Origin of the sequence: Bilophila wadsworthia ATCC 49260 (genome assembly GCF_000701705.1) — a bacterium.
Taxonomy (GTDB): Bacteria; Desulfobacterota; Desulfovibrionia; order Desulfovibrionales; family Desulfovibrionaceae; genus Bilophila; species Bilophila wadsworthia.
On record NZ_JNJP01000033.1, the window covers coordinates 1 to 41607 of the forward strand.

Annotated in this window: 35 protein-coding genes; 22 read left to right on the forward strand and 13 right to left on the reverse strand. The window is 60.5% G+C overall.

Going from position 1 to position 41607, the window contains the following annotated elements; all coding sequences use genetic code 11:
- Positions 1–236 (forward strand): hypothetical protein (locus T370_RS25695; RefSeq protein ID WP_211250523.1); only part of this gene is annotated, 236 nt, incomplete at its 5' end.
- Positions 237–468: 232 nt separating this feature from the next.
- Here the strand turns inward: T370_RS25695 and T370_RS0112015 are convergent.
- Both T370_RS0112015 and tsaE read right to left on the reverse strand, forming a co-directional pair.
- Positions 469–1695 carry an aspartate kinase gene (locus T370_RS0112015; RefSeq protein ID WP_005030572.1) on the reverse strand — a complete coding sequence of 409 codons (1227 nt, stop codon included), beginning with the start codon at positions 1693–1695 and terminating at the stop codon, positions 469–471.
- 51 nt (positions 1696–1746) lie between these two features.
- Positions 1747–2241, reverse strand: a complete 495-nt coding sequence (gene tsaE, locus T370_RS0112020) for a tRNA (adenosine(37)-N6)-threonylcarbamoyltransferase complex ATPase subunit type 1 TsaE (protein ID WP_005030570.1) — start codon at positions 2239–2241, stop codon at positions 1747–1749.
- A gap of 422 nt (positions 2242–2663) precedes the next feature.
- Here tsaE and truB point away from each other — a divergent pair, with 422 nt between their 5' ends.
- The 12 genes from truB to T370_RS0112090 all read left to right on the forward strand — a co-directional run bounded on the left by truB (position 2664) and on the right by T370_RS0112090 (position 18514).
- A complete protein-coding gene (gene truB / locus T370_RS0112030) occupies positions 2664–3593 on the forward strand; it encodes a tRNA pseudouridine(55) synthase TruB (protein WP_029435864.1) in 930 nt (309 codons plus the stop codon).
- Positions 3594–3624: 31 nt separating this feature from the next.
- Positions 3625–3888, forward strand: coding sequence for a 30S ribosomal protein S15 (gene rpsO / locus T370_RS0112035; RefSeq protein WP_264476212.1), 264 nt, complete (start codon positions 3625–3627; stop codon positions 3886–3888).
- Between the two features lie 144 nt (positions 3889–4032).
- A complete protein-coding gene (gene pnp, locus T370_RS0112040) occupies positions 4033–6270 on the forward strand; it encodes a polyribonucleotide nucleotidyltransferase (RefSeq protein WP_029435865.1) in 2238 nt (745 codons plus the stop codon).
- Between the two features lie 382 nt (positions 6271–6652).
- The gene (locus tag T370_RS0112050; RefSeq protein ID WP_029435866.1) at positions 6653–8734 is read left to right on the forward strand and encodes a type IV pilus biogenesis protein PilM; all 2082 of its coding nucleotides are present in this window, start codon (positions 6653–6655) and stop codon (positions 8732–8734) included.
- A 1-nt stretch (position 8735) separates the two neighbouring features.
- Positions 8736–9281, forward strand: coding sequence for a hypothetical protein (locus T370_RS0112055; protein WP_029435867.1), 546 nt, complete (start codon positions 8736–8738; stop codon positions 9279–9281).
- A gap of 15 nt (positions 9282–9296) precedes the next feature.
- Positions 9297–9788, forward strand: a complete 492-nt coding sequence (locus T370_RS0112060) for a hypothetical protein (protein ID WP_005030556.1) — start codon at positions 9297–9299, stop codon at positions 9786–9788.
- Between the two features lie 55 nt (positions 9789–9843).
- A complete protein-coding gene (gene pilQ, locus T370_RS0112065; protein WP_005030555.1) occupies positions 9844–11469 on the forward strand; it encodes a type IV pilus secretin PilQ in 1626 nt (541 codons plus the stop codon).
- A 3-nt stretch (positions 11470–11472) separates the two neighbouring features.
- The gene (locus T370_RS0112070; protein ID WP_009369253.1) at positions 11473–13179 is read left to right on the forward strand and encodes a GspE/PulE family protein; all 1707 of its coding nucleotides are present in this window, start codon (positions 11473–11475) and stop codon (positions 13177–13179) included.
- 146 nt (positions 13180–13325) lie between these two features.
- A complete protein-coding gene (locus T370_RS0112075) occupies positions 13326–14561 on the forward strand; it encodes a type II secretion system F family protein (protein WP_005030551.1) in 1236 nt (411 codons plus the stop codon).
- 337 nt (positions 14562–14898) lie between these two features.
- On the forward strand, positions 14899–15663 hold the full coding sequence (gene kdsB / locus T370_RS0112080; protein ID WP_005030549.1) for a 3-deoxy-manno-octulosonate cytidylyltransferase: 765 nt from the start codon (positions 14899–14901) through the stop codon (positions 15661–15663).
- Positions 15664–15735: 72 nt separating this feature from the next.
- On the forward strand, positions 15736–16866 hold the full coding sequence (carA, locus tag T370_RS0112085; protein WP_029435868.1) for a glutamine-hydrolyzing carbamoyl-phosphate synthase small subunit: 1131 nt from the start codon (positions 15736–15738) through the stop codon (positions 16864–16866).
- A 358-nt stretch (positions 16867–17224) separates the two neighbouring features.
- Positions 17225–18514 (forward strand): histone deacetylase family protein, encoded by a 1290-nt coding sequence (locus tag T370_RS0112090; RefSeq protein WP_005030546.1) that lies wholly within the window; start codon positions 17225–17227, stop codon positions 18512–18514.
- Positions 18515–18568: 54 nt separating this feature from the next.
- Here the strand turns inward: T370_RS0112090 and T370_RS0112095 are convergent, their stop codons facing one another.
- Positions 18569–18952 carry a pilus assembly FimT family protein gene (locus T370_RS0112095; protein WP_029435869.1) on the reverse strand — a complete coding sequence of 128 codons (384 nt, stop codon included), beginning with the start codon at positions 18950–18952 and terminating at the stop codon, positions 18569–18571.
- A gap of 705 nt (positions 18953–19657) precedes the next feature.
- On the opposite strand from T370_RS0112095, the gene T370_RS0112100 reads away from it, so the two are divergent.
- Complete coding sequence (locus tag T370_RS0112100) at positions 19658–20656, forward strand: YheT family hydrolase (RefSeq protein ID WP_016360591.1); 999 nt, start codon at positions 19658–19660, stop codon at positions 20654–20656.
- Positions 20657–20754: 98 nt separating this feature from the next.
- On the opposite strand, the gene aat is transcribed toward T370_RS0112100, so the two are convergent.
- Positions 20755–21429: a leucyl/phenylalanyl-tRNA--protein transferase gene (aat, locus tag T370_RS0112105; protein ID WP_005030539.1), complete on the reverse strand. Its 675-nt coding sequence runs from the start codon at positions 21427–21429 to the stop codon at positions 20755–20757.
- A 105-nt stretch (positions 21430–21534) separates the two neighbouring features.
- On the opposite strand from aat, the gene T370_RS0112110 reads away from it, so the two are divergent.
- Positions 21535–22293 (forward strand): sulfite exporter TauE/SafE family protein, encoded by a 759-nt coding sequence (locus T370_RS0112110; RefSeq protein WP_029435870.1) that lies wholly within the window; start codon positions 21535–21537, stop codon positions 22291–22293.
- Between the two features lie 400 nt (positions 22294–22693).
- Here T370_RS0112110 and clpA read toward each other — a convergent pair whose 3' ends face one another.
- The 7 genes from clpA to T370_RS0112145 all read right to left on the reverse strand — a co-directional run bounded on the left by clpA (position 22694) and on the right by T370_RS0112145 (position 32961).
- Positions 22694–24967, reverse strand: coding sequence for an ATP-dependent Clp protease ATP-binding subunit ClpA (clpA, locus tag T370_RS0112115; RefSeq protein WP_005030536.1), 2274 nt, complete (start codon positions 24965–24967; stop codon positions 22694–22696).
- The gene (gene clpS, locus T370_RS0112120) at positions 24964–25239 is read right to left on the reverse strand and encodes an ATP-dependent Clp protease adapter ClpS (protein WP_369737801.1); all 276 of its coding nucleotides are present in this window, start codon (positions 25237–25239) and stop codon (positions 24964–24966) included. The genes clpA and clpS overlap by 4 nt, the downstream gene beginning before the upstream one ends.
- Positions 25240–25451: 212 nt before the next feature.
- Positions 25452–26801: a DNA repair protein RadA gene (gene radA / locus T370_RS0112125; RefSeq protein ID WP_029435871.1), complete on the reverse strand. Its 1350-nt coding sequence runs from the start codon at positions 26799–26801 to the stop codon at positions 25452–25454.
- A 224-nt stretch (positions 26802–27025) separates the two neighbouring features.
- Positions 27026–28720 (reverse strand): potassium channel family protein, encoded by a 1695-nt coding sequence (locus T370_RS0112130; protein WP_005030530.1) that lies wholly within the window; start codon positions 28718–28720, stop codon positions 27026–27028.
- 2 nt (positions 28721–28722) lie between these two features.
- Entirely contained in the window at positions 28723–30129 is a 1407-nt protein-coding gene (locus T370_RS0112135; protein WP_029435872.1) for a mannose-1-phosphate guanylyltransferase/mannose-6-phosphate isomerase, read from the reverse strand.
- Positions 30130–30142: 13 nt separating this feature from the next.
- Positions 30143–31789, reverse strand: a complete 1647-nt coding sequence (locus T370_RS0112140; RefSeq protein ID WP_029435873.1) for an ExeA family protein — start codon at positions 31787–31789, stop codon at positions 30143–30145.
- A gap of 107 nt (positions 31790–31896) precedes the next feature.
- Complete coding sequence (locus T370_RS0112145; RefSeq protein ID WP_029435874.1) at positions 31897–32961, reverse strand: type IV pilus twitching motility protein PilT; 1065 nt, start codon at positions 32959–32961, stop codon at positions 31897–31899.
- A gap of 229 nt (positions 32962–33190) precedes the next feature.
- Here T370_RS0112145 and T370_RS0112150 point away from each other — a divergent pair, with 229 nt between their 5' ends.
- Positions 33191–34003, forward strand: coding sequence for a prepilin peptidase (locus tag T370_RS0112150; RefSeq protein ID WP_034506379.1), 813 nt, complete (start codon positions 33191–33193; stop codon positions 34001–34003).
- Here the strand turns inward: T370_RS0112150 and T370_RS0112155 are convergent.
- On the reverse strand, positions 33993–34742 hold the full coding sequence (locus T370_RS0112155) for a lytic transglycosylase domain-containing protein (RefSeq protein ID WP_282705452.1): 750 nt from the start codon (positions 34740–34742) through the stop codon (positions 33993–33995). The two genes, T370_RS0112150 and T370_RS0112155, sit on opposite strands and share 11 nt — an antisense overlap.
- 83 nt (positions 34743–34825) lie before the next feature.
- On the opposite strand from T370_RS0112155, the gene T370_RS0112160 reads away from it, so the two are divergent.
- From T370_RS0112160 to T370_RS0112180, 5 genes are read left to right on the forward strand one after another with little or no spacing between them, the layout of a single operon-like run.
- The gene (locus T370_RS0112160) at positions 34826–35374 is read left to right on the forward strand and encodes a DUF4124 domain-containing protein (protein WP_029435877.1); all 549 of its coding nucleotides are present in this window, start codon (positions 34826–34828) and stop codon (positions 35372–35374) included.
- Between the two features lie 8 nt (positions 35375–35382).
- Positions 35383–35856, forward strand: a complete 474-nt coding sequence (locus T370_RS0112165; RefSeq protein ID WP_005030516.1) for a prepilin-type N-terminal cleavage/methylation domain-containing protein — start codon at positions 35383–35385, stop codon at positions 35854–35856.
- The gene (locus tag T370_RS0112170) at positions 35853–36212 is read left to right on the forward strand and encodes a PulJ/GspJ family protein (RefSeq protein WP_029435878.1); all 360 of its coding nucleotides are present in this window, start codon (positions 35853–35855) and stop codon (positions 36210–36212) included. Before T370_RS0112165 ends, T370_RS0112170 begins: the two co-directional genes overlap by 4 nt.
- The gene (locus T370_RS0112175) at positions 36202–36681 is read left to right on the forward strand and encodes a PulJ/GspJ family protein (protein ID WP_029435879.1); all 480 of its coding nucleotides are present in this window, start codon (positions 36202–36204) and stop codon (positions 36679–36681) included. Before T370_RS0112170 ends, T370_RS0112175 begins: the two co-directional genes overlap by 11 nt.
- 8 nt (positions 36682–36689) lie before the next feature.
- Complete coding sequence (locus T370_RS0112180) at positions 36690–38960, forward strand: hypothetical protein (RefSeq protein WP_029435880.1); 2271 nt, start codon at positions 36690–36692, stop codon at positions 38958–38960.
- A gap of 67 nt (positions 38961–39027) precedes the next feature.
- Here T370_RS0112180 and T370_RS0112185 read toward each other — a convergent pair whose 3' ends face one another.
- Entirely contained in the window at positions 39028–40005 is a 978-nt protein-coding gene (locus T370_RS0112185; protein WP_029435881.1) for an ABC transporter ATP-binding protein, read from the reverse strand.
- A 191-nt stretch (positions 40006–40196) separates the two neighbouring features.
- Here T370_RS0112185 and T370_RS0112190 point away from each other — a divergent pair, with 191 nt between their 5' ends.
- Complete coding sequence (locus tag T370_RS0112190) at positions 40197–41459, forward strand: OmpP1/FadL family transporter (protein ID WP_029435882.1); 1263 nt, start codon at positions 40197–40199, stop codon at positions 41457–41459.
- Positions 41460–41607 lie beyond the last annotated feature (148 nt).

A 41607-nucleotide genomic window follows, 5' to 3' on the forward strand; every position in this document is an offset into this window, starting at 1 on the left:
AAGAACCAGAGGCCTTTGCCTCAGCCGCTGCGTTTCCGTCAGCGGCGAAGCGGGAATTTACCCCGCTCGGTCCAGCTTGTCAACAACTTTTTTTTTCGAACCCCGAAGTTTTTTTTCGGAGCGCGCCGCGAGGGTTTCTCCCCGGCGCAGAAGCGGGAACTTATCCCGACCCCTTCTCGCTGTCAACCGCTTTCTTCTGCTTTTTTCAAAAAACCGTTACCGTGCTGTCACAGTGACGACACAACAACTGCAGGTTGTTTTCAACACGCAGCCGAAGCATTTGCATACCCTGCCCCAGACCCCGCTCTCTGTCAACCATTTTTTGAATTTTTTTCCAAAACGTTTTCTTCTCAATATCCAACCTTTTTGTTTTATTGCACTATGAGAATATGCGTTTTCCGGGATGATACTCATGAAAAAAGCCCGGAAAGAGGACTCCCCGGGCCTTCGCATCAGTTCGCTTGACGGCTAGGCGTGATCAGGCTTGTGCAGTTCGAACGCGTCGTGCAGGGTGCGCACAGCGAGTTCGGTGTATTTTTCGTCGATCAGACAGGAAATCTTAATCTCGGACGTACTGATCATCTGGATGTTGATGTTTTCCTGCTGCAGGGCGGCGAAGGCCTTGGTCGCCACGCCGGTGTGGTTGCGCATTCCCACGCCGATGACGGAAACCTTAGCGACGTAGGGGTCGTGTTCCACGCCCGTACCGCCGATCCGCGCGACGATTTCCTTCATGAGCTGAATGGCTTTCTCCAGATCCTTGCGGGACACGGTGAACGTCATGTCGGTCACGCCTTCGCGGCTGGCGGTCTGGATGATCATGTCAACCATGATGCCGTTTTCGGACAGCGGCGCAAAAAGGGCGGCGGAGACGCCGGGGCGGTCAGGAACCCCGCATACGGTTACACGGGCCTGATCCTTGTCATATGCAATGCCGGAGACGAGCACGGCTTCCATCATGGCGTCCTCCTGGGCGACCAGCGTTCCCGGATCATCAGAAAACGTGGAGCGCACGTGAACGGGAACATTATACTTCTTTGCGAACTCCACAGAACGGATTTGCAATACCTTCGCACCCATGGAAGCCATTTCAAGCATTTCTTCATAGGTGACGCGATCGAGTTTGCGAGCCGTGGAGCACAGATTGGGGTCCGTCGTATAGACCCCGTCCACATCCGTATAGATTTCACACTCGCAGGAATCCAGAGCGGCGGCCAGCGCCACGGCGGACGTATCGGACCCGCCACGGCCGAGCGTGGTGATGCGCCCGTCTTCCGTCGAGCCCTGGAACCCGGCGACCACGAGCACGTCGTGCGCCTCAAGCTCCTTATGGATGCGGGAGGCATCAATAGAGAGGATGCGGGCACGGCCGAATTCATCATTCGTGATGATCGGGATCTGCCAGCCGAGCATCGAACGCGCCTTGATGCCGGAGTCCTTGAGCAACATGCTGAAAAGCGCGATCGAGGCCTGCTCGCCCGTGGAAAGCAGACTGTCCACTTCCGCCAGATCAGGCTCTGCGGCCCAACGGGTCGACAGATCCAGCAGTTTGTTGGTCTTCCCGGACTTGGCGGAAAGCACCACGACTACCTTGTATCCCTGATCCAGAGCGGCTTTCACCTTACCACGCACCATTTTTAGGCGGTCGATGTCGGCTACGGACGTCCCTCCGAATTTTTGTACCAGAATACGCATAGCTGAGTCCTTCATCGTGACCTGTGAGGCAGAAACCCTTCCTCTTTGCCGTCATTCCCCGGAATCGCGGAGACGAGCCAGTTTCTGCAATACGCAGTGCGCCGCCTTCCCATAGGGGGACAGCGTTACCAACCTGTTATTTTTGCAGACTTGAAACAGGATGTCCAGACGTTTCGGGGGCAAATTCTCGGCTGCAATCCGCTCGGCCCATTCGACGAGCACCAGTCCGGATTCCGTATCCAGCGCCTCGTCCACTTCATCGGGCAATGCGCCCTCCGAGCGGTACAGATCACAATGGATGACGGAGGGCGTCGTGGGATAGCTGTTGCACAGGGTAAAGCTCGGGCTGGAGACTTCCGCATTCTCCCCTCCGGGCAACGCTTCGATGAAGCCGCGTGTGAACGTGGTCTTGCCTGAGCCCAGATCGCCGTAGAACAATATGATATGAACCTGCTCGCCGCCCTCGGCGTACTGCTCGTTCAGCGCCCGGCCAAGCTGCCTGCCGAACTCGACGGTCGATTCGGCATCAGGAAGGGATATATCCATAGAAAATCCTTTGAAAAAAATCGGGGGAGAGCATGAGAGCAAAACGGCCCTCGGCAGAGAAAATCCGCATGGGATCAGCCTTGCCGCCGCGCCCTTGCGGGAACGTCAGGCGAGGCCAACCCATTGAACCATCCATCTCCTCTTGAAACCATCAGAAGCGAAGATGACCGTTCCGATTACCGGAAACCTGACGGAAACTCAACGCTTCCCTGCCCCCTCTCTGGATGGGGTCGCATGGCAGGCGGCCCGGGCCGGCAGACAGCTCCGGATATCCGCCAGTCAAAAGCCGCTGAAGCGGGATACGCAGAGGAGGGGACCTGTCCTCCGAAAGGCGCTGCCTCCCAGGATGCCTTCGAACTTCCACATCTCTCACAAGAACCACTGGACGACCGGGAAAAAAATGTATAGAGTACTCACCTCATATGGAACAACAGCACGGTCTTCTTGTGGTCGACAAGCCACGCGGGCTCTCGTCCGCCCAGTGTACCAACCGATTCAAACGGTTGGGGCAGAAAAAGATAGGACACGCAGGCACCCTGGACCCGATGGCTCAGGGCGTTCTGTTGGTGCTTCTCGGGCACGCGACCAAAATCTCCGGATATCTCATGGCGGGAGGCGTCAAAGCCTATCAGGGCACTGTCCGGCTCGGGCAGACCACTGATACGTGGGACGCCGACGGCCAGATTACCGCCGAAGCGCCGTGGAACCATGTGACCGCCGAAGCCGTGGCCGACGTCATCGCCGGCTGGGTGGGCACGAGTGAACAGCCCGTGCCGCCCTATTCAGCGGCCAAGCATCAAGGTCAGCCCCTCTACAAGCTGTCCCGGGAGGGGAAAGAAACCCCGCTCAAAATCAAGACCATCGAAATTTCGCGTGCGGAAGTCCTCAGGGTTGAGCTTCCGTACGTTACCTTCCGAGTCATTTGCAGTTCCGGCACTTACATACGGTCCCTCGCCCACAGCTTGGGGACGCGCTTGGGGTGCGGAGCCGTGCTCACGGAACTGATTCGGGAGTATAGCCACCCCTTTGGCCTCGACAGGGCTTGTCCGCTGGACACGCTGCTCGCCGAGCCCGAAACGCTGCCTGAACGGGTCATCCCCGTGACCGCCGCTCTCCCCCACTGGCCCACGATCACCGTGACCGGGCAGGAAGAGGCGGACACGAAAAACGGCAAGATCCTTGTGTGGACGGAAGCGCGCCGCGCGCGCTCCAGAGCACAGGACGGAACGGACATCCCGTGCGTTCCCGGCGCCAACGCCGTCTTGCTCTCGCCCGACGGGCAGCCTCTCGCGCTCGCCGAAGCCGTCTCCGGCGGCCCCGCATGGAAAGTGCTCAGGGGACTTTGGAACTAACGCAACCCATTCGGAGGATATCGCTGTGGTTATGGACGCCGCCCAGAAAAAGACTGTTATCGAAGCTCACGCCAAGCATGAAGGCGACACCGGCTCCCCGGAAGTCCAGGTAGCTCTGCTTACCGCCCGCATTGAAGGCCTCACCGGGCACTTCAAGGAACACAAGAAGGACTTCCACTCCCGCCGTGGCCTGCTCAAGCTCGTCGGCCAGCGCCGCAACCTGCTGAACTACCTCAAGAGCAAAGATATTCAGCGTTACCGCGCTCTCATCGAAAAGCTGGGACTGCGCAAGTAAGTGCGTTTTCGGGGGGAGCCTTGGGCTCCCCCTTTCCACGTCATCAACCTCAACCCGTCATGAGAAGGAGTTTCCGCGAACAGGATCGACGTTTGGATCGATATTGTTCCCGGAGTCTCCTTCCCGAAGAGAAAAGGATTCACCATGAGTTTTAGAAAAGCCCCCACCCGGGTTTCCGCCACCATCGGCGGCAAGGAAATCATCCTTGAGACCGGCCGCGTCGCTACGCAGGCCCACGGCTCCGTTACCATCCAGTGCGGTGGCACCGTCGTGCTCGTTACCGTTTGTTCACAGCCCCTCGACTTCGACCGCGGCTTCTTTCCGCTGACCGTGGAATATTCCGAGCGCATGTATGCCGCGGGCCGTATCCCCGGCAGCTTCTTCCGCCGCGAAATCGGCCGTCCGTCCGAGCGCGAAACCCTCGTTTCCCGCCTCATCGACCGCCCGATCCGCCCGTTGTTCCCCAAGGGCCTCCCCGAAGACGTGCAGGTGCTCGCCAGCGTCATTTCCTCCGACCAGGAAAACGAATCCGACGTGCTCTCCATCACGGCCGCTTCCGCCGCCGTCATGCTGTCGCCCCTGCCCTTCGCCGAAGCCGTCGCCGGCGGACGCATCGGCCGCATCAACGGCCAGTTCATCCTGAACCCCACCGTCAAGGAAATGGCCGAAAGCGACCTGAACATCGTGTTCGCCGCTTCCGCCGACGCGCTGGTCATGGTTGAAGGCGAAGCCACCTTCGTTCCCGAAGACGTGATCATCGACGCCCTCGAATGGGGCCGCAAGGAAATCCAGCCCCTCGTCGAAGCGCAGGTCAAGCTGCGCGAGCTCGCGGGCAAGGCGAAGATGGCCTTCACCCCGCAGGAAGACGACGCGGCCCTGCTCGCCCGCATCGAAGAGCTTGCCGCCGGAGCCGGCCTCGAAGCCGCCATGCGCGTGCCCGAAAAGATGGCCCGCAAGGACGCCCGCAAGCTCGTGAAGGAAAAGATCGTCGAAGCCCTCAAGGCCGATCCGACCTATGGCGAAGACGAAAAGGCCCTCTCCTCCGTCGGCGACATCATCGGCCACATCGAAAAGAAGGTCGTGCGCAAGCGCATCCTTGACGAAGGCACCCGCATCGACGGACGCGACACCAAGACCGTGCGCCCCATCGAAATCCAGCCCGGCATCCTGCCCCGCGCCCACGGCTCCGCGCTGTTCACGCGCGGTGAAACGCAGTCCCTGTGCGTGACCACGCTCGGCAGCTCCACGGACAACCAGCGCATGGATTCGCTCACCGGCGACGTGACCAAGACCTTCATGCTGCACTATAACTTCCCGCCCTTCTCCGTGGGCGAAGTGAAGCCCGTCCGCGTGTCCCGCCGCGAAATCGGCCACGGCGCGCTGGCCGAAAAAGCCCTCAAGCCCATCATCCCCGCGGGCGACGGCTTCCCCTTCACCGTCCGCGTGGTGGCCGAAACGCTGGAATCCAACGGTTCCTCCTCGATGGCCGCGGTGTGCGGCGGCTGCCTGTCCCTCATGGACGCGGGCGTGCCGATTTCCGATCCGGTCGCCGGCGTGGCTATGGGCCTCATCAAGGAAGGCGATAACTTCATCGTGCTGACCGACATCCTCGGCGACGAAGATGCCCTCGGCGACATGGACTTCAAGATTGCCGGTACCGCCGAAGGCGTAACCGCCGTGCAGATGGACATCAAGATCACCGGCCTGACCACCGAGATCATGCGCAAGGCCATGCGTCAGGCGCATGAGGCCCGCCTGCATATCCTCGGCGAAATGAAGAAGGCCATCGACGGCCCCCGCGCCGAACTCTCCAAGTATGCCCCGCAACATGCCGAAGTCTTCGTGAACCCCGAAGTCATCCGCATGATCATCGGACCCGGCGGCAAGAACATCAAGGCGATCACCGCCGCCACCGGCGCTTCCGTGGATATCGAGGACAGCGGCCGCATCTCCATCTTCGCCCCCACCGCCGAATCCATGGAACAGGCCAAGGAACTGGTGCAGTACTACGACCAGCGCCCCGACCTCGGCAAGAACTACATGGGCAAGGTCCGCAAAGTGCTGGAAATCGGCGCCATTGTGGAAATCATGCCCAATGTCGAAGCCCTCGTGCACATCTCGCAGCTTGATACCAGCCGCGTGGCGCAGGCTTCCGATGTGGCCCACCTCGGCGAAGACATGTTGGTGAAGGTCATCGAAATCAACGGCGACCGCATCCGTGCCAGCCGCAAGGCCGTCCTCCTCGAAGAACAGGGCATCGAATGGAAGCCCGAGGACACCGCCCGCCCCGCCCGCACTCCGCGCGGCGAAGGCGACCGCGATCATCGCGGTGACCGTGGGGATCGCGGCGAACGCCGCGAACGCCGTCCCCGCCGCGACTAACGCAACGAACTGAGGCCCGGCCTCGGATACCGCCGGGAAAGGTAATCCTTCCCGGTCTCCGAAAAGGAGGAAGAAGCATATGCTTCTTCCTCCTTTTTCGCTTCATGAGGGGGCCTGTCCCCGCGTTCAAAAACCGGGGCATCTTGCCGGGAAGAAAAAAGAAGCGGCACGTCCGCCCTCCCTTCCTGTACCCTGCGCCGAAGCGAACACGTTTCCAGCATCTTCTATATGAAAAACCATAATTGAATGGGGTACGACACCACGTTCCGCCTCCGGCGTACTTTTAACGCCTCTGCCCGGTAAAAAGGACAAGAACGCCCTTGCTCTCGTCACCGTTGGCGGATATCATTTAATTCCAATTGATAGTCGACGGGGTGTTAACGTGTCTTTATCCGCAAGCCAGGCCAGTGCCACACAGAAGCTGCTGGAGCATATCCGCAGTACACCCCAGAAAGACGACGCTTCTGCTTCTTTCGCCCCACCCCTCCAGATTCCTCCGGCCGCGCCCCTCCGTCCTTTGTTCGGCAAAGAGCGCTCGGTTGTGGGTATTGATGTCGGCAAGGGCAGGATCTGCCTTGTACAACGCCGCGCCGGAAGCACACCGATCCTTGAGGCCATTCAGAGCTTCAGCATCCCGGAAACCATGGACTGGGAAACACCGGGCCTCGCCGACAGGATACGCGAGGCGTTGAGCGCCTTCCTGCCTCATGGCGGACGCGACGCGGACATATGGGTCCGGCTCCCCGACGGACAGGATGAGCTTCGCCATTACCGCATTCCCAAAGTCAGCCCTAAAGATCGCGACGCCATTGCCAAGATGGCCGCGATCCGGGAAAAACCGTTCGACGAGGCCGAAAACATCTTCGACTATCGCGTGGACGCCGAAGTGCTGGACAAAGGTGTGCCCCGCCTCCCCGTCACCGCCATGATCGCCAACAAAGGCGCTGTCAACACCGTCAGGCATACGCTCGCCGCGGCCGGCGTTTCTCCCGCGGGCATCTCCTCCGGGAACATCTACGCGCAAAACCTGTTCGCTTCGGGCTGGCTGTCCTCGCCGTGGGAACATTTCGCCTTCGCCGACATAGGAGAGGACTCCACTCGCATCGAGATCTTTTCCGGTACCAACATCGCGCTCAGCCGGACCATCAAAACCGGCCTGAGAAGCCTCGTCACGGCATTGCAGGAATCCTACGGCGGCCGACGCAAGAAAACGCCTCCGCCTCCAGTTGTGCCGCCCATGCCGCGGCACCTGCCGATGGAGGCGTTGGGCGGGGAGCTTGCCGGGTCTCACTCCGAACGGCAGCAGGCCGTTTCATCGTTCACGTCGCCCTCGGACCCGTTCCCGTTGATCCTGCAGCCGGAATCCCTGCCGCTGGAGCTGTCTCTTCCACAGCTGTCCCCAATGGATATGGGCATGGCTTCGGCACCTGTCGCGCCTTCCGTGCCCGCAGCGTCCCTATCCTCCCTCGCCGAAAAAATTCCGGACGATGAAATTTCCTATGAAGAAGGCCTGCACCTGCTCTGCGAAAACAGGCGCCGCACGCCCGAAGAAGAGGAACGCCTGCTTCTGCGCCTTTCCCAGCCTCTCGGGAGGTTGGCCAGGCAGCTGGAACGCACCGCCGACCACTTCCGCAACGCTATGGGGATGCCGAACATTCAGGGCGTCATTGTGTTCGCCCCCGGCGGCTGCATGGCGCTTGCGCTGAAAAAGTTCGAAACCTCCCTCGGCCTCCCCTGCCGCCCGCTGCGCTTTGACGGGCAGACCACGCCCGGCGCGGCTACGGATCTGGAAAAGGCGCTGGCCAGATCCGCCGACGAAAGCCTGCTGCAAGCCATCGGCCTGAGCCTCTCCGCCCCGGCGTATACGCCCAATGCGATCATGACCTACAAGGATCAGAAGAGCAGGGAACGGCAGATGCGGATCACGTTCCTTTCGATAGGGCTCACGACCGTCGTGCTCATGCTGCTTCTGGCCTTCTGCGGCAAACTGTACATGGGCTATCTGGACGAGAAAGCGCACAAGGCCGAACTGGAAAGCCGGATTGCCTCGTGGCCCGTGCTCTACACGCCGGATCAACTCAGGAACAATCTGGCCGACACCCAGAAATGGCAGGTGCAGGCCCGGACACTGGCGAAACGCCGCATCGCCGCCGCGCTCATGACCGAACTCTCCACCATCACCCCCGAGGCCATCCATATCACGGGTATGCGGGTTACGTTCAAGGACGTGAATCCCGGCAAGCAGGAAGCGCGGCGCGGCACGAAGAAACCATCCGAACCCGAAGAAAGCGCCGTCGCCGTGCTCACCGGAAGCGTGGCGGGCGACATGCTCCAGCGCGAATCCCAGCTTGCGGAATTCCTCAGCCAGCTGGAGCACTCCCCGATGGTTCTGTCCTTGGTTGTGGAAAAGCAGCAGACGGATACGGAAATCCTCTCCTTCGTCGCAACGCTGAGGCTGGTGTAACATGCGTCTCCCGATTGTCCCGGCATGGTTCCCCCTCAGGGCTCTCGCGCTTCAGGGCGTGATGGCGCTGTGCGTGCTGCTGTTCTGCCTCGCCCCGCTCTGGTATGTTACGTGGAAGCTCGAAGCGGACATCAAAGGACTCGAAACCCGGATACAGGTGCAGGAAACCCTCCAGCCGCTTATGGAGGGGCTCAATGCCCGGCGTGAGGAAACCCGGCGCCTTCTCGGAGCGACCAAAACCCTGCCGACGCCGGACACCCTGCCGCTCATCGTCACCTCGCTGCAGGAAATGGTCAGCCTGTCCGGGATGCAGAGTTCCCATTTCGTCCCCGCCGCCGAAACCGTCGTGGAAAAGAACCGCATCCGTCTGGACGGCACCCTTTCCGGCCCTCCCGACAATTTCCGGCGCCTTGTCCTCCTGCTGAGCGAACAGCCGTGGCTTTCCGGCATGGAATTTTTGAACGTCACCCCTTCCGGCGCGCTTCCCGCATACTCGCTGGGGATTTGGGCCACGTTCACGCAACAGGCCAACACGCCGCGGCACTGATGAAGGGCTGATACGATGACGCTACGGGAAAAGATACTTTTGGCGGCCATGGGCGCCGCCGTCATGGGAGGAGGCATCCAGTTCGGCCTTTCGACGCTGCTGCCCTCCCCGGCGCCTTCCGGCACGGACAGCTCCCTGCAACAGGCCCGGGCCGTCGCCGGAGAGGTCACGGCGCGCCTGCAGGCCCTCCCGCTGTCGGACGGCCAGCGCTACATCCTCGCCTCCTCGCTGCGCCCGGCCCCGCGCAACCCGTTCACCCTTCCGGCAAACGGGCTGCCGGACGCGCAGCAGTCGGCGTCCGCGAACGCTTCGGGCCTCGTCTATTCCGGCTATGTGCAGGCCGGAAAGGAAGCTCTCGCCATCATCGGCGGGCTGGAATACGGCGTGGGCGACACGCTCCCCAATACCGGCGACGTGATCCGGTTCATCGGTTCCGACGGCGTGCGCCTCTATTCGCCGTCGCGGAACGCCGAGTGGACCCTGCCCTACTCCGGGGACGACATATAAGCCGCGCCTCTCAACGAACAGCTTCGCCGCGCCCTTGCGGCGAGTGGAGAATACTATGCGACAACGGCCCGTTTCCATCCTTTGCCTCCTGGCCTTGTTCTGTCTGCTCGCGGCCTGCTCCCCCAAGCAAGACAAAAAGCAGGAGTTCATGGATCACTGGAAGCAGCTCTCGCAGGATTCGCAGGGCTATTCGCCCGCACCCTCCGATCTGCGCCCCGAGCCCCGCGTGATCATGCGCCATACGGAAAAACAGGAACAGGCCGCGTCCCGTCCCCTGCCCACCATTCCCGTCACCCTCAAGCTCCACAACGTGGATGTGGGCGTCGCCCTGCGCAGCCTCGCGGCCGCCGCCGGGGTCAACGTCATGCTCAGCCCCGGCGTGAGCGGGACGGTCAGCCTCAATGTCCAGAAATCCCCGTGGCGGGACGTGTTCCAAGGACTGCTGCGAGCCAACGGCCTGCAATACCGCTGGCAGGGCAACATCCTGCAAGTCTTGACCGCCGTGGAAAAACAGAAGGAAATCAACCTCCAGACGCTCGACAACCAGCTTGCCCAGCAGGAGCTCATCTCCCGCCAGAACTCGCCGCTCACCGTCAGCGTGGTCAGCGTGCGCTATGCCGAAGCCGCGGCCCTGCAGCAGAGCCTCACCAAATTCCTTACCGCCGCCAACGGGCAAGGCGGGCAGGCCGCCGTCATCGAAGTGGACGAACACAGCAACGCCCTGATCATACAGGCCACGGAACAGGATCAGCAGCGCATCATCCGGCTTGTGGACAACCTCGACCGCCCGCGCCCGCAGGTCCACCTCAAGGCCTACATCGTGGAAGCCACCAAGGAAACCGCCCGCGAACTCGGCGTGCAGTGGGGCGGCGTCTGGCGTTCCGGTTCCTTCAACAACGGCAACCACGCGTGGATCGGCTCCGGCGCGTCCGGCACGCAGGGGCAGGACCCCGTCACCGGCGGCCTGACCGGAACGCACGGCTCCGGCCTCGGCGGCGCGCCTTTCGGCCTCGACTATTCCGGCATCGCCTCCAACGACATGGGCTCCCTCGGCTTCCTGTTCGGCAAGGTCGGCGGCAGTATGCTCGAAGTCCAGCTCAACCTCATGGAAAAGGACGGCAACATCAACATCCTGTCCTCGCCCTCCATCACCACGCTGGACAACAAGATGGCCTACACCGAGAACGGCGAAAAGGTCCCCTATGTTTCCACAAGCAACATGGGCGACCGCGAGGTCAAGTTCGAAGACGCGGTCCTGCGCCTCGAGATGACGCCCAACGTCATCGACGGCGACAACCTCAAGCTCAAAGTGCTGGTCAAGAAGGACGAAGTGGACACCTCCCGTTCCGTGGACGGCAATCCCTTCATCATCAAGAAGCAGACCGAAACGACCCTCATCATGCGCAACGGCGAAACCGTGGTCATCTCCGGCCTGACCAAGGAAAAGGGGACGGACATCAACGCGGGCGTTCCCGGGCTCAAGGACATCCCCGGCGGCAAGTACGTCTTCGGCCACGAGAGCAAGGGCAAGACGATGGAGGAAGTGCTTATCTTCATCACGCCGGAAATCCTGCCCACGCGGGAACTGCCGCCGCTCCCGTCCGCGCCTTCCATGAGCGAAAGCCCTTCGCTCCGGAACGGGGCGCTTCCCGCGCCCTCGGCCGGGGCCGCGAGGAGATAGCCCATGCATACACGAATGAGACTCGGCGAGCTGCTGCTGGCCTCCGGCCTGCTCAGCGCCGACCAGCTTGAAGCCGCCCTCCAAGGCCAGCGCAGCAGCGGCATGAAGCTCGGCGAGTACCTGATCAAACAGGGCATCTGCCGCGAGAGCGACGTCGTGGACGCCGTGTGCCGCCAAACCGGCATCGAACGCTACACGCCCTCCCGATTCCCGCTGAACCTGTCCCTCTCCGACCGCCTGCCCGCCGACGTGGCGCAGCGCACCAATGCCGTCCCCCTGCTCATCCGCGGGGATGTGCTGGTCGTGGCGATGATGGACCCGCTGGATATCGACGCGCTGGACCGCATTGAAATCGTCACGGACCGCGAAGTGGAGCCGGTCATGTGCCTCCGGCAGGAGTTCACCCAGCTCTACGCCGCGCTGTACGGCCATTTCAACACGATGGACGGGGTGATGGAGAGCTTTACCGCTCTGCCCGATCAGCCCGTGGCGTCCGACGACCTGCTCATCGCCAGTGAAACGCCCAAAGACGAGCTCGGCCAGCCCGACGAAGCCCCGGTGGTCCGCCTCGTCAACTCCATCCTGACGCAGGCGGTGCGCGAATCGGCGAGCGACATCCACATCAGCCCGGAAAAGGATTCCATCCAGATCCGTTTCCGCATCGACGGCAAGCTCCGCAAAACGCCTTCGCCCCCGAAAAGCGTCGGGGCCTCCATCGTCTCGCGCATCAAGATTTTGGCGAATATGGACATCTCCATTACCCGCGTGCCGCAGGACGGGCGCTTCACCATGATGGTGGACCGCCGGGAAATCAACGTCCGCGTCTCCACCCTGCCGACCATCTACGGCGAAAACGTGGTCATGCGTCTGCTCGACATGAGCACCAACCACGTCTACACGCTGGACAAGCTCGGTATGAGCGACAAGGACTGCAAGACCATTTCCCAAACGATCGAAAGGCCCTACGGCATGATCCTGTCCACCGGCCCCACCGGGAGCGGCAAGAGCACAAGCCTCTATTCCATCCTCCAGCTTCTCAACAAGCCGGACGTGAACGCCATCACGCTTGAAGATCCCGTCGAATACCGCATTGACGGCATCCGGCAGGTACAGCTCAACGTCCGGGCGGGCATGACCTTCGCCTCCGGCCTGCGCTCCATCCTGCGCCAGGACCCGGACGTGATCATGGTGGGCGAAATCCGCGACAGCGAAACCGCGCAGATCGCCGTGCAGGCGGCCCTCACCGGGCACCTCGTGCTGTCCACCCTGCACACCAACGACGCGCCCGGCGCGGTTTCCCGGCTCATGGAAATGCACATCGAGCCTTATCTCGTCGCTTCCGTGCTCCTCTGCTCGTTTGCCCAGCGCCTTGTCCGCAAAGTATGCCCCCATTGCGCAGAGCCCTATGATCCGCCCCGCGCCCTGCTCGGGCTTTTCGGGATCAAGGATGCGGAAGGGGCAACCTTCCGGCGCGGGAAAGGCTGCTACCACTGCGGGAACACGGGCTATTTGGGCCGGATCGGTATTTTCGAAGTGATGCCCGTGACGCCGGAAATCCAGGAAGCCATTGTCCGCCGGGCCCACGCGCAGGAGATTTCCGCCATCGCCCAGCGGCAGGGCGTCATGAACACCCTCGCTCAGGACGCGGCCCGCAAGGTCCGCGCCGGGATCACCACCGTCGAGGAAGCCCTCCGCGCCGCTATGGTGTAGGGGGACCGGAAGAGAGCATCGGGGGAGGGAAACCTTTCTGAAGAAGGGTTTCCCTCCCCCGTCCCCCTCCCTTCCCAAGACTTTCGACTGGTGGGGAGGCCGCACGGAGGGAGTCCCTGTCGGGCGAATATTGAAAAAGGATACTCATGGCGGACCAAAAACATACGTATGCCTACCGGGCGATCAATGACGAAGGCGTGACGCTCACCGGCGATATTGAGGCCGAAAGCGCGGAACAGGCGCGTCAGGCGCTGCTTGGCCGCGGCCTCATGCCGACCGAGGTTACCCGTCGGGACGGCCCCTTGAAGAGCAAACGCTTCCAAAAATTCTTCCAGAAGCCGGTCACCTACAAACAGATCATCCTGTTCAGCAAACAGTTCCGCACGTTGTTCAACGCAGGCGTCTCCATCACGCAGCTTTTGGGCATCCTCCAGACGCAGACGGAAAACCCCACGCTCAAAGCCGCCACGGCGGACATCGCGCAGCAGGTAAGCACGGGCGGTACGCTGTATAACGCGTTCCGGTCGCATCCGGATATTTTCTCCCCGCTCTACTGCTCCATGATCCGGGCTGGCGAATTCAGCGGCTCGATGGGCGATGTGCTGGATCGCCTCACGTACCTGCTGGAGCACGAAAACAAGATCCGCAACGACGTGAAATCGGCCCTGCGTTATCCCAAAATCGTGCTGATCACGCTGGCCGGAGCCTTTTTCTTCCTCCTCAACTGGGTGGTCCCGAGCTTCGCCAAGCTGTTCGTCAACGCCAAAATCGAACTGCCGTGGCCGACGCGCATGGCCCTTGCCATGAATACCGCGCTGTCCGACTACTGGTACCTGCTGCTGGCGGCTGCCGTCGGCATGTTCTTCGGGGTGCGTTGGTGGATACGGACAAGCCGGGGCCGCTACCTGTGGGCCCGGACGCTGCTCACCCTCCCACTCGTCGGCAAGGTCGTCCAGATGTCGATCATGGCCCGCTTTGCCGCCATCTTTTCCATCCTCCAGCGTAGCGGCGTCAGTATCCTCGATTCATTGGATATTCTTTCAGAGACCATCAACAATGCCGCGCTGGAGCGGGAATTCTCCACCATCAAGGAAAAACTCCGATCAGGCCAGGGCATCGCGGAACCGCTCAGCACCGCACGCTATTTCACGCCGCTGACCATCAACATGGTCGCCGTCGGCGAAGGCGCCGGCAATCTCGAGACCATGCTTGAGGACCTCGCCGCCCACTATGACGAAGAGGTCGAGTACGCCGTGGGTGAAATGACCGAAGCCATCGGCCCCATCCTCATCGTCGTTCTCGCCGCCGTCGTCGGCTTCTTCGCCCTCGCCATCTTCATGCCCATGTGGGACATGACCAAGCTGGCATCCGGCGGGCGTTAAGGCCGGATAAAGAAACCAAAGGAAAGGAAGGCCCCTTTCACAGGACAGGGCCTTCCCTCCTTTCAACGGCTTTTCTCTTTATGGAGCCCTTTTTTCTTTTTCTGTGGCTAGGATTCCATTATGCCGTTGCCCCCGCACGCTTCTGTCGGCGAACCGGGGGACGGAAACCTCCGCATGGGGCATCACACTCCACCGATCTTCATTAGCCGTTACGAAAGTCCTCCCCCGCCCCCTCCAATATTCTTTTCCGCCCATACCCCTCTCCAAAAAAAGGGTTTATTGCGGAAAGGAATATTGCTATACCTGCGGGGAGCGGGCATTGGCCCACGGGGGGGAGATGAACACATCCATTCCATGCTACGGCATCATTCCAGCGCGTTACGATTCTTCGCGTTTTCCGGGAAAACCGCTTGCCGATATTTGGGGACGCCCCATGTTCTGGCATGTCTACGCCCACGCCAAACGAGCTTCGGTGCTCAGGAACATCGTACTCGCCACGGACGACGAGCGCATTGCGGAAGCCGCCCTTGAATGGGAAATCCCCTGCGTCATGACCCGCCGCGACCACGCCAGCGGAACGGATCGGGTTTTCGAGGCCGCTTCAAAGCTCGGCGTCGAGCCCCACGCCGTCATCGTGAACATACAGGGCGACGAGCCCGCGCTGGACCCCGCCGTCATTGAGCAGCTCGTAAGGCCTTTCCTTGACGGAACGGTACAGGTAAGTACCCTCGCCACGCCGATTTCGCCGGAACGTGCGGCTTCCCCCAATCAGGTGAAGGTCGTGACGGCGGCCAACGGCGACGCGCTGTATTTTTCCCGCTCGCGCATCCCCTTCGACCGCGAGGGCGGAGACGGGGAAATTTTGGGGCACATCGGCCTGTATGCATTCCGCATGGGGGCGCTGGAACGGTTCGTCAGCCTGCCGCAGTCTCCGCTGGAAAAGCGGGAAAAACTGGAGCAGCTGCGCTTTTTGGAAAACGGCGTCCCGATCCGCGTGGTCCGCGTGGAAGGCTACGAAGCCCACGGCGTGGACACGCCGGAAGATCTGGAAACCATCCGCGAACTGCTCGCGGAGCACACCTGCAAAAGCTGCGTCCGTTAATACGGGTGCATACGCGACTTTGACAAATGCAACGGCGGGACTGCCGCCACGCTTCAACATAACGGAGACGGAATGAAGGCGCTATTGGCTCTTGAAGACGGTTTTGTACTTGAAGGACGTTCCTTTACCGGCCCCTGCGAGGGCGGCGGGGAAGTCATTTTCAACACCGGCATGACCGGGTATCAGGAGATTCTTACCGATCCCTCCTATTACGGCCAGATGGTGTGCATGACGTGGCCCCTGATCGGCAACTACGGGATCAGTGCCGAAGACATGGAGTCCGGCAAGGTCCACGCCGCGGCCCTCATCGTCAAGGAGTGCTGCAAGACGCCCTCCAACTGGCGCTCCGTGTGTTCCCTGCCCGACTTCCTGCAACAGCACGGCGTTCCCGGCATCGAGTGCATCGACACCCGCGCCCTGACCCGCCACCTGCGTATGCACGGAGCCATGCGCGGCATGGTTTCCACCTCCATCACCGATCCCGCCGAACTCGTCATGCAGGCGAAGTCCCTGCCTTCGATGGAAGGCCAGAACCTCGTCACCCGCGTGATGCCCGCTACGCCGTGGAAGTGGACCGGCAACGGCGGCGTCCCCGCCGAACTCAACGCCGACGGCTCCTACAACTGGCCGGGCGAAGGCCCGCGCCTCGTCGCCTACGACTTCGGCATCAAGTGGAACATCCTGCGCCTTCTGACCGAGCAGGGCTTCGACGTGCTGGTCGTTCCGCCGTCCTTCACCGCCGAACAGGTCAAGGCCAGCGGCGCTCAGGCCGTGTTCCTGTCCAACGGCCCCGGCGATCCGGCGACCCTCACCGACGAAATCGTGACCATCAAGAAGCTTGTCGAAAGCTATCCCGTGGCGGGCATCTGCCTCGGCCATCAGCTTCTCGGCCACGCTCTGGGCGGCACGACCCGCAAGCTGAAATTCGGCCACCACGGCTGTAACCACCCGGTTAAAGACCTCTCTACCGGGCATGTGGAAATCTCTTCCCAGAACCACGGTTTCTGTGTGGATATCGACAACGTTTCCGATGTGGTCGTCACGCACGTAAACCTGAACGACGGCACGCTGGAAGGTTTTGCCCACAAGACCAAGCCCATCCTCGCCGTGCAGCACCACCCCGAGGCCTGCCCCGGCCCCATCGACAGCCAGTATTTCTTCGCCCGCTTCCGCGGCATGGTCCGCGACGCGGTAGGGTTCTAGGGTTTTTATTGGGGAGGGGGAGAACTTTTCTGGAGAAGGGGGGAGTACCCCACGGTTCCCTCTCCCTTCCCCAAACCTGCCAATACGGCTCGTCCTCCCTCCTCTCCCAAAACTTTTGGCCTTATTGAATCTCTGTTGAGCGGATTTCCCTGCATATCCAGACGCCTGAGCGGTCACGTTCAGGCGTTTTCCTCAAACGGAAGGCTCTCTTCCTCCGCTGGAACGAACTCCCTCCGCACAGCTTCCCCCACCAGCCCAACTGTTTGGGAAGATGAGGGATGGGGGTCCGGGGGAGGGAAAACTCCCTTTTCAAGTTTTTTCTTCTCCCTCCCCCGGTTATCTCACAAAGGAATTTCCCATGAGCAAACGAACCCTTGGCGTCGTCTTTTTCCCGGCGTTCGACTGGGCGATCAGCCCGACGCATCCGGAACGTGAAGAGCGCCTGCTGTATACGCAGGATCAGCTCCGCGAGGAGGGGTTGTTCGACCTTCCGGGCATTACCGAGTACAAACCCGGCGTGGCCACGTATGAAGATATCGAGCGGGTGCACTTCTGCCTGCCGGACGTCGGGCGCGTGTGCTCCGCATCGCACCTCGCCTCGGCGGGAGGCGCCATCCGGGCCGGGGAACTCGTGCTTTCCGGGGAACGCGAGCGGGCCTTCGCCTTGGTGCGGCCTCCGGGACATCACGCCATGCGCGTCACCCACGGCAACCGCGGCTTCTGCAACGTGAACATGGAAGCCGTGATGATCGAAAACCTGCGCCGCCGCTTCGGGCCGCTGCGTGTGGCCATCGTCGATACCGACTGCCATCATGGAGACGGTACGCAGGACATCTATTGGAACGATCCTGATACGCTGTTCATTTCGATGCATCAGGACGGCAGGACGCTGTATCCCGGCACGGGGTTTCTGCCGGAATGCGGCGGCCCCGGCGCGCTCGGACGGACGGTGAACATCCCTCTCCCGCCCGGAACCGGAGACGAAGGTTACTTATATGTCACAAAAAACGTGGTGCTGCCGTTATTGGAGGCGTTCAAACCCGACCTGGTGATCAACTCGGCGGGGCAAGACAACCACTACACCGATCCGCTCACCAATATGCAGCTTTCCGCGCACGGCTACGCCGCCATGAACGCGCTCCTCAACCCGCATATAGCCGTACTTGAGGGCGGTTACTCCATCCGCGGCGCCCTGCCCTACGTCAACCTCGGCATCTGCCTCGCGTTGGCGGGCCTGCCGTTCGAACACGTCCATGAGCCGGATCACGACGCCAAGGCACTCAAGCAGCGCCCGCAGGTCACGGAATACATTTCGCGCCTCTGTGACGATGTTCTGAATCAGTACCACAACCCGCCGTCCCGCCCCTCCGAAGGCCATCGTGACGGCGAGTGGTGGCGGCGCGAACGGGACATCTATTACGACACCGACGGCCTCAGCGAACACCAGAATGAAGGCATACGGCTCTGCCCCGATTGCCCCGGCCTGACCTGCATCGAAACATCGTCGGATCGCGTCGATAAAAGTCTGTGCCTGCTTTTGCCTCGCAACGCCTGCCCGCATTGTCGGGATCTTGCACATCGCCTCGTGGAAACGACCGGTAAAAAATCAGGCCGCTACGCACACGTCTTGTGCATCGGCGGCCAATAAACGCAAAAAGGGCCTCCCCTTCTTCGAGAATGGGAGGCCCTCTTATTATATATGCTAATTGCAAAAAGGTTCTTCAAAGTCGATTGCGTATGTCCCCTTGTTCGCTTCATTCATCGCCGTGACCTTGTTGCTCACGTAGGTGACTTTCCAATCCGAGCCATAGTCCGCCGCGTCATCAGCCTTACCAAAAGCCTCTATCTTCGCAGCGTTCAACGCATCGCTGCACGTCTTGCCGCCAGCAAGCAACTCTTTGGAAAATTTCATATTATACCGGGCAATAGCCTCGGCAGCAACAGCAGCGGCGGCTTTGTCTGCCGCCTCTTTTTGCAGATCATAGTATTTCGGCACCGCGACCGCGGCGAGAATGCCCAAAATGACCAGCACCGAAATAATTTCAATAAGCGTAAATCCCAACTGCCCTTTCTTAGTTTTTTGCATACATTTCCCTCAACATACAGCGATATGGATAATTAAATAAAGAAAGGCGTATCAATAATACCTATACATTATTTTGTCTATATCAGTTGAGAAAAATAGATTAATGAATATTTACCAGTTCAAAAGAGTTCATCTTTAATCGTGCATCCACGATGGGAAAGCCAAAACGCATTCTCTTTTCCATTATACTTTATCGATTACACAAAGCTCTTTTTAAAAAGGGAAAAAGGTTCATAGCCTCTTGGCAAAAACTATCCATATTGATGCGCCAGGAAACAGATTTATATTTATAGATGAATAATTATTACGTTTTTCTGCCTCCTTCCCCGAGGCGGACTCTCCCCACAGGGAGACCACATTTCTCCATCTCCGATCACTGGAAGGCTTAGTCCTGGGCAATCTGGCGCAATAGCACGCAACAGCCCCAAAGAGGTGCCCGGCGACGCCCCTCGCTGAGTTTACTTTGCCGTGATCCGGCCGCACACGAATAGATGCCGTATGCCCTTACAAAAAGAAGCACCATACCGCCACAGCGAATGAAGAGTAAGGCCCCCGCGACGAATCTCCGCTCCCAACTCGGGGCGGAAACAAGACCGGCTTCTCCATATTTCACTCAGGGCCGCCACACGGCTGTCTAACCGGGTGGGCAGATGGCGCGGCATGGTGTACAACAAGGAACAATCATGTAACCGCAAAGAGGAAGCCATGCCCGTCGTCAATCATTCGTCCTACAATTCTCCCATATGGTTGCGGAATGGTCACTTACAGACCATCTGGCCTGTGCTGTTCCGCAATCCTCCCTTGCCTTCTCTCTGGCGCGAACGCCTTGAAACCCCGGACGGCGACTTCATCGACATAGATCATATCCCCGCCTGCGCGGGCATCCGTTCCGGGCGTGTGGCCATCTTGTCGCACGGGCTCGAAGGAAACAGCACGCGCCGGTACATGCTCGGCATGGCCGAAGCGCTCAACCGCCGAGGATGGGATGTGGTGGCCCGGAATTTCAGGGGTTGCTCAGGCGAAATGAACCACACGCTTCCGCTCTACCACGGCGGGGAAACGGACGATCTGCACCTTGTCGTGCAGTACTGCGTCTCCCTCGGCTACGGGAGCATCGTACTTGTGGGGTTCAGCATGGGCGGCAATCAAACGCTCAAGTATCTCGGGGAGCGCGACCGGACTATCCCTTCACAAGTAAGCGCCGCCGTCGCCGTTTCCGTCCCGTGCGACATGGAAGGCGCGGCGGAAGTCCTTTCGCTGCCCTCCCGGGCTCCGTACATGGCCTATTTCCTGCGGACGCTGCGGCGGAAGGTCGAAGAAAAACATTCCCGCTTCCCCGATCGCATCGATATCGACGGGCTCGACCGCATCCGTACGTTCAGCGAATTCGACGATCGCTATACCGCCCCGCTGCACGGCTTCGATTCCGCACGCCATTATTGGCGGGAAAGCGGCTGCCTGCGGTTTCTGGAGCATATTGATGTGCCCTTTCTGCTGATCAATGCCTCGGACGACCCGTTCCTTTCGCCGGATTGCTATCCGAACCGCATTGCGGAAGCGAATGCGGCCATGACGCTGGAAATGCCCCCTTGGGGCGGGCACGTCGGCTTCGTCACGCCGGGACAAGATCTCTACTGGTCCGAGAAGCGTGCGGCGGATTTTCTGGAATATATTTGTGGGAGCGTCCATGAAGTCATACAGTAACGCATCAGACATCCCTCCAGCGGTACGGAGCGTGTTCTCCGCGCCGCCGCAAACCAAAGAAAAGGCCCGTTCCTACGAAAGGGCCTTTTCTTTTATGCTCATCCACCGCGGCAGAGAGCCTTCCGAAGCTGTTGCAGAAAATCATGCCGAGGGATACATTCCGCGCCGTAACGCATGATGTGGTCCGTTGCCATCTGGCAGTCTACCAATTGGCAATGCCGCGCTTTCAGCCATTCCATCAGGCTGACCAGCGCCAGCTTGGACGCATGGGGGCGCACGTGGAACATGGATTCCCCGAAAAACGCCCTCCCGAGCCCGACTCCGTACAGGCCGCCCACGAGCGTATTTCCGGCCGCATCATGTTCCCACACTTCAACGGAATGGGCAAAACCCAATTCGTGCAGGCTGGCGTAGGCATCCACCATTTCGGGCATGATCCACGTCCCGTCCTGATCCGGGCGCGGCGTAGCCGCGCATCCCGTCATGACGTCGCAAAAGGCCTGATTGACGGTCACGGAAAAGCCGCACTTGCGTATTTCCTTACGGACGGTATGCGGGATACGGAATTTTTCAGGAAACAGGACGCACCGGGGATCGGGGGACCACCAGAGCAAAGGCTGCCCTTCCCCGTACCACGGGAAAATCCCGGCGCCGTAGGCCGCCAGCAAACGGCGGACGCTCAGGTCGCCGCCGACCGCCACAAGGCCCTCTGGATCGGCCCCTTCCGGATCAGGAAACAGTTCCGGGTAATCGGGATGCAAACGGTATATCATACGCCGCGCTCCCGCAGGGGAAGATACCCCGTATATGGGAAGGGGGGCCTTAGCCTTCTGTCGACTTTCAACATCAATGTGTAACTCAGCTCCGGGGAAGTTTTCATGCTCCTGACCGTATCTCTCCTCTGCATCGTCACCTTTATTGCCGGCCTCATCGACAGCATCGCCGGAGGCGGCGGACTGCTCAGGCTGCCCGCCCTCCTGATCGCGGGGGTCTCGCCGCAACAGGCCCTCGGCACCAACAAGTTCACAGGCGCGATAGGAACGGGCGCGGCCATGCTCAACTTTGCCCGCAAGGGGCTCATCCTGTGGAAGCTGGCATTCATCGGCATCCCCTGCGCTCTGCTCGGCTCGGCGGCAGGCAGCAAGTGCATCCTCGCCTTCGATCCCCAGACTGCCGGGAAAATCCTGATTGCCCTGCTCCCCGTAGCGGCCATGATAACCCTGATCCCCCGGCGCTCCAAGTCGTGCAAGGACAGTTTCACCTCAAAAGACGTCTACCTGCTGACCCCGCTCATCTGTTTCAGCGTCGGTTTTTACGACGGCTTTTTCGGACCCGGCGCGGGAAGTTTCTTCATCATCGCCTTCAACGTCTGTCTGCGCATGAATCTCATTCAGGCTTCCGCGCTGACCAAAGTCTTCAACCTCTCCTCCAACCTCGGGTCGCTGTTCGTCTTCCTGTATCACGGCGACGTGCTTTTTCTCTACGCCATCCCCATGACCGTGGCCGACGTGCTCGGCAACCTCGCCGGCAGCCAGCTCGCCATCCGCACCGGCCCGACCATCGTTCGCCGCTTCCTGCTCCTCTCGCTTGTCATTTTGTTCGTTTCCCTTATTTGGAAGTATTATTTCGCAGGGTAAGAGAAAAGAGGGAATTGGAGGGGGGAAGAGGGGACTTTCTGGAGAAAGTCCCCTCTTCCCCCCTCCAAACCTCCCCCTATCTCCCTAAAAGACTTTCAACTGGTGGGGAGGCTGCACGAGAGGAGTTCGTTCCACTCCAGTGCTGTAAGAAAGAGATAAAAACAAACAAGGGAGCCTGAACATTTTTTGTTCAGGCTCCCTTCTTCAGTATATGGAGCACGGCTAAGAGCGTGCTGTCCACCTGCCTATATCCCCTTTTCATCTACAGGGAACGCGGGGAGCAGGGATTCGATGAACACGAAAGCCTTTGGAAGAAGGGGTGGGGGAAGGAAGGGGAAACCGTGGAGGGTGCTCCCCCCTTCTTAGAAAGGTTTCCCCTCCCTTCCCCAATCTTCACCCCCTACTTTTCCTCAAACCTCAAGACCAGCTTGTCGCCGCCATCCTCGGGCTCGTCCACAATGACCGTTCCACCCTTGACCAATCGGCCAAAGAGCACTTCTCCGGCCAACGGATCTTCCAGCGCTTCGCGGAGAAGACGCTGCAAGGGACGCGCGCCGAGCTTGGCGTCATAGCCTTCCTTGGCCAGCCAGCTCCGGGCTTCGGGCGTCAGGGTCAGGTTGACCTTCTTGTCGGCAAGGCCCTTGCCCATTTCGGCAATGCACTTGTCCACAATCATGCCCATCAAATCGGGCGTCAAAGCATTGAACGGCACCAACGCATCCAACCGATTGCGGAATTCAGGGCTGAACATCGCCTCCACGGCCTTGCGGCCGCGCTGCGCCGCGCTCTGGGCCACCTTGCCCGCAGGGGCCTCAATGAAGCCCATCGGCGAGGCATCCATATCCCGGACGCCCGCATTGGAGGTCATGATCAGGACCACGTTCTTGAAGTCGGCCTTGCGGCCCGTGTTGTCCGTCAGCGTCCCGTAGTCCATCACCTGCAACAGCACGTTGAAGATGTCGGGGTGCGCCTTTTCGATTTCGTCCATCAGCACCACGGCATAGGGCGTCTTGCGCACGGCCTCGGTCAACAGGCCGCCCTGATCAAAGCCCACGTAGCCTGGAGGCGCGCCGATAAGCCGCGACACGGCATGTTTTTCCATGTACTCACTCATGTCGAAACGCAGGAAGGCGACGCCCATGCGCTCGGCAAGCTGCTTGGCGAGTTCCGTCTTGCCGACCCCGGTGGGTCCATAGAAGAGGAACGAACCGGCGGGACGATCCGTCCTGCCGAGCCCGGCCCGCGAACGCAGGATGGCGCGGGTCACGATATCCACCGCTTCATCCTGCCCAAACAGCACGGACCCGAGGTCATCCTTGAGCGTCTTCAGGCGGTCGCGTTCCTTGCCCGATACGGTGCGGGCGGGAATCCCGGCCATACGGGCCACAATGCGCTCCACGTCCTGACGCGAAACCGACGAGCCGGACTTGAAGCCCGGACGCAGCCGCACGGAAGCCCCGGCCTCATCCATGACGTCGATGGCCTTGTCAGGCAACAGGCGATCCTGCACATGGCGGGCGGAAAGCTCCACCGCCGCCCGCAGGGACGACGAGGAGTAACGCACGTTATGGTGCTTCTCATAGTGGGGCTGGAGGCCCTTGAGAATGTCCACGCACTCGTCCAGCGAAGGCTCCTTGATATCCACTTTCTGAAAACGCCGGGCCAGCGCGCGGTCCTTTTCAAAGTGGTTGCGGAACTCGTCGTAGGTCGTCGAGCCGATGCAGCGGAGCTTGCCTTCGGCAAGGATGGGCTTCAACAGGTTGGAAGCGTCCATCGAGCCGCCGCTGGTGGAACCGGCACCCACAATAGTATGGATTTCGTCAATAAACAGGATCGCGCCGGGGATCTTCTGCAACGCTCCGACCACGGCCTTGATGCGGCCTTCGAAGTCGCCGCGGTAGCGCGCCCCGGCGAGCACGGCCCCGAGATCAAGGGAGTATATCTTCGTATCCTTGAACTCCGGCGGCACATTGCCGCTGACGATGCGCAGGGCCAGACCTTCCGCAATGGCGGTCTTCCCGGTCCCGGGATCGCCCACGTACAACGGATTGTTCTTACGGCGCCGGGCGAGGATTTCGATGGAGCGCGACAGCTCCATCTCGCGTCCGACCAGCGGATCGAGCTTTCCTTCGCGGGCGCGGGCCGTCAGGTCCACGGTGTAACGGGCCAAGGCGTCCTTGGCCGATTCGGCACCGCCTTCGCCCTCTCCCGATTCCGAGGAAGATTCGTCCTGCCCCTCTTCGTCGTTGTGGGAGATGCTCTCCAACACGGCAAGCCGGGTGATGCCCTGCTTTTTCAGGCAGTAGGCAGCCCACGAGTATTCCTCTTCCTCAAGGATGGCGGCGAGCACGTCGCCGACCTCAACACCGATGTCCTCGTCCCGTCCCGCGCTTTTGACGTGCGCCAGCGCGCTGTCCAGCACACGCTGGACGGCAAGCGTCTGGTAAACGTCTTTGGTGGGCTCGTCGAGGCTCTCCATATAGGTCTTGAAAAAATGATCGAGGGCCTGCCGCAGCACGGGGGCACTGCCGCCGCACCGTTCGATGAGCTTCCTTCCGGAAGGCTCGGATGCGATGCCGTAAAGGACATGCTCCAGCGTCAGGTATTCATGCCGACGCCGTTTCAGCTCCTCCACCGCAAGGCCTAATGCTTTCTGCAATTTCTTGCCAATCATGCGCCAACCTCCTCAAGCGTGCAACGCAGGGGGTAGCCTGCCTCTCTCGCAAGGAAATGAGTTTTATCTACTTTGGTTTCGGCGATTTCATGAGGGTAGACCCCAGCAATGCCTTTTCCGCGCTTGTGCACGGCCAGCATGATGTTCGTGGCCTGATCCGCCGTCTTGTGAAAAACGGTCATCAGGATATTCACGACGAACTCCATGGTCGTATAGTCATCATTGTGAAGCAGGACCTGATACATTTTCGGTTCTGCCACCTCAACGTCCATGATGACGTCCGGCTGGCCGCCCGGGGCCGCGTGAAAGGGATTCTGGCTCATGGTTCAATCGTCCTTTTGAATAAAGAATAATTCCTGATAACGCGTTCGCAAGGGCCGCGCAAGAGCAACAGGGGAGCGTCATGCATTTTTTCCCCACACGCCAAAACCGGCCCCGTGGAGATCCGCGCCCGCCCGGCTTGAGGCCCTTTCCGCTTCCGCCGTCAGTTCTTGCGGCGGAACAGCCTGTCCTGCAACTCCACGACCGTGGCGATTCCGTCGCCCTCGCCCTGCGAAGGAAAAAGGATCGGTTTGTAGCCAAGCCTGCGCGCCTGCGAAAGCCGGATATCGTGCGCCGCCACGGGGCGGATCTGGCCGTTGAGGTCCACTTCGCCCCACAGCACGGCCCGCTCGGGAAGCGGCACGTCGTAGAAGGACGACAACATCGCCGCCACGAGCGCGAGGTCCATGCCCGGCTCCTGAATCTTCATGCCGCCGCCGACCTTGGCATAAATGTCGACCTGACCGAAGTTCAGGCGCAGGCGTTTTTCCAATACAGCCAAGATAAGATGCAATCGGTTGACGTCAAATCCCAGCCCCGTACGCCGGGGGATCGACAAGTAGCTGCGCGTGACCAGCGCCTGCACTTCCACGGCCAGCGGCCTTTGCCCGTCCACGGCCATAACCACCGCCGTCCCGCTGAGGCTCGCGTCGCGCGCGCCCAAAAAATAGGTTGCGGGGTCCTCAACGACTTCCAGCCCCTGCCGGACCATCTGAAAGACCAGCAATTCCTGATTCGGCCCGAAACGGTTCTTCAACACGCGCAGGAGCCGGAACATCTGGCGCCGATCGCCTTCCAGCGAAATGACCGTATCGACCATGTGCTCAAGCAGCCTCGGCCCGGCGAGCGCGCCGTCCTTCGTGACATGGCCCACCAGGACCACGGTCGTGGTGCCGCGCTTGCAGGCGTCGACGATCTCCGTCGCCACGGCCCGGACCTGGCTCACGTTGCCGGGCAGGCCTTCCGCGCTTTCCGACGTAAACGTCTGCACGGAGTCCACAATAAGCAGATCAGGCGCGCCGTCGCCCTCAAGCAACGGCAGTACGTCCTCGACCCGCGATGTGGACAATGCCAGCAAGTTGTCATGCAGCATTCCCAGACGGTTGGCGCGATCCTTGATCTGCGGCAACGATTCTTCGCCGCTCGCGTACAGAACCAGCTTGCCCGAAGCGGCCACGGCCCCGGCCATCTGCAACAAAAGCGTGGACTTGCCGATGCCCGGCTCACCGCCCATGAGCAGGGCGCTGCCCGGAACAAGCCCCCTGCCGAGCACGCGGTCCAGCGCCTCAAGCCCCGTGCCGAACGGCTCGTGCCCGTGATCCTCGACATGGGCCAGCGGCATGGCTTTCACCGAGCCGAGGCTCCCTATCGGGCGCTTCCGCGCTCCTTCGACGGGCGCGGCCACCAGTTCCAGCGAATTCCACGCTTTGCACACGAGGCATTGCCCCCGCCACAGCGGCGACTTTGCCCCGCATTCCGCACACACATATGTTTCTTTAATCTTGCTGGCCATGAAGAAACCTTCTGAAGAATGGGAAGACGAATACTCTTTATGAAATGTAGGATTTTTCCCCTGAGAAGGAAAGCACCACCCGATCAAACGAGACACAGGGAACGCGGCGAACAGGGATTCGATAAAGTCAAAAGTCTTTGAGGGAGAAGGGGGGAGGTTTGGAGGGGGGGAGGAGGGAACTTTCTGAAGAAAGTTCCCTCCTCCCCCCCCTCCAATTGTATCGCCTAACTCGGAAAATGCTCCATGAACCGGCGCTCGGCATCCGCGGTGCCGATGAGCACAAGCACCGTATCGGACTTCATGGGCGCGTTGGGGTCCGGGGGCACACGCAATACGCCCTGACTCTTCAAGGCGACCACATTGCAGTCGGTCTTTTCACGGATGCGGCTGTCACGCAGGGACAGGCCCACAAGGGCCGGGGGCGCCGTCACCCGGAAAATGTTCAAGCCTTCCGTCAGAATGGTTACCCGGCCGGGACTGAGCAGATTGATGATCGTACTCGCCGCCATCGAAGCGTGCGACATCACCAGATTCGCCCCGGCGTTGTACAGGGAGGGCACGTTGCGATCGAGCGTGGAACGGCTGAGGATCTGCACGTCAGGCCGCAGCTTGCGGCAATAGATGGTCAGATAGATGTTCAGGTCATCGTCATGCGTGGTCACGATGACGGACGGGGTTTCCATGATGTGCGCCCGCTGGAGCACCGCCAGTTCCCCGGCATTCCCGAGAATGTAACGGGGATCGTCCGGCGGCACGAGCCGGGGGTTCTTCTCGACGAGACAGAACGGCAGCCCGCGACGTTCCAAGGCATCCGCCGCCGCTTCCCCCACCTTGCCCCCGCCGAGGATAAGCACGGGCGTCCGGTTCGCCTTGCTGCTCCGCTCGGCCTTGCGGTCATAAGCCTCAAGCTGATCCGCCGTCCCCGCGAGCAGCAGGATGGAGGCCTCGTCGATCCGGCTGTCCGGGCGCGCGGACATATAGGAATTGCCCTCCCACAGCCCGGCCACGTTGAGGCCGAAGCGTTCGCGGAACCCGCACTCGCGCAGCGTCTGCCCCATGAACTCGGTGTGGATGACCGGCGCCTCGGCAAGGCACAACGTCCCGAACCGGGCGATGATGTTCGACTGGGCGCGGGTCCCGTAGACGCGGCGGGCAAGGCTCCGCCCAAGCATCTCGGTAAACGAGTAGACGTGGTCGCACCCCGCCAGCATGAGGATGTTCATGGCCTCCGGATTCTCCGCACTGGCGGCGAGCAGGGTCGACGGCGCGACTTCTCGCACCGTGGAGGCGATGTTCGTATTCCGCAGATCCCCTTCGAGCGCTGCGACCAACGCCGCCTTGTCCGCCCGCAGGTTCCGGTAGGTGTTGGCGTCGTCGAACTCGCCGGTCACCACATCATAGCGGTTGTCGTACAGTTCCAGCGCGTGCTGCCCGTCCGGTACGAGGATGACATACGGATAGTTGTGCTGCCGGAGCTTGCGGGCCACGCTCAACGAGATGTCGTTGTCGCCCACCAGAACCGTGTGGCCGCTGGTGTCGGACGGCAGGGAGCGCGGCTTGCGCTTGTTGTTGTATTCCTCGATCCACGGCTGGTACACGAAACGGATGAACGTAAACGGCATCACGATCATGATGAGGATGATACCCGACACCAGCACGATGATGGAGAACAGTTTCCCGATATCGCTCGTGAAGGTGATGTCCCCGAACCCCAGCGTGGACATGACGGTCAGCGTCCAGTAGACGCCGGTGATATAAGAATAATCCCGCCCTTCGTAGGCCATGATCTGATGAAACACGATGCTGAACAGCGCCACCAGAACGGTCGTGAACAGCAGGAAGCCGATCACGATGCGCTGATTGCGGCGTCCCGTGGTCTGGGTCAGGAGCGCCGGGAGAAGGGTCAGGAGCAGTTTCATGGTCAGCGCCCGTAGCTGTCTTCAAGACGCACGATGTCATCTTCCCCAAGGTAGGAGCCGGACTGGATCTCGATGATGACCAGCGGGATCATGCCGGGATTCTTGAGCCGGTGCACGGTGCCGAGGGGAATGTAGGTGGACTGGTCTTCATGGTACAGGAGCACCTTGTCGCCAACGGTGATCTCGGCCGTCCCTTCGACCACCACCCAGTGCTCTGCCCGGTGGTGGTGCTTCTGGAGCGAAAGCTGCCCGCCCGGCTTGACGATGATGCGCTTCACCTGAAAACGCTCACCTCTCGCCAGCGTTTCGTAACTCCCCCACGGGCGATAGACCAGCGGGTGGCTTTCCGCCTCGCCGCGCCCTTCCTTTTTCAGTGATTCGACGATCTTTTTCACATCCTGCGTGCGTGCGCGATCCGCCACCAGCACGCTGTCCGCCGTCTCCACGACCACCAGATCCGATACGCCGAGCGCGGCGACCATCCGATTGGAGGCGTGCAGATAGCAGTTTTCCGCGCCCTCGGCGTAGACATCCCCCACACGCACGTTGCCGTCCCCGTCGTGCGGAGCGGCTTCATAGAACGCTTCCCATGACCCGAGATCGCTCCAGTCGGCTGTCAGAGGGACCACGGCGGCCCGGTCCGTCTTTTCCATCACCGCGTAGTCGATGGAGTCGGCGGGCGAACTCAGGAAGGCGTCGGCGTCGGGACGGATAAAGTCCCGATCGGCGTGATGCCCTTCCCACGCCGCCTTGCACGCCGCATGAATGCCGGGAGCGTGCAGGGCCAGCTCTTCAAGGTAGATGGATGCGCGGAACAGGAACATGCCGCTGTTCCACAGATACCCTCCGTCCGCCAGCATGGCCTCGGCTCTGGCGAGATCCGGTTTTTCCACAAAGCGCGCCACAGCATACCCGCCCGAGGGCAACGCCCCACCCCGGCGGATATACCCGAACCCTGTTTCCGGTGCATCCGGCGTGATGCCGAATGTAACGATACGCCCGGACTCGGCGCAGGCGCGGGCCCGCGCCACGGCTTCGGCGAAAACATCCTGAGGTTTCAGCACATGATCGGACGGCAGTACCAGCAGCAACGGATCCCCCCCGCCGGACAACGCCGCGAACGCCGCCAGCGCAATGGCGGGCGCGGTATTCCGTCCCTTGGGCTCCAACAGAATAGTTCCGGATACGCCTTTCTGCTGCAAGGCCGCCGCCACATAAAAGCGGTGCTCTTCATTGCAGACCACCAGCGGATCGGCGCTGTCCGGCAGAGCCGCCGCCCGATCCACCGTATCGCCGAACAGGGTATGCCCTCCCAGATCCATGAACTGCTTGGGATACAAGGCTCGGGAAAGGGGCCAGAGGCGGGTGCCGCTGCCGCCGCACAGGACAATGGAACGCAATGTGGACATGAACATTTCCTGTCTATTTCACGGTAAATTTATGAAACACCAAACACGCCCCATCAAAAGGCGGCAGCAGCCGCACGGAGGCTTCAGCCGGCGGAGAAAAGCGGGAAAGCCAGCTCCACGCGGCCCTCTCCGACGCAAAGCCGCGCGGAGCCAAAATATGAAACGACAATCCTTCGCCCGGACGCCAGATCGGGGTCAGCGCCACGGATGGGGAGCGTTTGCCGTAGCCGCGCCACGCAGTATACGCCTCTTCCAGCGTGCCGAACGCACCAAGGCTTAAAAGCACCCCCTTGGTCATGGACGGCGGAGGGGCATACAGTACGGCGGGAAGCGTCAGATCCTGCGCGCCTGCGCCGATATCGTTTCTGTATCCGGGGTTTTTGCCTAAAACCAGTTCCAAGGCGGAGCCGGAACCGTACAACGCCCGCACCAGTTCGGCAAGAGCCTCGCCGGGCTGCAAACGGAACGTCCCCAGCGTTTCAGGGACCGCGTTCTTTTCCGCTTCGGCACCCTGCCCACCCTCCGCTTCCGCAGTGGAGGATTCCGCCTTTTCAGGGACGGCGGGGGGCGCTTCATCCGGAGGCAGAGGCTGCGGAACGGCTTCCCGCGACGCCGCGCGACGCACGGCATCATCCCCGGCTGCCCGCCCTTGCCCGGCAGTCCCGGCGGTATCCGCCTTCTCCGCTTCCGGCAGCCAGCCCAGCACGCCGGACACCACCGCCTCCAGCCGGGCGTGCGCGTCGTCCTTTACAGCCTCCGGCATCCAGCGGTATCCGCCCGCGACGCAGATCAACGCCAACGCCACAACCAGCCAGCGGCCCCACCGGTTTTGCACATCGCTGCCGTTACGGGCCACCTGCGCCCACACCATACGGCCGGTTACGGTTGTACGGTTGCCCACAAGCAGGGCAAGCAGCATCTGATGCCCGAGGCGCATAAGCTGGCGGGGCTTCCCCCTGCTGGCCCGGTGCAGGGCGATGAGGCTCCCGAGCGAAAACAGCCGTTCCGCCCTCTGCCCTCCCGCCAGCCGCAACCGGTGGCGCACAAGCCGGATGCTCTCGCGCATGGAGAGCGGCTTCAGATACAGGTACTCGTTGATCCGATCTTTAAAGTTGGGCATACCTTCAATGATCTGTGCCAATTCCGGCTGCCCAAAGATGACGATTTGCAGGAGCTTTTCCGTGTTCGTCTCGAAATTCAGCAGTTCGCGCAGCACTTCCAGCGCCGCCGGACTGAGCTTCTGCCCCTCATCTATAAAAAGGACAAGATTCCGGTTCTGCTCCAGCGCCTTATCGAAAACCCGATTTTGAATGACGCTGATGCACTCCCGGCGCGCCACGCCCTCGGGAGGCCGCTGCCCGGCGAACAGCTCGCACAGGTGCCGCACGAATTCATCGGCATCCTCGAACCCCGCGTCCAACAGCAAAAAGACGTCAATGCCGCTCTGCTCGTTCAGGCTCCTCAGCAGACAGCGGCACAGCGTGCTCTTTCCCGTGCCCACCTCGCCGAGAACCACGTTCAAGCCCCGCCGCAGCCGGATGGCGATTTCCAGCCGGTTCAGGCAGTCCTCGTGCGTCGGCGTCCGGTAATACGCGTCCGGGTCCGGCGAGTTCGAAAACGGCTCCCGCGTCAGATTCAGGAGCTCCAAATAGCTGCTCATTCGGCAATACCCTCAAGAAAACGGCATTGGAGGAAAAAGGGAAACGCTCGTCGCGGGAGCGGGAACGCACAGGCCTTCCCGTTTTTCCCGGCCTCCATCCTTCCGCGCTATTTCAACTTCCCGATGGCCTCACGGAGACGCCCCTTGTCCTGTGCGTGGACGAGGGCCGCCTCGGGCGCGATGATGCGCTGCATAAGCAGGCGTTCGATGTCGTCGTCCATCGTCTGCATCCCAACATTGCGATTGGTCTGCAAAACGCTCGGCAATTGGAATGTCTTGCTCTCGCGGATCATGTTCCGCACGGACGGGATGCCGAACATGATTTCCAGCGCGGGTACCCGGCCCTTCTTGTCGGCCCGTTTGAACAGCGTCTGCGCGATGATCGCCTGAATCGACTCCGAAAGGCTCGTCCGTATCTGCGCCTGCTCCTCCGGCGGGAAGACCTCGATGATGCGGTCGATGGTCTTGGGAGCGGAGATGGTGTGCAGGGTCGCAAACACGAGATGCCCCGTTTCCGCCGCTTCGAGGGCGAGGGAGATGGTTTCGAGATCGCGCATTTCGCCCACGAGGATGATGTCGGGGTCCTCGCGCAGTGCGGAGCGCAGCGCCGTGCCGAACGAGCGGGAATCGCGCCCTATCTCGCGCTGGTTCACGAGGCAGCTCTTGGATTGATGCACGAATTCGATGGGGTCTTCAATGGTAATGATATGGTCGCGGCGCTTGGTATTGGCGTAGTCCACAAGCGCGGCCAGCGTGGTGGACTTGCCGCTCCCGGTGGGGCCGGTCACAAGCACGAGGCCCTTGGGCAGCAGGGCCAGCTCGCGCAGCATGATCGGAAGACCCAGCTCCTCAACCGTGCTGATTCGCTGCGGGATTTCGCGGAACACCGCGGAAATGCCGCGGTTCTGCCGGAAAAAGTTGGCACGGTAGCGCGCCAGCCCCGGAATTTCATAGGCGAAGTCCAGATCGCCCGTCTGCTCGAACGCCTGCACGCGCTCCATGGGAACCATTTCACGCAGTACGGCCAAAAGTTCCTCGGTCGTAACAACCGGAGCGTCCACCCGTGCGAGGTCCCCGTAGATCCGCAGGAGCGGCGGATTGCCCGCCGAAAGGTGCAAATCCGAACCGTGATTGGCGTGCAACAAATGAAAAAGATTGTCTATTTTTGCCATGCATGACCTTCCTGCACGGTTTTTGTTGCCGGAACGCCCGGTTCTTGGTACACCTTGGCAGGAACAAGGTGCGTATGAAATACGCGAGACGGAAGATTCTGTCATCACCGCTGAAGGCCTGATCGCCATTTGTGAACAAGCCCACAACATGCTGGACTCAATCACAGAAGGCTTCCGCCGACAGCCCGCGCACCGTTGCCCGATCGGGCGTGCCAAAGGAAGGCTCCGCGTGTACCAGACCATCCCCCCGGAATTGCTGCATCCCGAAATGTTCATTCCCGCCGCCACGCTGCTCGGGCTCCTGCTCGGCAGCTTTTACAACGTCTGCATCCACCGGTACGTCAGCGGCGAATCCATCCTTTTTCCGCCTTCCCATTGCCCGCATTGCAACCAGCGCCTCCGCTTCTGGGAACTGATCCCCGTCCTCAGCTATCTGCTGCTGCGCGGCCAGTGCGCCCGCTGCCACAAGCCCATCCATATCCGGTATCCGCTCGTCGAGCTCCTGTCCGGCCTGACGTCCGGCCTTTTGGCATGGCGTTTCGGCCCCACGCTCGCCTTTCCCGTCTATCTCGTGTTCACGGGAATGCTCATCGTCGCCTCGGGCATCGATCTGGAATGCTTCATCCTTCCCGACGGCATCACGCTCGGCGGGACAGTGCTGGCCGTGCCCGCCGCCATCTTCGCCCTCGGCATGGACTGGACGGACGCCCTTCTCGGCGGCCTTGTGGGCGGCGGGACGTTCCTCGCCGTACTTCTTGTCTTCAAACGCCTGCGCGGCGTGGACGGCATGGGGTTCGGCGACGTCAAACTCATGCTCATGCTCGGCGTCCTGTGCGGGCCCCTCGGCCTGCCGCTGATCACGCTGGTCGCGGGCGTCTCGGCCCTTGCCGCCTTTCTGCTCATCGCCTGCCTGATGCCCCGCGAAGCGCCCTTGCGCGAAATGCCCATCCCGTTCGGCCCGTTCCTGAGCCTCGGCGCCTTCGTGCACATCCTCGCCGGTCAGGAAATCCTCGACTGGTGGATCCGGTTCATCACGGGGTAGCGTACAGCGCAAGCACTTTCCGCACGTAATTGCGGGTCTCCTCAAACGGGGGGATGCCGCCGTACTTGTCCACGTTGGCGGGCCCGGCATTATACGCCGCCAGAGCCAACGAAACGTTCCCGCCGTACCGATCCAGCATGGATCGGAAATAGCGCACCCCGCCCTCCACGTTCTCATCGGGATTGAACGCATCGCGCACCCCCAGATGCCGCTGCGTGCTGGGCATAAGCTGCATGAGCCCGCTGGCCCCGGCCGAAGAGACGGCCTTGGCGTCGAATCCCGATTCGACCTTGATGATCGCCATGACCAGCCGGGGTTCGACCCCATGTTGCCCGGCATACCGTTCCGCGAGCCGCGCCACGCCGTCCGGCCCCACCGCACGCATCAGCCGCTCGGCGCTGAAGCGCCCGAAAAACTGATACCTCCCGTCGCCGTCCGGCCTGTTCGTCAAAAAGACGGTCCCGTCCTCCCCCACATGCCGATAGATGGCCACGGACTCCGCAGGCAACGGATCCGCCGGCTGAGCTGACGGGGCATCCGGGCGGGCCGCGTGGGGCCGCTGAGGAAGCGTTTTTTTGATGGGAGGCCGCACCACGACCTTGAGTTTGGAAGGTTCGGCTGCCCTAACGCCGGTGGCGCACAAAAGGCAACACACCAGAATGAGGCCCGCCCATACGGGGAGCCCCAGCCATGAGAGTCGAGGCCCCTCGTCTTTCGGAACAGCCTGTGCTACCATCATTTCCAACCGTAACGAGCCTCCCGTCAAAAGACAAGGAGCGCCCTCCGCACCTGTCCGGCGACGCCGAGGGAAAAGGTCCGCCCATGAAAAAACGCAAGCGTTTCTCCCTCGCATGGCTTGCCCTGCTCGCGCTGGCGGGCGGGGTGGAACTGCTTATCGTGGACGGCACGCTTTCGGGCGGCGCCCCATTGTCCCGCGTGGCATCCAGCGTGCGGGAAACGCTGGACCAAACACCCACCCCAGCGAATGCGGCCTCTCAGCAGATGTACATCTGGAAAGACGCATCCGGGGTCACGCACATCAGCGAAACGCCGCCTCCCAAGCCGCCCGCGGGCAAAGTGGAGGAATACCAGTTCTCGCCGCAGCCTCCAGCCGCGCAGCCCGAGCCCGTCGCCCCTCTCGATATACCGAGCCCTGAGCACCAGCCGTCCGCCGCCGAACTGGAAAAGGCCGCCGCTGAAGCCCGGAAAAGGCTCCAACAGCAGGTCGAACAGCTACAAAAGGAGCGGGGGCAGCTTGAAAAGCAATTATACCGCGCCCGGGCCACGGGCGACGGCTACGCGCAGATCCGTTTCCGTACTTTGCTGGAACAGAACCGAGAGGCGCTGGAAAAGCTCATCCCCAAACAGTGACATATGCCATGCAGCCACCCTTCCGCAACGGATTTACCCTGATTGAAATCGTCTCCGTGCTCGTCGTGCTCGGCGTGCTGGCCTATCTCGGCATTTCGGCCTTCCGGGGCAATGACGAGATAACCGCCTACGCGGAACGGGACAGGCTCCTCTCCCAGCTCGTCTATGCCCGCGCGCAAGGCATGGCGATGGGCGGCGGGCAATGCGTCACCATAGATACAAACAAGGTGAGTTTCTTCATGAAGGGCAAATCAGCCCTGCCGACACTGCTCAAGGATTATACGCCTTCCGCATCAATCCAGAGCACCCCTCCGGCTACGTTCTGCTTTGACGCGGCGGGAAGCGTCTGCGGCGAGGACAGCCTCGGAAATCCGAACGACACGGGCATCCTCTACTGCACCGCGTCAGCCTCCGATCAAACATTCAGCTTCGGCGGCGGGATCACGCTCACTCTCTTCGCGGAAACGGGGTTCGTCCAATGAACGCGCGCGGCTTCACCCTCATCGAGATCATCGTCACCATCATCCTCATGGCGATCATGGGCTTCATGGCGGCGCAACTCATTGCCACGACCTTGCGCGGAAGCGCCGAAAGCGCCGGGCAGATCAAAGATCTGACGGAGGCCACCAGCACTCTGGAAGAATGCATCGCCTACCTCAACACGGAAGCCATGCAGCAGAAGGCTGCCAGCGACCTCATCACGGATAAAGGCCTCGAAGCTCTTTTGGAAGCCCAAGATAAACGGGAACTGTGGCATCCGGACGGCTGCCCATCCTGCCCGGACAACCTGCTGATCACCGTCAAGCGCGGTTCCGTGGAGCTTTCCCGTGCGTTCTGATGCCCGCGCCCCCGAGCGGGGTTTCACGCTGCTGGAAATCGTCTGCACGCTGGTCATCCTCGGCGTGCTCGGCTCGCTCGTGTTCTCGGGATTCGGCACGGCTATCACCGGGTATACGCAGATGCGGGAAGTCGGAACGTCGGACATGCAGGCCGAACTGGCTCTCATCCGCCTCCGGAAAGAGCTTGCGGGAGCCGCCGATTTTCCCGAATCACCTTTCAAAGACAGCCCTTCCGTCACATTCACGAAGACGGATGGCACGCAGACAACCATCAGCTGCGAAGATACCGGAAACAAGCTGCTCATCGACGGCCAAATACTCCTCTCGGACGTGGCCTCATGCCGTTTCACAACGAACGGGGCCGGCCCCTCCTACATCGGCATCGTGCTGACCCAGCAACTCGCCGAACGGCAAGTCACCTGGACGCTTTCCGTCGCCCCCCGCAACACCCCCCTCGCCAAGGATTGAGGTTCCCCATGCAGACGTCACAACGCGGAAGCGTCCTTCTGACCATCATCGGCGGGATCGTCATTCTGGCCCTGCTCGGCATGGTCGCGGTTTCGCTCATGACAGGTTCCGTCATGACCGGGCTGGACGCCAAGGAAACGGTGCAAGCCTCCTACCTCGCCGAATCGGGAAAGGAAATCGTCCGGGTGCAGACGGCGCAACAAAGCGGCGGTGAAATGATGAGCATCGCCCGGCAACTGGAAGAAAGCAGCCGCCAACATAATGGAAAGGGAATTGAGATTGACGGGAAAGGCTTTGTTAAGCTGACACTTTACCCTTCATGGTTCCGATGGTACGAGGACAAATTGCATTTGACGGATTCGGGATGGTATGGCGGGGTTCCCAACGGCAAACGTGAAATGCTGGTGCTCAATCAAAGCGGAGCGATGCGCTATGCTTACGAAAACGGCTTCGGTTCCGAAACGCCCGGCTCAACCGCTGCGGACGTCTACCTGATCGGGAGGGTTCAAGGCGAGAACGGCAGTATCACATACGACACAACGAAACGGACGTTGACGGTCAAGACGACAGCCGATGATCTCAAGTGGTTCCCCGAATATGGAGGCCTGATCGGGCTGGTGCGCCAGCAGGAAAAAGACTCCCAACTCCCTACAAGTACACAAGTCAGCAAACTGCGTTTCACCTATAACAGCAAAAAAACTGATGGTGACGTGCATACCTTCACCGATTTCATTCCGCTCTCGGAAGGCACCATCTCAGAGGACACCTTTAAAGACAAGGATATCGTCCTCGGCCAGTACTTCCGCGTGGTCAGCGAAGCCCAAACCGCCAACGGTGCACGGGCCGCGCTGGTGTGGCATACGAACGGCAGGAGTTCCCTCCGTTTCGCCGGTTCAGGAGGAAGCGAAGAGGGGGGGAACGCCACTGAAAACATTATTGGGGGAAACCTCAGCAGTGAAGAAGATCTCAAAGAACTCTTCGGCCAGCACCTTACGGAGCATAATCTAAATAAAGGCTATACGTTCACGAAATACGGCCCGGATCTGACCGCATTGAGTGTACAAGGTTTTCAGCCGAGCATGCCCAATCATTTTCTCCTCAAAACAACACGCAAAACCAGCACAGACTACTGGTTCGCGGGAATTACCGACAAGACGATTCCCATTGACTCTTTTCAGAAAGAACATGGTGTAATGATACAGATTTCAACCATGATTCATCCTCCAGGCTCTTCAAAAAAGCCTCACTTTTTTGGCGGGCTCCTTTTCAGGACCCATATGCTTCAAGGGAAATCGGCGCTCACTCCGCATGGCGTCTCCGGGCTGGGCATGGGAATCGTTTATGGCTCCATTGAAATCGAGAACTCGGAGAAAGAAGGCTATTACGAGGTTGACGACTGTACTATCAACCCTGCCCTCCTTCCCGGCTTTGAATGGTTTTCCAAAGACTCCAACGACCCGGAAGAGCCTGACGGCTCTTTTCGCATCGCCAAGACAGATTGGGAGCAATACAGCCGTATCTTTGTACAGGGGGTTCCATCTGCCGGACGCAAAATGACCATCAAGCCAACGTTGATTCTCTGGGCATACGATGACGAGGAGCTCAACGATGGGAACGTTTCCGAACCCCCTGATTCTCTTCGCTGCCTTGCCGCCGCCTCTCTGGGACCTAATGACGTGTATTCTCCTCTGTCAACGCCGCTCGATGCTTTCTATTTTACGCGCATCGTCACGCAAGTGCGGGAGCACGAAGGAGATAACAAAATCAGAGCGTGGATAGCCTCCCAACGCCCTCCCAAGTATGGGGTTACCGACTATACGAAATACGACCCTGAAACAAACAATTTCCTCTATTCGTATGATATCGCACATACTCTTGAATTGGGTAAAATTCTTGACGATATCAGAAACGGTTTCAAGGTATCCGAAGGCGCGCTGTGGCCTGTTCTCGATTTCTCTGATGGCGTGGAGCAAAATTTGATGACAGATCGCTTTACGCTCATAGGATGGGACTATGTCAATCCTGAGTTTTCCCGTTTTGAAACGGAAAAGGTTGACGGGCGCTCAAATATCAAAACAACAATCCTCACACAATTCGCTACAGGCGCTGCGTATAACCGCGCGGGCATATTCCAAGGAACCTACACGGAAGATGACGACAAAAATAATATTCCCAACACCTATAATCTCAACTTCCGAAACTTTGCGGTCGGCATTCCCGGCACCGGCGGTTCCGGTACCGACGATGTCCCCGGCCTCACTCCCGGCATCGTCCAGTAACCCATCCCCCCAAAAGCCCCTGTTCCGTCGGGAACAGGGGCTTTTTTCTTGTCGCTGCAACAAGGCGCTATCCATACAGATGGCAACGAGCCAGATGATCCGGCGCGATTTCCCGGAGTTCCGGGGCTTCCTCACGGCAACGGGGCATTGCCTGCGGGCACCGGGGATGGAACGCGCACCCGGCGGGCGGCGAAAAGGGGCTCGGCAGTTCACCGGGCAGGAAAGCCCGGATATGCCTCTTTGCAGGATCGTGCACGGGCGCGGCGGCCAAAAGAGCCTTCGTATACGGATGCGCCGCCGAACCGAACAGGGTGTTCCTATCGGCCTGCTCGACGATGCGTCCCAAGTACATGACCGCCACCCGGTCGCTCATATAGCCGACGACCGACAAGTCATGTGAAATGAAGAAATACGTCAGCCCGAAATCAGCCTGTACCTCTTTCAGCAGGTTCAGCACCTGCGCCTGAACCGAGGCGTCGAGGGCCGACACGGCCTCATCGCAGACGACAAGCTCCGGGCGGGTCACCAGTGCCCGTGCAATCGCCACACGCTGCCTCTGGCCGCCGGAAAACTCGTGCGGGTAACGTCCGGCATGTCCGGGCTGCAACCCCACGCGGCGCAGGATTTCGCCCACACGCTCCTGACGCTCCGCCGACGGCGTGCCTATGGCCATCAACGGCTCGGCAATGGACGTACCGATCCTCAACCGGGGATTCAGCGAAGAAAAAGGATCTTGAAAGATCATCTGCAAACGGCGGGAATACCATGTGTCATTGCGGCCCGACACGCCGGGCAATACGGATTCGCCGTCGAAAAGGATTTCCCCGCCCGTCGGAGGAAGAAGCCGCACAGCCATGCGCGCCAGTGTCGACTTGCCGCACCCGGACTCGCCCACCAGGCCGAGCGTCTCGCCGCGACGTACGGAAAGCGATACGCCATCCACTGCGCGAACTTCGCCCCGCACTCTCCCGAGCACACCCTGCCGCACCGTAAACGAACGGCTCACATCACGAAAATCAAGAAGCGGAGAAGAGGCGGAAGACATGCATACTCCGAGGCTGAAAAGGAGACCGAAAAACGTCAAACCAGAAAATCGGCTAGCATTTTAGTACCGTTTCTGGTAAAAAAATTGGTCTTTTACCATTAAAAACGAAAAGCATCGACAACCACCGACGCTTTTTGCCTTTTTGCTATGGCAGTTTTTACACGTCAACTTCTAACAAAGCAAGGAAGACTATGAAACGGATTGCCTCCCTGTTGCTTGCCGCCTGCCTGTTGGCGGCTCCCCAGCTTACTGGAAAAGCCCAAGCGGAAGGATTTGCCCTGTCCGACTTCGGCGCCCGAGGCACGGCTCTCGCCGGCGGCATGGTTGCCCGCGCGGACGATCCTTCCGCCGTGGCTTGGAACCCCGCTGGGATCACTCAGCTCCCCGGTACCCAAATAATGGTGGGCATGACCGCCATTCAGCCTTCCGGGACCGTCGACACGGTGGACCGCTTCGGCATCGGCCGCTCCACCGACGTAGACAAGCACACATGGGCAAATCCGCACGCCTATCTCACCCATCAGTTCAGCGATAACCTCTGGGGCGGCATCGGTATCTTCTCCCGGTTCGGCCTCGGCAACTCCTATCCCAATAATTGGCCGGGACACAACAATCTCGAATATGTCAGCCTCAAGACCGTTTCACTGAACCCCAACCTCGCCTTCAAAATCAATGATAATCTCTCCCTCGCCGTGGGCCTTGAGTTCATGTACGCCACCATGCTCATGAAAAAAGACGCGGATCTCGGCGGGATGGTCAACCCAGCCCTCGCCGGGCGCTTCGGGCACGATCAGCAGATGCTCACCGGGTCCAGCATCGCCCCCGGCTTCAACCTCGCCGCGCATTACAAATTCAACGACGAATGGGCCGCAGGCCTGACCTACCGCAGCCGCGTGAAGCAGGCCGTGCGCGGGCATTTGGAATTTGAAAACAAGAATCCGCTTCCGGGCGTCCACCTGCCCAACTCCGATCTGCACGGCAACCTGAACCTTCCCGATACCATTTCCTTCGGCGTGATGTGGAAGCCCATGGAAACCCTGAGCTTCGAAGCCGGAACTGTGTACACCGTATGGAGCAACTACCGTTCCCTGAACATCCACGTCGACGATTACGGCACCGCGTACAGCCCCAAAAACTGGCGCGACACGTGGGGCTTCAACGTCAGCGCGGAATACAAGGCGCTCGACTGGCTGACCCTGCGCGGCGGCTATGTTTTCGAAACCAGCCCGATGAAGGATAGCACCTGCGACTACATGACCCCGAGCAACGGGCGTCACCGTATCACCGCCGGTGTGGGCTTCAACTGGGATCAGTGGACCGTTGACCTTGCTTACGGTTACCTGATCATCAAGGAACTCAGCTACGACAAGTCCACCGCCGACGGCGTCCTGAAGGGACGTTCCCACAACGGGAGCAGCCATATCGCCGCCGTATCCGTGGGCTACAAGTTCTAGCGGATAAAGAGAAGAGACACTTGAGGGGGCGGGGAGGACTTTCTGGAGAAAGTCCTCCCCGCCCCCTCCAATCTTTTTCCTTCCCTACATCAGCCGCCGCACTTGGTGTAGGCGCAGTTGGGGCAGCGATGGCAGCCTTCCTGAAAAA

Coding starts and splice junctions, on each gene's coding strand:
- T370_RS0112015 (WP_005030572.1), bottom strand. CDS start 1,695: ATGCGTATTCTGGTACAAAAATTCGGAGGGACGTCCGTAGCCGACATC.
- tsaE (WP_005030570.1), bottom strand. CDS start 2,241: ATGGATATATCCCTTCCTGATGCCGAATCGACCGTCGAGTTCGGCAGG.
- truB (WP_029435864.1), top strand. CDS start 2,664: ATGGAACAACAGCACGGTCTTCTTGTGGTCGACAAGCCACGCGGGCTC.
- rpsO (WP_264476212.1), top strand. CDS start 3,625: ATGGACGCCGCCCAGAAAAAGACTGTTATCGAAGCTCACGCCAAGCAT.
- pnp (WP_029435865.1), top strand. CDS start 4,033: ATGAGTTTTAGAAAAGCCCCCACCCGGGTTTCCGCCACCATCGGCGGC.
- T370_RS0112055 (WP_029435867.1), top strand. CDS start 8,736: ATGCGTCTCCCGATTGTCCCGGCATGGTTCCCCCTCAGGGCTCTCGCG.
- T370_RS0112060 (WP_005030556.1), top strand. CDS start 9,297: ATGACGCTACGGGAAAAGATACTTTTGGCGGCCATGGGCGCCGCCGTC.
- pilQ (WP_005030555.1), top strand. CDS start 9,844: ATGCGACAACGGCCCGTTTCCATCCTTTGCCTCCTGGCCTTGTTCTGT.
- T370_RS0112070 (WP_009369253.1), top strand. CDS start 11,473: ATGCATACACGAATGAGACTCGGCGAGCTGCTGCTGGCCTCCGGCCTG.
- T370_RS0112075 (WP_005030551.1), top strand. CDS start 13,326: ATGGCGGACCAAAAACATACGTATGCCTACCGGGCGATCAATGACGAA.
- kdsB (WP_005030549.1), top strand. CDS start 14,899: ATGAACACATCCATTCCATGCTACGGCATCATTCCAGCGCGTTACGAT.
- carA (WP_029435868.1), top strand. CDS start 15,736: ATGAAGGCGCTATTGGCTCTTGAAGACGGTTTTGTACTTGAAGGACGT.
- T370_RS0112090 (WP_005030546.1), top strand. CDS start 17,225: ATGAGCAAACGAACCCTTGGCGTCGTCTTTTTCCCGGCGTTCGACTGG.
- T370_RS0112095 (WP_029435869.1), bottom strand. CDS start 18,952: ATGCAAAAAACTAAGAAAGGGCAGTTGGGATTTACGCTTATTGAAATT.
- T370_RS0112100 (WP_016360591.1), top strand. CDS start 19,658: ATGCCCGTCGTCAATCATTCGTCCTACAATTCTCCCATATGGTTGCGG.
- aat (WP_005030539.1), bottom strand. CDS start 21,429: ATGATATACCGTTTGCATCCCGATTACCCGGAACTGTTTCCTGATCCG.
- T370_RS0112110 (WP_029435870.1), top strand. CDS start 21,535: ATGCTCCTGACCGTATCTCTCCTCTGCATCGTCACCTTTATTGCCGGC.
- clpA (WP_005030536.1), bottom strand. CDS start 24,967: ATGATTGGCAAGAAATTGCAGAAAGCATTAGGCCTTGCGGTGGAGGAG.
- clpS (WP_369737801.1), bottom strand. CDS start 25,239: ATGGACGTTGAGGTGGCAGAACCGAAAATGTATCAGGTCCTGCTTCAC.
- radA (WP_029435871.1), bottom strand. CDS start 26,801: ATGGCCAGCAAGATTAAAGAAACATATGTGTGTGCGGAATGCGGGGCA.
- T370_RS0112130 (WP_005030530.1), bottom strand. CDS start 28,720: ATGAAACTGCTCCTGACCCTTCTCCCGGCGCTCCTGACCCAGACCACG.
- T370_RS0112135 (WP_029435872.1), bottom strand. CDS start 30,129: ATGTCCACATTGCGTTCCATTGTCCTGTGCGGCGGCAGCGGCACCCGC.
- T370_RS0112140 (WP_029435873.1), bottom strand. CDS start 31,789: ATGAGCAGCTATTTGGAGCTCCTGAATCTGACGCGGGAGCCGTTTTCG.
- T370_RS0112145 (WP_029435874.1), bottom strand. CDS start 32,961: ATGGCAAAAATAGACAATCTTTTTCATTTGTTGCACGCCAATCACGGT.
- T370_RS0112155 (WP_282705452.1), bottom strand. CDS start 34,742: ATGATGGTAGCACAGGCTGTTCCGAAAGACGAGGGGCCTCGACTCTCA.
- T370_RS0112160 (WP_029435877.1), top strand. CDS start 34,826: ATGAAAAAACGCAAGCGTTTCTCCCTCGCATGGCTTGCCCTGCTCGCG.
- T370_RS0112165 (WP_005030516.1), top strand. CDS start 35,383: ATGCAGCCACCCTTCCGCAACGGATTTACCCTGATTGAAATCGTCTCC.
- T370_RS0112170 (WP_029435878.1), top strand. CDS start 35,853: ATGAACGCGCGCGGCTTCACCCTCATCGAGATCATCGTCACCATCATC.
- T370_RS0112180 (WP_029435880.1), top strand. CDS start 36,690: ATGCAGACGTCACAACGCGGAAGCGTCCTTCTGACCATCATCGGCGGG.
- T370_RS0112185 (WP_029435881.1), bottom strand. CDS start 40,005: ATGTCTTCCGCCTCTTCTCCGCTTCTTGATTTTCGTGATGTGAGCCGT.
- T370_RS0112190 (WP_029435882.1), top strand. CDS start 40,197: ATGAAACGGATTGCCTCCCTGTTGCTTGCCGCCTGCCTGTTGGCGGCT.